48 protein-coding genes (1 of these 48 running past the window's edge) are annotated in these 57,671 nt (G+C 30.2%); 43 read left to right on the top strand and 5 right to left on the bottom strand.

Annotated elements, in window-relative coordinates:
- From D2A34_RS01215 to D2A34_RS01200, 4 genes are all read left to right on the top strand, one after another.
- Positions 1 to 572 carry the end of an SAM-dependent methyltransferase gene (locus tag D2A34_RS01215; RefSeq protein ID WP_119365472.1) on the top strand. 625 nt of this gene lie to the left of the window's left edge, so the window shows 572 of its 1,197 coding nt (coding positions 626-1,197); its start codon lies beyond the left edge, outside the window; it ends in the stop codon at positions 570 to 572.
- Between the two features lie 314 nt (positions 573 to 886).
- Positions 887 to 1,486, top strand: a complete 600-nt coding sequence (locus tag D2A34_RS01210) for an anthranilate synthase component II (protein WP_119365471.1) — start codon at positions 887 to 889, stop codon at positions 1,484 to 1,486.
- Between the two features lie 2 nt (positions 1,487 to 1,488).
- On the top strand, positions 1,489 to 2,850 hold the full coding sequence (pabB, locus tag D2A34_RS01205) for an aminodeoxychorismate synthase component I (protein ID WP_423243110.1): 1,362 nt from the start codon (positions 1,489 to 1,491) through the stop codon (positions 2,848 to 2,850).
- Entirely contained in the window at positions 2,850 to 3,590 is a 741-nt protein-coding gene (locus D2A34_RS01200) for an aminotransferase class IV (protein WP_119365469.1), read from the top strand. The genes pabB and D2A34_RS01200 overlap by 1 nt, the downstream gene beginning before the upstream one ends.
- Positions 3,591 to 3,718: 128 nt before the next feature.
- Here D2A34_RS01200 and D2A34_RS01195 read toward each other — a convergent pair whose 3' ends face one another.
- Positions 3,719 to 4,807, bottom strand: a complete 1,089-nt coding sequence (locus D2A34_RS01195; protein WP_079441981.1) for an NADH:flavin oxidoreductase — start codon at positions 4,805 to 4,807, stop codon at positions 3,719 to 3,721.
- Between the two features lie 153 nt (positions 4,808 to 4,960).
- Between D2A34_RS01195 and D2A34_RS01190 the strand changes: the two genes are divergently transcribed.
- The gene (locus D2A34_RS01190) at positions 4,961 to 5,839 is read left to right on the top strand and encodes a LysR family transcriptional regulator (RefSeq protein ID WP_079441982.1); all 879 of its coding nucleotides are present in this window, start codon (positions 4,961 to 4,963) and stop codon (positions 5,837 to 5,839) included.
- Between the two features lie 304 nt (positions 5,840 to 6,143).
- Here D2A34_RS01190 and D2A34_RS01185 read toward each other — a convergent pair whose 3' ends face one another.
- Complete coding sequence (locus D2A34_RS01185; RefSeq protein ID WP_119365468.1) at positions 6,144 to 7,001, bottom strand: LysR family transcriptional regulator; 858 nt, start codon at positions 6,999 to 7,001, stop codon at positions 6,144 to 6,146.
- 182 nt (positions 7,002 to 7,183) lie between these two features.
- Here D2A34_RS01185 and D2A34_RS01180 point away from each other — a divergent pair, with 182 nt between their 5' ends.
- From D2A34_RS01180 to D2A34_RS01090, 19 genes are all read left to right on the top strand, one after another.
- Positions 7,184 to 7,732 (top strand): DUF4865 family protein, encoded by a 549-nt coding sequence (locus tag D2A34_RS01180; RefSeq protein WP_119365467.1) that lies wholly within the window; start codon positions 7,184 to 7,186, stop codon positions 7,730 to 7,732.
- Positions 7,733 to 8,191: 459 nt separating this feature from the next.
- Positions 8,192 to 9,064 (top strand): ABC transporter ATP-binding protein, encoded by an 873-nt coding sequence (locus D2A34_RS01175; protein ID WP_119365466.1) that lies wholly within the window; start codon positions 8,192 to 8,194, stop codon positions 9,062 to 9,064.
- A 296-nt stretch (positions 9,065 to 9,360) separates the two neighbouring features.
- The gene (locus D2A34_RS01170) at positions 9,361 to 10,350 is read left to right on the top strand and encodes an ABC transporter substrate-binding protein (RefSeq protein ID WP_119365465.1); all 990 of its coding nucleotides are present in this window, start codon (positions 9,361 to 9,363) and stop codon (positions 10,348 to 10,350) included.
- Positions 10,351 to 10,685: 335 nt separating this feature from the next.
- Entirely contained in the window at positions 10,686 to 12,245 is a 1,560-nt protein-coding gene (locus tag D2A34_RS01165) for a nitrogenase component 1 (protein WP_119365464.1), read from the top strand.
- Positions 12,246 to 12,263: 18 nt separating this feature from the next.
- Positions 12,264 to 13,631, top strand: a complete 1,368-nt coding sequence (locus D2A34_RS01160) for a nitrogenase component 1 (RefSeq protein WP_119365463.1) — start codon at positions 12,264 to 12,266, stop codon at positions 13,629 to 13,631.
- A 60-nt stretch (positions 13,632 to 13,691) separates the two neighbouring features.
- On the top strand, positions 13,692 to 14,453 hold the full coding sequence (locus D2A34_RS01155) for an ABC transporter permease (protein WP_119365462.1): 762 nt from the start codon (positions 13,692 to 13,694) through the stop codon (positions 14,451 to 14,453).
- A gap of 31 nt (positions 14,454 to 14,484) precedes the next feature.
- A complete protein-coding gene (locus tag D2A34_RS01150) occupies positions 14,485 to 15,270 on the top strand; it encodes an ABC transporter permease (RefSeq protein WP_119365461.1) in 786 nt (261 codons plus the stop codon).
- 24 nt (positions 15,271 to 15,294) lie between these two features.
- The gene (locus D2A34_RS01145) at positions 15,295 to 16,389 is read left to right on the top strand and encodes an ABC transporter substrate-binding protein (RefSeq protein ID WP_119365460.1); all 1,095 of its coding nucleotides are present in this window, start codon (positions 15,295 to 15,297) and stop codon (positions 16,387 to 16,389) included.
- Positions 16,389 to 17,324, top strand: a complete 936-nt coding sequence (locus D2A34_RS01140) for an ABC transporter permease (protein WP_119365459.1) — start codon at positions 16,389 to 16,391, stop codon at positions 17,322 to 17,324. The genes D2A34_RS01145 and D2A34_RS01140 overlap by 1 nt, the downstream gene beginning before the upstream one ends.
- A gap of 48 nt (positions 17,325 to 17,372) precedes the next feature.
- Positions 17,373 to 18,131: an ABC transporter permease gene (locus D2A34_RS01135; protein ID WP_242965990.1), complete on the top strand. Its 759-nt coding sequence runs from the start codon at positions 17,373 to 17,375 to the stop codon at positions 18,129 to 18,131.
- A gap of 75 nt (positions 18,132 to 18,206) precedes the next feature.
- A complete protein-coding gene (locus tag D2A34_RS01130) occupies positions 18,207 to 19,496 on the top strand; it encodes an O-acetylhomoserine aminocarboxypropyltransferase/cysteine synthase family protein (RefSeq protein WP_119365458.1) in 1,290 nt (429 codons plus the stop codon).
- 289 nt (positions 19,497 to 19,785) lie between these two features.
- Positions 19,786 to 20,331, top strand: a complete 546-nt coding sequence (locus D2A34_RS01125) for a UBA domain-containing protein (RefSeq protein ID WP_079438631.1) — start codon at positions 19,786 to 19,788, stop codon at positions 20,329 to 20,331.
- 109 nt (positions 20,332 to 20,440) lie between these two features.
- Entirely contained in the window at positions 20,441 to 20,995 is a 555-nt protein-coding gene (locus D2A34_RS01120; protein WP_119365457.1) for a UBA domain-containing protein, read from the top strand.
- The gene (locus tag D2A34_RS01115; RefSeq protein ID WP_119365456.1) at positions 20,988 to 21,668 is read left to right on the top strand and encodes a response regulator transcription factor; all 681 of its coding nucleotides are present in this window, start codon (positions 20,988 to 20,990) and stop codon (positions 21,666 to 21,668) included. The genes D2A34_RS01120 and D2A34_RS01115 overlap by 8 nt, the downstream gene beginning before the upstream one ends.
- A complete protein-coding gene (locus D2A34_RS01110; RefSeq protein ID WP_119365455.1) occupies positions 21,661 to 22,911 on the top strand; it encodes a sensor histidine kinase in 1,251 nt (416 codons plus the stop codon). Before D2A34_RS01115 ends, D2A34_RS01110 begins: the two co-directional genes overlap by 8 nt.
- Positions 22,912 to 23,388: 477 nt before the next feature.
- A complete protein-coding gene (locus D2A34_RS01105; protein WP_119365454.1) occupies positions 23,389 to 25,887 on the top strand; it encodes a dynamin family protein in 2,499 nt (832 codons plus the stop codon).
- 51 nt (positions 25,888 to 25,938) lie between these two features.
- Positions 25,939 to 26,628, top strand: coding sequence for a hypothetical protein (locus D2A34_RS01100; protein WP_119365453.1), 690 nt, complete (start codon positions 25,939 to 25,941; stop codon positions 26,626 to 26,628).
- Between the two features lie 6 nt (positions 26,629 to 26,634).
- Positions 26,635 to 28,407: a dynamin family protein gene (locus D2A34_RS01095; RefSeq protein ID WP_119365452.1), complete on the top strand. Its 1,773-nt coding sequence runs from the start codon at positions 26,635 to 26,637 to the stop codon at positions 28,405 to 28,407.
- 3 nt (positions 28,408 to 28,410) lie between these two features.
- Positions 28,411 to 30,216, top strand: coding sequence for a dynamin family protein (locus D2A34_RS01090; protein WP_119365451.1), 1,806 nt, complete (start codon positions 28,411 to 28,413; stop codon positions 30,214 to 30,216).
- 625 nt (positions 30,217 to 30,841) lie between these two features.
- On the opposite strand, the gene D2A34_RS01085 is transcribed toward D2A34_RS01090, so the two are convergent.
- Entirely contained in the window at positions 30,842 to 31,738 is an 897-nt protein-coding gene (locus D2A34_RS01085; protein ID WP_119365450.1) for a helix-turn-helix transcriptional regulator, read from the bottom strand.
- A gap of 179 nt (positions 31,739 to 31,917) precedes the next feature.
- On the opposite strand from D2A34_RS01085, the gene D2A34_RS01080 reads away from it, so the two are divergent.
- Both D2A34_RS01080 and D2A34_RS01075 read left to right on the top strand, forming a co-directional pair.
- Positions 31,918 to 33,591 carry a glycoside hydrolase family 13 protein gene (locus D2A34_RS01080; protein ID WP_079438645.1) on the top strand — a complete coding sequence of 558 codons (1,674 nt, stop codon included), beginning with the start codon at positions 31,918 to 31,920 and terminating at the stop codon, positions 33,589 to 33,591.
- A gap of 26 nt (positions 33,592 to 33,617) precedes the next feature.
- Positions 33,618 to 34,214, top strand: coding sequence for a DUF1349 domain-containing protein (locus tag D2A34_RS01075; protein WP_079438646.1), 597 nt, complete (start codon positions 33,618 to 33,620; stop codon positions 34,212 to 34,214).
- Between the two features lie 335 nt (positions 34,215 to 34,549).
- On the opposite strand, the gene alr is transcribed toward D2A34_RS01075, so the two are convergent.
- Positions 34,550 to 35,713: an alanine racemase gene (alr, locus tag D2A34_RS01070; protein WP_119365449.1), complete on the bottom strand. Its 1,164-nt coding sequence runs from the start codon at positions 35,711 to 35,713 to the stop codon at positions 34,550 to 34,552.
- A gap of 362 nt (positions 35,714 to 36,075) precedes the next feature.
- On the opposite strand from alr, the gene D2A34_RS01065 reads away from it, so the two are divergent.
- From D2A34_RS01065 to D2A34_RS01055, 3 genes are all read left to right on the top strand, one after another.
- Positions 36,076 to 36,564 (top strand): NADH-quinone oxidoreductase subunit NuoE family protein, encoded by a 489-nt coding sequence (locus D2A34_RS01065; RefSeq protein ID WP_079438648.1) that lies wholly within the window; start codon positions 36,076 to 36,078, stop codon positions 36,562 to 36,564.
- Entirely contained in the window at positions 36,554 to 38,434 is a 1,881-nt protein-coding gene (locus D2A34_RS01060) for an NADH-quinone oxidoreductase subunit NuoF (protein ID WP_119365448.1), read from the top strand. The genes D2A34_RS01065 and D2A34_RS01060 overlap by 11 nt, the downstream gene beginning before the upstream one ends.
- A gap of 71 nt (positions 38,435 to 38,505) precedes the next feature.
- A complete protein-coding gene (locus D2A34_RS01055; protein ID WP_119365447.1) occupies positions 38,506 to 40,209 on the top strand; it encodes a [FeFe] hydrogenase, group A in 1,704 nt (567 codons plus the stop codon).
- A 427-nt stretch (positions 40,210 to 40,636) separates the two neighbouring features.
- Here the strand turns inward: D2A34_RS01055 and D2A34_RS01050 are convergent, their stop codons facing one another.
- On the bottom strand, positions 40,637 to 41,032 hold the full coding sequence (locus D2A34_RS01050; protein ID WP_119365446.1) for a pyridoxamine 5'-phosphate oxidase family protein: 396 nt from the start codon (positions 41,030 to 41,032) through the stop codon (positions 40,637 to 40,639).
- A 127-nt stretch (positions 41,033 to 41,159) separates the two neighbouring features.
- Here D2A34_RS01050 and D2A34_RS01045 point away from each other — a divergent pair, with 127 nt between their 5' ends.
- The 14 genes from D2A34_RS01045 to D2A34_RS00980 all read left to right on the top strand — a co-directional run bounded on the left by D2A34_RS01045 (position 41,160) and on the right by D2A34_RS00980 (position 57,390).
- Complete coding sequence (locus D2A34_RS01045) at positions 41,160 to 41,519, top strand: winged helix-turn-helix transcriptional regulator (RefSeq protein WP_079438652.1); 360 nt, start codon at positions 41,160 to 41,162, stop codon at positions 41,517 to 41,519.
- A gap of 264 nt (positions 41,520 to 41,783) precedes the next feature.
- Entirely contained in the window at positions 41,784 to 42,557 is a 774-nt protein-coding gene (locus D2A34_RS01040; protein WP_079438653.1) for an SDR family NAD(P)-dependent oxidoreductase, read from the top strand.
- Between the two features lie 278 nt (positions 42,558 to 42,835).
- Positions 42,836 to 44,221 (top strand): L,D-transpeptidase family protein, encoded by a 1,386-nt coding sequence (locus D2A34_RS01035; RefSeq protein WP_119365445.1) that lies wholly within the window; start codon positions 42,836 to 42,838, stop codon positions 44,219 to 44,221.
- Between the two features lie 210 nt (positions 44,222 to 44,431).
- Complete coding sequence (locus D2A34_RS01030) at positions 44,432 to 46,096, top strand: flavin monoamine oxidase family protein (RefSeq protein ID WP_119365949.1); 1,665 nt, start codon at positions 44,432 to 44,434, stop codon at positions 46,094 to 46,096.
- A gap of 151 nt (positions 46,097 to 46,247) precedes the next feature.
- Complete coding sequence (locus D2A34_RS01025) at positions 46,248 to 47,636, top strand: L,D-transpeptidase family protein (protein WP_119365444.1); 1,389 nt, start codon at positions 46,248 to 46,250, stop codon at positions 47,634 to 47,636.
- Between the two features lie 124 nt (positions 47,637 to 47,760).
- The gene (locus D2A34_RS01020) at positions 47,761 to 48,447 is read left to right on the top strand and encodes a response regulator transcription factor (RefSeq protein ID WP_119365443.1); all 687 of its coding nucleotides are present in this window, start codon (positions 47,761 to 47,763) and stop codon (positions 48,445 to 48,447) included.
- Positions 48,434 to 49,843, top strand: a complete 1,410-nt coding sequence (locus tag D2A34_RS01015; protein WP_079438657.1) for a HAMP domain-containing sensor histidine kinase — start codon at positions 48,434 to 48,436, stop codon at positions 49,841 to 49,843. Before D2A34_RS01020 ends, D2A34_RS01015 begins: the two co-directional genes overlap by 14 nt.
- Positions 49,844 to 49,973: 130 nt before the next feature.
- Complete coding sequence (locus tag D2A34_RS01010; RefSeq protein ID WP_119365442.1) at positions 49,974 to 50,630, top strand: hypothetical protein; 657 nt, start codon at positions 49,974 to 49,976, stop codon at positions 50,628 to 50,630.
- Positions 50,631 to 50,873: 243 nt separating this feature from the next.
- Complete coding sequence (locus tag D2A34_RS01005) at positions 50,874 to 51,500, top strand: class I SAM-dependent methyltransferase (protein WP_079438659.1); 627 nt, start codon at positions 50,874 to 50,876, stop codon at positions 51,498 to 51,500.
- A 337-nt stretch (positions 51,501 to 51,837) separates the two neighbouring features.
- Positions 51,838 to 52,821, top strand: a complete 984-nt coding sequence (locus tag D2A34_RS01000) for an efflux RND transporter periplasmic adaptor subunit (protein ID WP_079438660.1) — start codon at positions 51,838 to 51,840, stop codon at positions 52,819 to 52,821.
- 19 nt (positions 52,822 to 52,840) lie between these two features.
- Positions 52,841 to 53,494, top strand: a complete 654-nt coding sequence (locus D2A34_RS00995; RefSeq protein WP_119365441.1) for an HlyD family secretion protein — start codon at positions 52,841 to 52,843, stop codon at positions 53,492 to 53,494.
- 12 nt (positions 53,495 to 53,506) lie between these two features.
- The gene (locus D2A34_RS00990) at positions 53,507 to 55,099 is read left to right on the top strand and encodes a DHA2 family efflux MFS transporter permease subunit (protein WP_079438662.1); all 1,593 of its coding nucleotides are present in this window, start codon (positions 53,507 to 53,509) and stop codon (positions 55,097 to 55,099) included.
- A complete protein-coding gene (locus D2A34_RS00985; RefSeq protein ID WP_079438663.1) occupies positions 55,065 to 55,547 on the top strand; it encodes a MarR family winged helix-turn-helix transcriptional regulator in 483 nt (160 codons plus the stop codon). The genes D2A34_RS00990 and D2A34_RS00985 overlap by 35 nt, the downstream gene beginning before the upstream one ends.
- Positions 55,548 to 55,986: 439 nt before the next feature.
- Positions 55,987 to 57,390, top strand: coding sequence for an amino acid permease (locus tag D2A34_RS00980; protein ID WP_119365440.1), 1,404 nt, complete (start codon positions 55,987 to 55,989; stop codon positions 57,388 to 57,390).
- The last annotated feature ends 281 nt before the right edge of the window (positions 57,391 to 57,671 follow it).

Genomic DNA, 57,671 nt, shown 5'->3' with positions numbered 1-57,671 from the left:
AAGAAGAAAAGCTTGAAAATCTATTGGAAGTAAAACTTATGGACTATCGTGATTTAAGTAAGTGTGAAAAATTATTTGATAGAGTTGTTAGTGTAGGAATGCTTGAACATGTTGGAAGAGATAATTATGATTTGTTCATGAAAAATATAGATTCCGTTTTAAGACCTAAAGGAGTATTTTTATTACATTATATTAGTGCACTTAAAGAATATCCAGGAGATCCTTGGATTAAGAAATATATATTTAAAGGCGGGGTTATTCCAAGTTTAAGAGAAATCATAAATATTTGTGGTGATCATAATTTTTATGTCATTGATGTAGAAAGTCTAAGAAGGCATTATGTTAATACTCTTCTCTGTTGGAGAGAAAATTTCAACAATAAAAGGAGTGAAGTCACTAAAATGTTTAATGAAGAGTTTGCTAGAATGTGGGAGCTTTATCTTTGCGCCTGTGCATCAACCTTTAACAATGGAATAATTGATCTTCATCAAATATTAATCACAAAAGGTTTAAATAACGAAATTCCTGTGACAAGAGATTATATGTATGTAGATAAACAACATAGTAATTAGAATTAGGCGTATAACGCACGGAAATAAGTAGCATAGATTTGTTCCAGTGTCTAAGAATCACTACCATCAAAATTCCTAATGAAACGATTTACAAATGTATGCTACTTATTTCTAGTTATGATATATTTTAAAGCATAATCGAAGTGTAGACTATGTTTTTTTATGTATGGGATTTGCCTATATTTTTTGTGTATATGCTATCCTAAAAATATGTGGATAAGAATGTTTAGCAACATATTTTTTTATATAAGATTTAATATTAAAATAAATCTATGATAGAATGTATAAGATATAAATTAAAAAGGAATGATTGAATGATACTAATGATAGATAACTACGATTCATTTGTATATAACCTTGTTAGATATTTTGAAGAAATAGGTGAAGAAGTGGAAGTGGTTAGGAACGATAAAATTGATATGAAGAGCATAAACAGTAATAAATATTCAGGCATAGTTATTTCTCCAGGCCCTAAAAATCCAGAGGAAGCAGGATTATCCCTAGATATTATAGATAAGTTTAAAGGGGAAATCCCGATTCTTGGGATTTGCTTAGGCCATCAGTGCATTGGACACTATTTTGGTAGTAAAATAGTTAAGGGGGAAAGACCGATGCATGGAAAGATAAGTGATATAACTCATGACAATAATGGATTATTTCGAGGTGTAAAAAATCCACTTAACGTAACAAGATATCACTCTTTAATTATAGATAAAGAAAAACTCTCAAAAGAATTAATAGTCACTGCAAAAACTTCAGATGAGGTAGTTATGGGAGTTAAACATAATAAGCTGCCTATATATGGAGTACAATTTCACCCGGAAGCAGAACTCACTGAAGATGGACACAAAATTCTTGAAAATTTTGTTTTAGAGTGCAAGGCACATTCAAAAAATAATAATGAGGTTTTATAATGATAGATTTTAGAATAAAAGAATTAAATACATATTATGATCCATTTTATACATATAATCTTTTTAAAGATGATATTGATAGCATTTTTTTAGATAGTTCAAAGGAAGATAAATTATTATCAAAATATTCTTTTATAGGGTTAAATCCGTATAAAAAATTTACTTCAAAAGGAAGGCAAGTGTTAATAGGTAAAGATAAATATGATAATGTTGACCCTTTTGAAAAACTAGAAGAAATTATGGAAGAATATAAACTAAATATTAAAAATGACATTCCTTTTATTAGTGGTGCCATTGGATATTTTTCATATGATATAGGAAGAGTGCTAGAGGAGTTACCAGATAATTCAGATGAAGATTTTAGTATACCAGATAGTATTTTTGTTTTCTTTGATAATTTAATTATTTTTGATTTACATAATAAAAAAACTTATATAACTGCTGCAGGTCAAATTCAAGAATCCACAGTAGGTATATCAAACATAGAAAAATATTTGGAAAACTATATTGAAGATATAAGAGACAAAAAAATAGAATTAGTAGAATCTAAAAATACTTTTATTTCAAATTTTGATAAAGAAGAGTATGAAAAAGCAGTAGCAAAACTTAAGGATTACATTAGAAGCGGAGATGTATACATTGCTAATATGACTAGAAGAATATGTTGCAGTAGCGATGAAGATTCCTATAAAATATATCAAAAGTTAAGGAATACTAACAAAGCACCATTTTCAGCATATATGAATTTCCAAGATTTTCAGATAATAAGTTCTTCTCCAGAAAGATTTTTATCAATTACAGATGGATTGGTTCAAACAAGGCCAATAAAAGGCACAAGACCAAGAGGTAAAAATAAAGAAGAGGACGAAAAAAATAAAAATGAACTACTGAATTCAGAGAAAGATAAATCAGAACTTTTGATGATTGTTGATTTAGAAAGAAATGATTTGAGTAAAGTTTGTAAGCCTAATTCTGTAAAGGTAACAGAACTTTTTAAATTAGAAAAATATGAGACTGTGTTTCACCTTGTTTCAACCATAGAAGGAAGGCTAAAAGAAGATGTTTCAGCAGTAAAATGTATCAGAGAATGCTTTCCAGGTGGCTCTATAACAGGAGCTCCCAAAATTAGAGCAATGGAAATAATAGAGGAACTTGAAAAGTTAAAAAGAAATATTTATACAGGATCCATAGGATATTTTGACTTAAGAGGCAATAGTGATTTTAATATCGTAATAAGAACTATTGTCAAAAAAGATAATAAAGCTTATCTAGGGGTTGGAGGAGGAATCACTTGGGAATCTGTTGAGGAAGATGAATGGTTTGAAACAATAGATAAAGCTAAGGCTTTAATGGGGGTATTGTAATGCGAAATATAATTTATAATGAAGATAGAATTTTAGTAGATGAGGGAGTTTTTTTTGGAAGAGGCGTATTTGAAACTATGCTTTGGAAAAATGAACCGGTATTTCTAGATGAGCATTTGAATAGATTAAAAAGTGCCATGACACAAATAAATTTATTACCTTTAGAAGAAACGAGTCTAAGAGAATATTTAAGTAAATTAAATATAAAAGATAAGGTTTTAAAAATAACTGTTACTCCATTAAATATTATTATTACAGAAAGAGAGCTTAATTATAAGGTTGAAGATTATTATAGAGGAATGTATTTAACCATTTCAAAGGTAAGAAGAAATAGTACTTCAAGATTATGTTATATAAAGTCAACCTGCTATATAGAGAATTTAATTGAAAAGGAAAATGCAAAGAAAATTGGTTACGATGATGTAATATTCTTAAATGAAAAGGATAATATTACGGAAACAAGCTGTGCGAATATATTTATAGTTAAAAATAGTGAAATATTTACTCCTAGGCTTGAAGATGGATTGCTAAATGGAATAATAAGGGCTGAGATTTTAAAGGAATTTAAGGTTATTGAAAAAAGCATTACTTTAGAGGAATTGAAGAAATCTGATGAGGTTATAATAACAAATAGTTTAATGGGTGCAATGTCTGTAAAAAGGATAGATGATATTAAATATGATAGTGAAGAATTTAGGAAGATATTTAATAAAAAATTGAATACTTTAGATTTATATTAATTAAAATGGAGTAGACTCTTTTATGCATATTAAATGAAAGAGTCTACCATAATTTTCTGTTTTAGAGATAAATTAATATACTTATTATGTCTATCCTATAGAACACATTTTATTGAATTATCATAAGTCTATTTATTAAAAATACACTTTGTAATTGTCTTGTCCTCTTCTCGGCTAAAACATTTACTGCAGGAAATACATTTTGCTGGTAATCTGTCGCCAGCATTCCAGCGATTTATCAAATCAGCTTCTCTTATTAGTGGTCTGCATAATGAAATATATTCAATTTCAGTTTCATTTATTATATTAGTCAATTTATCAAAATTTCTATTACCTCCAACTGAGATTAAAGGAATGTTAATTTCTTTAGCAATTACTTCTGAAAAGTCTTTGAAATAAGATTCATTTTCTGATTTTATATTTCGAATAACCCCTTCTCCAGGTCTAGAAGAAGGACTCCCTCCGCTTATTTCTATTGCATCTATTCCTGCTCTCTCAAGAGTCTTACACACATTTAGACAATCCTCTGAAGACAATCCTTGATCCATAAAATCATTACAGTTGATTTTTACTAGTACTGGAAAGTTCTTGCCAACGGCATCTCTTATTTTTTGATAGGTCTCAATGATTGCTCTGGCTCTATTTTCAGGTGAACCACCATATTCATCTTCTCTACGATTATAATAAGGATTTAGAAATTTGCTTAAAAGATATCCATGAGCTACATGCATTTGTACACCGTCAAAGCCTGCCTTTTTAGCTCTAAGTGCTCCTTTAGCAAAGGCATCCTCCATATCATATATATCTTCCTTTGTCATTTCCTTTGGAATGATTTTGTAATATAAATCCTCTACTGAACTTGGTCCCCAGGCTACTCCGTTTTCGGCACTAGTATTTTGTGCTCCAGTGCAGACTAATTGAAGAATTATATTTGCAGAATACTTATGAACCCTGCTAGTTAGTTCCAAATATTCATCTATATAAGAATCATTAGAGATACTCATTTGCCCTGATAATAAATTTTCAGAATCACTTACTCTTGCTAAGCCGGTTATAATAGTTCCAACTCCTCCTTTTGCAAGGTCTTCATAAATTTTTAGTAGTTCTTCAGTCACATGTCCTTCTTTATCTGCTGCTCTATCATTTGTTGCAGAGCGAATAAATCTGTTTTTTAATGTTAATCCTGCAAATTGTGTTTGATTGAATAATGTTTTCATTATAGACACTCCTTAATTTTAGTTTATTTTATGTTGATTATGGTTATAATTAAATCGCCATAATAAGAGTTTACTTTAAAGATTCAATCATGTAAAATGATTATATTAGATTAACTATATCACTGTTAGTGATATTTATTGTGGAGGTAATTTATGGATAGTAATGATTTAAAGATATTTCGCGCAGTTGCAGCAGAAGGAAATATAACAAAGGCAGCTCAAACCTTGGGATATGTACAGTCAAATGTTACAGCAAGAATTCAGCATCTTGAAACGGAACTTGGAGCTACGCTGTTTTATAGACAGAGAGGTATGGTGCTGACGTCTGAAGGAGAAAAATTGTTGCCTTATGCAGAACATATATTACATTTATTCGAAGAGGCTGCTAAAGTAGTTAGTAATTCTTCTGAACCATCTGGACGTTTAGCAATAGGTTCAACTCATCTTACTTATTCAATTAATATACCAGAGATTTTTTCACAGTATCATAAAAAGTATCCAGAGGTAAATTTATCTTTAATAACTACAAAAACAGAAGATCTCATAACAAAGATTCTAAACTTTCAGTTGGATGGCGCTTTTGTGAAGGCATCTGTGCTTGAAGAGAAGAATTTTGTAAGTGAGCTTGTTTGCCAAGAAAAGCTTGTTCTTATAGCTTCTCCTGAAATCAAAGATTTACATGAGCTATACAAATTACCATTTTTACTTAATTCAGTTGGTTGTGTAAATAGAGAAATGCTCATGAGATATTTCAATTCACAAGGAATAAGAGATCTCACATATATAGAGTTTAATAGCATTGATGCAAGTATAAATGGAGTTATTTCAGGACTTGGAGCAGCATTTGTACCAGAAGACTCCATTAGGCGGTATGAAAAGGCAGGGCTATTACGTTCTTTTTGCGTTCCAGAGGAATACAGCCGTGTTTATACATACTTTATAAGAAACAAAAATAGCGTGGTTACAAGTGCATTCTTAGAATTTGTTAGAATGATTAAAGAAACTAATGATATGAATCTTGTAATAAAATAAATAAAATGCAACACCTCGTTATTAATATAATTTGTTTTAGGATAATGAAAGTTTGATCATTTCATAAGCAAGTGATAAGAAGGCAATGTATTTATATTAAAGGAAGGATGAAGTGTTTAAACATTAGAATACCGTATCATAAGAAAACTAGAGATATGGAATCAATATAGTTTGGCATAGATGATAAATCAATAGTGGATTTAAGTAATGGAGGAGAATCAAGTTCGGATGTGATTGGTTCACCTCTTTATTTTAATGCAAATGATAGTATGAATTAATGGGTTTTAAAACAAAGTGATATCGATCAATGAGAATCAGAGATGTAGTTATTTGCAATATTGATAAAGCTTTTAAGTAAAGTATTAATTTTTAAATCTTTATTCACTATAAACTTAACTTCTAATTCATCAAAGTCATCTGTTAAATCATAAATAAAAAAATTATTATTTTTAGGCAAAATACTTTTAGGTAAAAGTGATATTCCTAGACCTTCAGAGATACCCCTAATAATAGATTCTAATGAATCAAATTCAATAATAGTTGTAGATTTAGAATGATTATTGACTAACCATTTTTGTAGCAGTTTACGATAAGGGCAATTAATATCAGAAATTACTATTATTGGAGCATTTAATTTATTAGTATCATTAATGCTTTTAGAAGATACTAGTACAAGTTCTTCTTTAAAAGTAATAACTTTCTTGATTTTTGAAGATTTAATGTCACCAGGTATAAAAGCACCATCTAATTCACCTTTTATAAGCATATCTATAAGAACTTCTTGTCTTTCTGTTTTTAATATTAAAGATACCTCGGGATTTTTCTCATAAAATAGGGAAAATAATTTAGGTAAAATAGAGGCTGAAATAGTCTGAGTGGCTCCGATTTTAACGCTTGAAGAAGCTTGTGCAGGAAGAAACTCCTCATTAACTTCATCAACTAATTCAAGGATTTTATCTGCATATTTAAGCAATTTTTCTCCATTAGGTGTAATCATAGTACCTTTATTGTTTCTTATAAATAAAGTAGTGCTCAATTTATTTTCAAGTACTTTAATTCTCATAGTTATATTTGATTGTGCATAACCAAGTTTTAAAGCAGCTTTTGATATAGATTTTTCATAAGCAACTGATTGAAATATTCTTAAATCATTAATTTCCATAGTATAAGACCTCTCATATAAATTAATTTAGATTTGCCATCACTATTAGTGATATTAAAGATTATTTATAAGTATTATACAATTTTTGTATGGGGAGTTAAACTGTAAATGTAAAAACTAATAAATGAACTGATTAAGAATTTTACTCATGAATTTAAAAATAAAAAGGAGAATAAAAGCAAATGATAGCAACACAATATAAGATTATATTACCAAGTGATTATGATATGAATGTCATAAAGGATAGAGTAAAAAACAACGGATACAAAACAGATGGATTTGAGGATTTGAAGTTTAAAATGTATTTAATAACAGAAAAAGGAACTAATAAAAGTTCACAGAATAGTTATTGTCCTTTATATATTTGGAAAGATAGTAATGGATTAAATAAGTTTTTGTTTAGTGGTTTTTATGACAATATAATAACTTCATTCGGATGGCAAAGAGTAAATGTAGGTATACCATTGGTTGATACTACAACATACAAAATTAAAGACAGTAAATATTTACTTGAAATAACAAGAGAAATACAGCCACAAGAAAGCCTTAACAACTTAAAAGACAAAATAAAAAAGGATATTCCAAGAATTGAAGAAGCGGAGTATGTAGTTATTTACAATCCTGATAAATGGAAATATAACGTATTTTACTTTATAGATAATTTAAGTAAGGTAAAATCAGAAGAAGGAACAATTTATGATATACTTCACATATCACAAGAAAAAATATAAATAAATGATTTTGTATAGAGTTAAACTATTCCCCTGAACTTCAGACAGTGTCAATGTAAAGAATATCTTATGAATTTGAACTTATTAAATTCATAAGATATTATAATAAAATAGTATTGACATATAAAATATAACTATATATAATCAAATCATAGCAAATAGATAAGATTACTAAAAAATGAAATGGATAGTTTATATTAAATAAATATTTATAAATAAAGTTAATAAAATGTTGGAAAGAAAAATAATTCTGACTGGAAAACCAGAGGACATATTCTATAAAGAATATGTCTTTTTTATATACTTTAAAAGACTCAATAAATAATAATTATAGAAAATATATAAACACAATAAAAAATTAGAAAGAAAGGATGATTAACAATCTTGAGGAATTGAATGAAACCGGTAGTCAAATCAATAATTTTAAGAAGAATATAATGAATGTGGAGGCAAGGTATTATGGAAGTAAATGAAGAAAACAAAGAATCAAAGATTGTATTAGATAACTTGAGTCAAATATATTATGTAAGAGATAAGGAAAGTTCAGAAAAAGAAAAATTTCAAGCTTTAAAGGATTTTTCGTTATCAATTGGTAAAGGAGAATTTATTGCAATTGTTGGTCCGAGTGGATGCGGAAAATCAACACTTCTTGATATAATATCAGGTATAGTAAAAGCAGAATCAGGCAGTATTTCTATTGATGGGAAAGTGGTTAATGGACCAGCGTTAGATAGAGGGTTCGTAATGCAGGGGTATGCATTATTTCCGTGGAGAACAATAAGAAAAAATGTTGAGTTTGGTCTTGAATTAAAGAAAGTTCCCAAAAAGGAAAGAAATAAAATAAGTGATGAATTTATTGAGCTTATAGGACTTAAAGGATTTGAAAACAGGTATCCTCATGAATTATCAGGAGGTATGAAACAAAGAGTTGCCATTGCACGTTCCCTCGCATATGATCCGGAGGTTTTGCTTATGGATGAGCCATTTGCAGCAGTTGATGCTCAGACTAGAGAAACTCTTCAAGATGAACTTATGAGAATCTGGGATAAAACGAATAAAACAATAATATTTGTTACACATAGTATTGAAGAAGCAGTTTTACTTGCAGATAGAGTTGTTGTAATGACTAAAAACCCTGGAACTATCAAAGAAATAGTTGATATAGATTTGCCAAGACCAAGAACAAATTCTGATATGAGGGTTTGTGATGATTACAATTTGATAACTAACAAGATATACGAATATCTTCATAATAAAGTAGAGAAGAAAGAGGCGTATTCTAATAATAAACGAATTATTTCTCCAGAAGTAGCCCCAGCAATGGTATTATAAAGGTCTTATTAAGAAATATGCACAAGAATTTAAAATAGGAAATATCATAATACAGTAGCTACTGGTATTGGAATAGGATTTAAGAAAAAATTCCAATATATAAATAATAGTTATTGAACCAAACTTTTCAGCAGTTTTTAATGGAGTAAAGCAGGGGACACATATGATACATGGTATTGGAGTAAGATTTATGACAGATACGTATAATGCTAAAGTTACGAATGAAGTTTTTGACGTGAGTGATGATAAAGCAGTTAAAGTTTAGTTTCACAAAGTAATTAAAGAGGTAGATTTTCATGAAGAATAAATTTTTTATATTAATTATTGTGATAGTATTATTGATATTTACAGGATGCTCAAGATCATATGAAAATGACGATGTGGTAAAAGTGGGGTATGTCGGAAATTTTACTGAAGTGCCTTTATTTGCGGCATATGAAAATGGATATTTTGAGAAAGAAGGAGTAAAAGTAGAGTTAGTAAAAATTAATGATAATGAGGTTGAACAAAAAATAAAGAATGGTAATATTGATGCATTTACATGCGACTATAAATTTTTAAAGTGGAATGAGCCTAATATTAACATGAAAGTAAGTATGGGTATTACAAGCGGTGCTATTGAAATTATAACTTCAAAAGATAGTCATCTTCAAAAAATTAGCGATATAGAAAATAAAAAAATAGGTATTGCAAATCAAGGAGATGGAACTATGGTTGCGGCTATTAATGTTTTAAGTAAAAATAATATAAAAGAAGATAGTATTAAATGGGTTTATTTAAAGGATGAAAATCCAACAACAGCTATTGAAAATGGAGAGGTTGATGCTGCTGTGGTTTGGGATATTAATAAAGAATATAATAATATCAATGTTATATATAAGACTGGACTTATAGATAATGAAAATTCAGCAGGCAATAATCATAGTAGTCATGGTAATAATTATTTTTATATTAATTTTGCCGGAGTAAGAAGTGAGATTTCTGACAAGTATCCAGAAAAGACAGCGGGTATTTTACGAGCATGGATTGAAGGAGCCGCTACTGTTGAGGAAGATAAGGATAAATATTTAAGTAATGCCTTGGAAAAAGGATATATAAAAAATGTAAGTGATGACGATGAAGCTAAAATAAAGTATTTTATGTGGATGCCATCAGTTAAAACAGGTAAAGAAAATTTAAAGGAATATATACATATTCAAAAATCAATGGGAATTATTAATAGTAATTTAAATGAAGATAGTTTTCTTAAGAGTATCTTTGCAGATGTTCTACCATTTTGGGACTAATATACCTTGGAAAATAGACATTACAAAAATATATTGACAAGAGATAATGTAGGTAATATACATATAAAAATAAAAACCGAGTATTTTTATATGGATAGTGACAATAAGAATTGAATAATGTTTGATTATATAAATAATGATATTATGGCATACACACTTATATATCTGACTAGAAAGCTGGAGGATGTATATTTTATTGAAAAGATAGAATATACATCCTCCAGCTTTCGTTTATTAAATTACTGTTTTGTACAATCTGGATTGTTACAAAAGGTTAAAATTATGAAATCCATATTATGACATAATAATAACAAAATTAAGAAAGGTGAAGAAACATGAAAGAAATAAATTTAAATGTTGCTGAGGTGGAAAAACGTGAAACAAGGCTTGGAACTATTATAGCTTGGGATGGTAACGCTGAAGAACTTATAGAACAATCTGACTATAAGGGTAGAGGTTGTGGTAAGAAAAATAGTGGCTGCAGATTATGTGAAATAGAAGGACCATTTGCACAAGGAGCTGGATGTTCTGAGGAAATGGTAGAATGCCAGGCAGGTCAGATTAGAGATGCAGTGTTAATACAGCATTCCCCAATAGGATGTGGAGCTGGACAAGTTGGAAATAATCGATTATTTCGTTTTGGACTTGCAACAAGAAATCTTCCAATAGAAAATGTAAGAATAATTAGTACTAATTTACTTGAAGGGGACATGGTTTTTGGAGCAACAAAAAAGTTAAAGCAGACAGTTGAAGATGCATATAAGAGATATAAACCAAAGACTATTTTTATAGTATCATCGTGTGCGACAGGAATAATTGGAGAAGACATTGAAAGTGTAGCATCTGAATATGAAAAAAAACTTGGGATTCCAGTAGTACCATTGATTTGCGAAGGTTTTAAGTCAAAGCACTGGACTACAGGTTTTGATGCAACACAACATGGTATCTTGAGACAAATAGTAAACAAACATCCTAAAAAACAGGAGGATTTAATTAATATAATAACTCTCTGGGGATCAGATGTATATACTCCAATGTTTAAAGAGCTTGGACTTAGAGTTAATTTTGTAGTTGATTTGGCAAGTGTTGAAGATTTGGAAAGGCTGTCAGAAGCAGCGGGGACTGTAAGTTTCTGTTATACATTATCATCCTATCTTTCAGCTGGTCTGGAACAGCATTTTGGAGTACCAGAAATAAAGGCTCCGCAACCTTATGGATTTAAGGGAACTGATGCATGGCTCAGAGAAATAGGAAGAGTAACCCATAGGGAAGAGTTAGTTGAAAAATATATTGTAAAAGAACATAAGAGAGTTGAGCCTATTATCAAGGAATTAAGGAAGAAACTAAAAGGAGTAAAAGGATTTACCTCAACTGGTTCTGGATATTCTCATGGTCTCATCACAGTACTTAGGGAATTGGGAATATCAGTAGATGGTTCCTTAGTATTCCATCATGATCCGGTATATGATAGTGGAAATGTAGAAGAAGATTCATTAAAACACTTAGTTGATAATTATGGAGATGTTAAAAACTTTAGTGTTAGTAATAGACAACAATATCAATTCTATAGTCTATTAAAGAGAGTTAGTCCAGATTTTATTTTAATAAAACATGGAGGATTGTCACCACTTGCATCAAAATTAGGAATTTCAGCTGCACCTTTAAGTGATGAAAGTTTAACAATAGGTTATCAAGGAATGATATATCTGGGAAACAAGATATTAGATATTTTAGCAAAAAAGAAATTCCATAATATTTTGAAAGAGCATACCGAAATGCAGTATACAGACTGGTGGCTGGAACAATCTGATCCATATATATTAGCGAAAAATCCTAGACTTTTAGATGAGAAGTTTAATGAATTACTTGAATCAAGAATAGCAGTAGACATTTAGAAGGAGTTAAGAAGAAAGATGAGTAAAAAAGTCAAAGAGATAGTGAGAACAAATTCTATAGAGCAAGTGCGTTACGGATGTGCAATAGGAGCACTTGCATCAGTATCAGCAATTCCACATGCGATGCCAATCACACATTGTGGCCCAGGATGTACATCAAAACAATCTGGTGTATTAATGAGTAATGGCGCTCAAGGTGGCGGATACAGTGCTGGGCCTGTAATCCCATCCGTCAATGCAACAGAAAAAGAAGTTGTGTTTGGTGGAGAAGAAAAGCTAAGAGAATTAATTAAGGGAACTTTACTTATAGTTAAAGCAGACTTATATGTGGTTCTAAATGGATGTATAGGGGAATTGGTGGGTGATGATATAGGCGCAGTTGTAAAAGAATTTCAAGAGTTAGGATTTCCAATTGTGCATGCAGATACAGGTGGATTTAAAGGAAATAATTTAATTGGTCATGAAATAATCACTAAAGCTATTATTGATCAATTTGTAGGTGATTATACTGGAGAAAAAGAAGAGAAACTTATTAATTTATGGTCAGAAGTACCTTATCAGAATACGTTTTGGCGTGGAGATTTAGAAGAAATTAAAAGAATATTAGAAGGTTCGGGTTTTAAGGTTAATGTTTTTTTTGGAACAGAGAGTAAGGGTGTAGAAGAATGGAAAGACATTCCTAAAGCGCAGTTTAATCTTGTACTTTCACCATGGGTTGGTATTGAAACAGCAGAATATCTTGAAAAGAAATATGGACAACCATTTTTGCATATTTCTACTGTACCAATAGGAGCAAAGGAGACATCAGATTTTCTTAGAAAAGTAGCACAATTTTCAGGTAGAAATAAGAGAAAAGTTGAAAACTTCATAAAAAAGGAAGAAAAAAGATATTATTATTATTTAGATACTTTTTCAGAATTTTATGCAGAGTATGGATGGAGTGTAACTTCATTGTATGCTGTAATTAGTGATTCAACATATGGGTTAGCACTTAATAGATTTTTGGCAGACCAGTTAGGTTTAGTTCCAGCTATACAGGTTATTACAGATAATCCACCAGAAAAATACAGAAAACAAATAAATGATGAATTTAAAAATATTTCAGAAGGCATATCTACTAAAGTTGAATATGCCGAAGATGGATATACAATAGATGAAATAATTAGAAATACTGATTTTCAGGGCAGATCACCAATAATCTTCGGTACATCATGGGATAGAGATCTAGCAAAAGAATTAAAAGGATATATTATGGAAATTGCTCTTCCTGTATCTAATGAAATTGTTATTGATCGAAGTTATGTGGGTTATAGAGGTGCATTAACGTTCCTAGAAAGACTTTATACAATAGTCACAGCAACAGATACAAAGGTAATAACATCATAAAAGTTTTTATGATGATATTTCTTATAATTTTAAATTATTTAGAAAGGTGGGACTGGAAGAATGAAACAAAGATATGTAAATATTATTGTTGTGGCTATTTTCTTTTTAATATGGGAATTGGCAGCCAGAACTGAAGTATTAGATACTCAATTTATACCAGCATTTTCAACTGTAGCATTACGAATGTTTAAAATGGCATTGAGTGGCGAATTATTTGTACATATTGCCATAAGTATTGAGAGAATGGCAATTGGATTTATTTTAGCTACAATTGTATCAGTACCAGCTGGATTTATCTTAGGAGGATGGGTTCCTAAGTTGGCAAGATTCTTTAATCCTCTGTTTACAAATTTTTCTCAGATTAATCCATTTACTTTAATTCCATTATTTATAATTTTATTTGGAATTGGAGAAGCGGGTAAGGTAAGCATTATTTTCTGGGTTATATTATGGCCGATGCTTTTTACCACTATGGCAGGGATAAATCAAATTGATCCAATCTTTATTAAGGGTGCAAGGTCGATGGGAGCTAATGGAATACAAATATTTTTCAATGTTATTCTTCCAGGAAGCATAAACAGAATATTTACAGGTATAAAGACAGCATTAACAGTGGGATTTACTATGCTTATTGGTACCGAAATGGTTGGTTCTGAAGCAGGGATAGGATGGATTGTTTCTAATTCTCAAAAAAATTATGATGTACCAAAATTATATGTAGGAATTTTGACCATAGCAATAGTGGGAGCATTAATATCGGTATTAGCTGATAATTTAAAAAGCTCAATAATTGTTTGGGAAGATGATTTAAAAGAAGAATAGTTTAATTTAAATAAGGAAGGAGGTAAGTAACGTGAAGGAAGAGAACAAAGTAATATCTAAAATAGGAAAATTGATTTTTAGTACTTTATCAACAATAGCATTCTTTATAATTTGGTATTTAGCGACTGCAACTGGAATTTTAGATACTGGAATTATTCCTGAACCATTAAAAGTATTTAATCAATTAGCTACAAATATATTTAAGGGTGATCTGCTCAGTCATACATTACTGACATTTAAAAGAGCAATAATGGGTTTTTTTGTGGCATTAATAGTGGGATTATTAGTAGGATTTTTCTTAGCTTCTATTTCAAAGAAGTTAAGAAGTTACGTAATTCCAATCTTACAATTTTTCGAAAAACTTAATCCGTTTGCACTTTTCCCTTTGTTTATGTTGTTTTTTGGAATAGGAGAATTTAGCAAAGTAATAATAATTTTTTGGGTTGCAGTTTGGCCAATCATTTTTCACACTATAGCTGGAGTAGAAGGTGTAGATAAGCTACTAATAAAGTCAGCAAGAACAATTGGAGCATCATCTAAAACAGAATTTTTTAAGGTAATTTTACCAGCATCACTACCAGATATTATTACTGGCATTAAATTTAGTGCGCAAATAGCTTTTATATTAGTTATTTCAGCAGAAATGCTGAGTTCATCAGCAGGATTAGGATGGTTTATAAGTATTGCAAAAACACAATATAATCTTCCTAACTTATATGGAGGAACATTATTTGTTGCAGCATTAGGGATAACTATAAATAAAATATTAAACATATTAGAGAGTAAATTATTTGTATGGAAAGAGAAAACTTTTTAATATATTCAAGGAGGGTAAATTATAATGGCAATAGAAAAAGATAAAAAAGTAAAAAGAATTATTCAAGCAGTAATAGCAGTTTTGGTTATAGGAGGTATTATTATAGGAGCACAATTTGGTAAGACGAAATATTCGTCTCCATCTGAATCCTTGGAAGCTAATAGTAGCACAAAAACTACTGATAGTAATTCTACTAGTAGTGATGATTTATTTCCAATAAAAACAGCAACAAGAAAGGATTGTACATTAGCACCTTTTTTAGTAGCAGATAAAAAGGGATTTTTTAAAGAGGAAGGATTGAAATTGGTATTTACTGGTGAACTAAATAATGATGCAGTAACACCTTCAATTTTATCTGGTGATAATGATGTAGCAGATACACATCCAAATTCATTAGCACTTAAGGTATATGGAGGGTCAAAAATTAAAGCCGTAGGCCGTTCCATAATTGAACCAGGTCCTGATGTTGATCCTAAATTAAGACATATGAGATTCTATGTAAATAAAGATGCGGTAGCATCTGGTGTTAAAACGTGGAACGATTTAACAAATTATAAAGGCAATGAAAAAATAAAATCAGCTGGGTTTAACAATACTTGTGAAGATTTTATTCCAAACAAAATTTCAGATGCCAAAGGTGTTTCAAGAGGCAAATTTGAATGGATTACATTTGAATCAGATCTTCAAAAAATTCAAGCTTTAAAACTTGGGCAAGTTGATATAATAGGAGTCCATCCACCATTTTTTGATGCAGCTACAGAAGCAGGACTTACTCAAATTTCAGATTCATCAGAAGCAGGACTTGGTGAAGCAACTGGAGTTTATCTATATTACTTTTCAGATAGTTTTATAGAAAAAAATCCAGATAAAGTAGCAGCATTTGTTAGAGCTATGACTAAAGCACAAAAATGGGCAAATGCCAATGTTGAGGAAACAGCAAAACTAACTAGCGAATTTATAGGAACTGAAGTAAAAGGAAATCACTATTATTCTGAAACTACACAAATCAATGAAGATACCATAAAGCCATGGATTGAAGATTTAGAAAACACTGGAGCAATTCCTAAAGGATCTATCAAAGTAGATGATATTATAACACATAAATTTGAGGCACAATAATGAAAAAAGATACAGATGTTCTTTTAAATCTTAAAGATAAATTAATAGAAATATCAGGTTTGATTATTTTGATTATGCTTTGGGAATTTGTAGCTAGAGCTAGAATTATTAATAGTGATATATTTCCAAGCTTTACAGTAACCATAAGGAAAATAGGTTATCTATGGGGAAATGAAGATCTGTATATGCATATAATGTCAACATTGTGGAGATTCACATTTGGACTTTTATTAGCTGCTTTAATAGGAGTAACAGCTGGTACAATTCTTTCAAAATATAATGATATTTATTTAATGTTTGAACCTTTAATCAGAATTTTTGCAAAAGTTAATCCATTTTCTTTGATTCCTGTATTTATTGCATTATTTGGAACAGGTGAAATGATAAGGCTTGCAGCAGTTATATGGGTAGGTGTATTCCCAATATTGCTTGGAACACTACAAGGAATAAAACAGATTGACAAAGGTTTAATAAAATATGTTCAATCTATGAATATTTCGTTATTAGATACAATATTCAAAGTATACGTTCAGGCATCTGCACATAGTATTTTTGCTGGGATTAGAGTAAGTGTCCAAATGACATTCTTTATTATAATTGTTGGAGAAATGATGGGAGTTAATTCAGGACTTGGATATCTATTGCATAATGGAGCACATCACTATTTCGATGCACCTAAAGTATATGCAAGTTGTGTAATTATAATAACATTAGGGGTTATAATAAATAGGTTTTTTAAATATATACAAAATGGATTATTTTTTTGGGAAGAACCAGTGTCGCTTTTTAAAAAACATAAAGTATACAAAAAAATAGATAATTTTATTTTTATTATATTATCAATTATCGTAGCAGGAATATTAATACTAGGAGAAGGGCAATTAAAGTGGGCTGCCTATAAAGCAGAACATCCGATTGAATTTTTCAAAGAGTAAATTAGCAATGTTAAAAGAAAGGAGTTGAATTATATTAAATTAAAAAGTGTGAATATAAAAGGTTACGTTACAATAGGAATTTTTCTAGCTATTTGGGAATCTTTTTGTAGACTTAAAATACTAGATCCTATACTTATTCCATCTTTTTCAAAGGTCATAACTGGAATTGCAGAATTGTTTTCGAAACAAAAACTTTTATATCATATAGGCCTTAGTTTTTATCGATCTTCCTTAGGATTTTTACTTGCAATTATTATTGCAGTACCGTTAGGCGTTGCAATTAGTATCTTAGTTAAACAAATCCAGGAATCAGTAGAACTTGTTTTAGATGCCTGTTCACAGATAAATCCATTTATTGTTTATCATTTAATTATAATTATTTTAGGTGTTGGAGAAGTCACACAGATCATAGTCATTACATGGACATGCATATGGCCGATACTTTTTAATTCAATTACCGGAATACTTAATGTAGATGAGTCTTATATTAAGCATGGAGAATCTTTTGCACTTAATAAATGGAATCTTATAACAAAGATATTGTTACCGGGTGCTTTACCTCAGATTATGTATGGTGTTAAGCTGAGTCTTAATTATTCATTATTTATGTTAATAGCTGCAGAAATGATGGGAGGAAGTTCTGGACTTGGATTTTTAATTAGGTCATCCCAGAATATGTATAGAATAGATTGGGTAGTAGGAATAGTTATTGTTATTGCCATAGTAGGATTATTAATGGATTCAGTGGTTATGCGCTTAGAAAATAGAAATCCGCATTTGAAATATATACTTTATGACAAAGAATAAGGAGAGAATCTATCTGATGCCTATGGTTTACAGAATAAGAAATAAAAAAATAAAAAGCAAATGGAGGCAAAAAGCATGAGTAATCAAGAAAGAAAATTAAAATTTGAAACATTGCAACTACACGTAGGACAGGAGAATCCAGATCCGACAACCGATTCAAGAGCAGTGCCAATATACCAGACAACATCATATGTATTTAAGAACAGTGCGCATGCGTCAGCAAGATTCGGACTAACTGATGCTGGTAATATTTATGGACGTTTAACAAATTCTACACAAGATGTTTTTGAAAAACGTGTTGCAGCATTAGAAGGTGGGATAGCAGCTCTCGCAGTTGCATCAGGAGCAGCTGCTATAACATATGCGTTGCAAAATATAACTCGTGCAGGAGATCATATAGTAGCAGAAAAAACTATATATGGTGGATCTTATAATTTATTAGCACATACATTCCCAACAAATGGAGTAACAGCAACTTTTGTGGACCCTGATGATTTATCAAATTTTGAAAATGCAATTCAAGAAAATACAAAAGCTATTTTTATTGAATCACTTGGAAATCCTAACTCAAATATATTAGATTTTGAGGCATTAGCAGAGATAGCACATAAACATAAAATTCCGCTAATAGTTGACAATACGTTTGGAACCCCGTTCCTTTTCAGACCAATTGAATATGGAGCAGACATAGTTGTTCATTCGGCTACTAAATTTATAGGTGGACATGGTACATCATTAGGTGGTGTAATTGTTGATTCGGGAAAATTTGACTGGATAGGTTCAGGAAAATTTCCACAATTAACTGAAGCTGATCCAAGTTATCATGGAATTAAATTTGCAGAAGCAGTTGGTGCAGCGGCATATGTAACAAGAATTCGTGCAACTTTATTAAGGGACACTGGGGCGAGCATAAGTCCATTTAATGCATTTATATTATTACAAGGATTAGAAACACTTTCTCTTAGACTTGAACGTCATGTTGAAAATGCTTTAAAAGTAGTACATTTCTTAAAGAATCATCCAAAAGTTGAGAAGGTTAATCATCCATCATTACCAGAAAATCCTGATAATGCTTTATATAATAAATATTTCCCTAAAGGAGCAGGTTCTATATTTACTTTTGAAATTAAAGGTGGAGCAGAAGAAGCACAAGCATTTATTGATAGATTAGGAATTTTCTCTTTACTTGCAAATGTAGCTGATGTTAAGTCACTTGTAATACATCCAGCAAGTACAACACATTCACAATTAAGTGGGGAAGAATTATTAGATCAGGGAATTAAGCCAAATACAATAAGATTATCAATAGGAACAGAACATATTGATGATATAATCTATGATTTATCTCAAGCTTTTGAAGATTAAGATTAATATATACTATATTTAGCACCTCATAAATTGCCTGGATTTCCATTTTAGCATTTATGAGGAATAAATAAAACGAGACTTACTTAAGTAAAAACAAAAACAGCCTTAACTATTGATATAAATAGGTTAAGGCTGTTTTTTTGTAAGAGGATGTATATTGATGGTGTTTAATAAAAATTATGAGATTTTAATCTGATTTTAATCTTTCTTATATTTTAGATTAATTTTTGCGAAGTATTATATAAACAAGGTAAGAGACAATAAAAAAATATGGAGGATGATTAATATGGAAAGAGATGAAATGATTAAGGTGTTAATGGAAAAGACTAAAGTAAGCTATGAAGAAGCAGAGGAAGCATTACAAAATTGTGATTTTGATCTTCTAGATTCTATAATTTACTTAGAAAGAAAAGGAAAAGTTGAAAATGATGCAGCTAATACGATTATAGAAGTGGCTGTAGAAGGCGAAGAAGAAAATAAAAAAGAAAATGAAGAAAATCATAAGAAGAAATGTGGAGGCATTGGAGAAATTATTGGCAGGGTATTTAAATTTATGAAGAAGATAATTATCAAAGGGAATGAAAACTATTTTGAGATGAAAAAGGAAGATAAAAAACCAGTAAGGATTTCACTTACCATATCTGCACTGTTACTGATAATTGGATTTTGGCCTGTTACAATATTATTAGTAGTTGGTTTATTTTTAGGATATAAATACTCAATAACAGGCAATGATATTAATAAAGATAAGGTTAATGATATTTTAAATAAAGCTTCAGAATCAGCGGACAATATAAAAAGTGATTTTAAAGAAGGATATAAAGCTAATTAATTTACAGATGGAGTATTAGAGGTTTTGAAGTTATTCGAAGCCTCTTATTTGTATATAAAAACATCAAGTTAAATGGTATAATTTAGACAATAGATATGGAGGGTTATTCATGGAAGATCATAAGCTTATAGAAAAATTGAAAAATGAAGCTAATATAAGTTATGAAGAAGCAAAAGCTGCACTTGAAAAGTCAAATTGGGACATTCTAGACGCATTTGTTTATTTAGAGGTAATAGGTAAAGTTCAAAGACCTTCTGATAGCATATTTTATACTAATGAATATAAAGAAAATTATATTCAAAGCATGATGACTAATAATAAAAATCAAGAGAATAATTATAATAATGCAAAAAGGGATAATACCTTTGAAGGGATTTTTGTAAAAGTATGCAAAATAATAGATATATGTAATAACATTTTCTTTGAAATAAAGAGAGAAAATAAAGTATTTCTTAGGATTCCAGTTACAGTGATTATACTTTTATTAATATTCTCCTTTGGTATTGTTATTCCTTTATATATAGTAGGACTTTTCTTTGATTTTGAATTTTCACTATCAGGAAAAATGAGAGAGGTAGATAAGATTAATCATGTACTTAAGTTAATATCAGAAAATGTAAAAAAGGTAAAAGGTAAATTAAAAAGGGGATTTAAAAATGGTTAAAATTTTAATTGTTGAGGATGATGAGAAGCTTGCAAGATTTGTAGAGTTAGAGTTGTTACATGAAGGATATGAAATCTTAAAAGCGGATAATGGAAGATTAGGTCTTGAAATAGCTGAGAAGGGTGAAGTAGATTTAGTACTTCTTGATATAATGATTCCGCAAATAAATGGATTAGAAGTATTACGTAGAATTAGGAAAACTTCAGATTTGCCTATCATAATGCTTACTGCAAGGGATGCCGTTATGGATAAGGTATCTGGACTTGATGCAGGAGCGGATGATTATATAACAAAGCCTTTTGCAATAGAAGAGTTATTAGCAAGAATAAGAACAGCCCTTAAAAAGAGGACTGTTATTGAAAGAAGAAATACAGACATAATAAGCTGCGGATTATTGTCTTTAGATAAGATGAGACATAAGGTAATGTATGATAATACAGAAATAGAATTAACAAACAGAGAATTTACTTTATTAAAAACTTTATTGGAAAATAAGAATATAGTATTAACTAGAGATATACTAATGGAAAAAGTATGTGGCTATGATTATATTGGAGAAACTAATGTAATAGATGTTTATATAAGATTTTTAAGGACCAAAATAGATGATGCATTTAAAACAAAAATAATATCCACGGTACGAGGGGTAGGATACGTTATAAAAGATGAGTAAAGTTAACAAATCAAAAAATGTTACATCTATTGCAATAAAATTAAATTCTATTTTTGTAAGAAAATTATTTTCAAAATTTCTTTGGATTGATATACTTACAATATTTTTTCTTATTTTATACTGGTGTGTTGATGGGGAAATCAATTTTTACGGAGAATTTGTACTAAATGCCAAAAGAGCATTAAATTTCTTACCTATAGAAAATGCAACTTATATAGTAGTTTGGGGTAATGGTCAAACTATGGTTAAAGAGGCAGGTAGTTTTTTATATTTAGTTCAAAGAGTGTCTATAGCTATAGCTGTTATACAGGTCTTATCTGTACTAAAAGAAATTATTTTTGGAACAATGAGAATTAGAAGGACACTAAAACCTCTTGATGAAATAGCTCAAACTGCAAGCAGACTTAGCAATATGACTTTTGATGAGGAGAAATTTCAAAATCTTGAGGAGGCCATCTCTAAAATTAGCCCTGTAATATCAGATGAAAAAATTTATACTGGAGATAGTGAACTTCATGGATTAGAAGAGGCAATAAATAATCTTTTAGAAAGAATGAGAGATTCTTATAAACAACAAGCAAGGTTTGTTTCTGATGCATCCCATGAACTAAGAACTCCAATTTCTGTAATACAGGGGTATGCTAATATGCTGGATCGTTGGGGAAAAAATGATGAAAGTGTATTAAATGAGTCTATTGAAGCCATTAAAAGTGAATCTGAAAATATGAAGAATCTAGTAGAACAGCTGTTATTTTTAGCTCGAGGGATTAACGGTAAAACACAGATTAACGCTAAAGAGTTTTTACTAAATGATATGATGAATGAAGTCCTTGAAGAGTCGAAGATGATAGATGAAAAACATATATATAGATACCATAGTTCAGAACAAATAATTGTTCATGGCGATATTGGTTTACTTAAGCAGGCAGCTAGAATATTAATTGAAAATGCAGCTAAGTATACTGAAGAAAATGAAGTTATAATGTTTAAAACAGGAATAAATGAAAAAGGGGAACCTTATTTTTCAATTCAGGATAATGGTATAGGAATGGACGAAAAGGACATACCACATATATTTGAGCGATTCTTTAGAGCAGATACAGCAAGAGTTAGAAAGAATGGTGGTACTGGGTTAGGACTTTCCATAGCTAAATGGATTATTGATGGACATAAAGGGTATTTCTCTGTATTAAGTAGAAAAGGCATTGGTACTAGGATAACAATATTTTTACCTAGAAGCTAAATAAATCAAACCGAGTTATATTCATTATTGATGAAAATATTAGTGGTTATTATCATTAATTTAAAGAAAAGGTGCTACTCTTTGCGGGAAGGGCACTTTTTTCTTTGCTCTTAAAGCCTACCTATATATATTGTAGTTTTATAGGAAAGTCTAATCAAGAATGGGATTTGTATATCTCAAGAACTATTCCATATAGAGTGGGAACTTTGGTAATAGAGTTTAATGGGGCCGTGATGAAGAAACACCTTTTTGTGAAGGTGAACGAATAATTAGTAAATTTGACATGCTTGATTGATGTAACGTTCACTTATTTGAATTTATAATTTATAATAGTATATGAAGTCATTTTATGGCTTTAAATATTAGGTTAAAGTATCTGAAAAATATCACTTTATTTAGATAAATGTTAGTAATTGTGGTAATATAACAATAAATAAGTAATATGAAATATAAATTAGCATTGTAATGGAGAATTTTATGGGAACGAATAATTATATACTAGATATAATAGATGAAATTAAAGAGATTCTACAAAAAAATGATTATATAAAAAAGAGATACAATAAAGATATAGAGTGGTTTAAGGAAAGAAAAAACCTGTATAAGAATAATGCAATTAGAGTGGCTATCATGGGGATAACAAGTAGTGGAAAATCTACTTTGGTAAATGCACTTTTAGGTGAAAAGATTTTACCAATGGCTATAAGGCCAAGTTCTAGTATTATAATTACTGCATCTAAAGGAGAATGTAGACAAGCTACAATATATTTTAAGGATAACAAGCCACAAATTTTAAAAGACGATGAACTTAATGAGAATATTATAGGAAAATATGCAGATGAAAGTAAAAATCCTAATAATCAACTAAATGTTACTCAAATTGATATTACAACACCTAATTTTATGTTGGGAGAAAATATACACATAATAGACAGTCCGGGACTAGACGCTTGGAATTTAGAAAATCATGAGAAGTTGACTTTAGAAATATTACTTCCAACAATAGATATCTGCATCTTTGTAACTACAGTAAAAGCTAATAGTGATGGAACTAATGCTGAGAAAATTAAAATTGTTAGTGAAAAAGGAAAGCAGGTAATTTTAGTTCAAAATATGATTGATTCAATTGAAGAGAAAATAGGCAGAAATGGAATAGTTGAAGAAGATAAAAATACTATCCTAAGAAAACATAAAAAGAGAGCAGAAAAACTCTTAGGAGAAGTTACTGAGCAAAGAGAGGATTTCGAGGTCATACAAATATCAGCGCTTAATGGATTAAAAGGAATAATAACAAGAGATAAAGAGTTGTATAAAAATTCTAACTTTAATGTTTTTATTAATACAATAGAAAATTGTGCTGGTAAAACTATTCCTAAACTAGATGGGCAAAGAGCCATAAGCCTTATAGAAAAAATTAATAATATAATAAATGCTGATAGAGAAATTATAAAGGGAAATGAATTAGATACAATAGAAGAATTAATTAAAGTACAAAGTAAAGACATTGATAATCTTTTAGATACTTTTGAAAATTCTCAAGAAGAGATATTTGTTAAGATAAATGAAATTGAAGATGTGATTTTTGAAACAATAAATAAAATTGCAGAAGTATCATCGGATATTGTTGAAGATTATTTAGAAATAATAGATAGAATTAATAACAAAAATTTATATATTGAAAGTGACATATTAAATATAGTTAAAAAGTGCGAAAAGGAAAAGAAAAAGATATATAATAAGCTTAATCTTGATATAAGGCTTTCCTATGTTCTACCAAGCGTTGAAAGTAAAAATATTGAGATCAAACATAAATTTGAAGAAAGAACAATGTTGTTTAAAAAAGAAGGAGTATTAAATAAGGGAAAAAGATTGTTATCTAACATCTTTGATAGAGAATGGGGATATAAAGAAGTAGAATATGATGAAAAAATAGTCGATAAAGATGCTACTATACAAATGGTTAGAAGTATATGTAATCAAAATAAAAACAGATATATAGAGATATTGAAAGAATGGACGCATCAGTATAGAAAATCTATTGAGGTTTTTTACGATGAAGTAAACAAGAGATATGAGGAATATGAAGAAAAGAAGAGTCAAAATATAGAACTCTATAATATAGAAGAAGTTAGCAAGAGTTTGATAAGTATTAGGGATGAACTTATTAACCTAAAAATCGAAGAAAATGAAGTGGCCGCTACGAATATTAATTATGAAAAAAGAGTGGCATACCCTATTTCAAATATGCACTATAACCTTTATATGTTAAGTAATAGGATACTAGAAGAAAACTATTTGCTAATAGGGAAATATATGAAGTATAAATGTAAAGAGAAGACAAATAAGGAGGCTCTTGAACTTTTCTGGACATGGGATATAGATTCATGTAAAGAATTTATTTCAAGGATTTATGGCTTATATCTAAAAGAACATGAGTGTGAAATAATAAGAAAAGAAGGCATATATAGGTTTGGGAATATAGTGATTGTTTATGAGTGTGATAGATATAATTTGGATTTACACAATAAATTAAAGCACATAAAAGATTATTCAGTAAATATTTTTATTATCTTTAATGGAATTCAAATAGGAAATTCTAAGAAACAGATTTTGGAAAGCAGAAATTTGAGCTATTTTCTTAAAGAAAATGATGATTTAATGATTAATTTGGTAATAGATTCAAGCAGAGAATTTATTAATGCAAAAAATGTACATGAACTTTTATATGAAGTAGCTGATTTAGAGAACAGTATTGAAAATAGATTTAAGGGAATAAAAAATGATTATATGTTAATAAATTCTAAAAACCCAATATATAATATGGCTTTAATAGAAGGAAAAGAAAAAGATAATTTTTTAATTAGTGATTATAAGACCGTGAAAGAAAAATTATTTGAAAATCCTTTATCAAGGGGTGTAGAGGAAAAAGAAATTTTAGAAGAAATTTTAAGTTATTTTTTGAATAAAACTAATTAAAATAAAATAGATGGAGAAATTAGGATAATTATTATGGAGAAGGAGTATATAATGGAAGACAAGTCAATTTTAATTCAGAGTGATGAAGTAACTAAGAATATAATGAGCGAAATACAAGATGATATGATAGCCTTACTTTCTAAGGCATCTCGAGGCATGTCTGAAGAAGTAGCAGAGAAGTTAAAACCAATTGAAAAAAAAATCAATGATTTAAAAGGAGACTTTCAAGAATTCACAGAAGAGGATTTTGCGGAAAAACTTGATGATTTAAATACTAGCATACAGAAGATAACAAAGTCTATAGAGAGTACAGTAGAAACGGCGATTAAAAAAAATATAGTGGAACAAAACAGTGTATTATTTCAATCAATAGAAGAAAGATTAGCTATTTTAGGATTAAAGGTTGTAAAAGATGCTGCAAATAATAAAGACGCTATTTTAAATAAAATAGATGATATTAATGTAGAAAAAGTTGAAGAAAAGGTAGAATTATTAGAAAAATCTATTGGAGGAAAAGTGGAATTGCTAGAACAGTCAATGGAAAGTAGTTTATTTGATAATAAAATTTCAATTTTAGGAAAAATTAAGGATATTGATGATAAAATTAAAGATAAAGATATTATAATAGAATTAATAAATAAATTAGAGAATGAACTTAACGAGAAAATAGAATATATACAAGAAGAAGTAGAATGGGGAAATAGGTCATTCTTTTCTAAGCTTTTTGGGAAGAGGAGATAAAAAATAATGACGAATATAGATTTGATCAAAGACGAAAGATTTTATAGATTACTGGAAAAATACCTTAGTAATGAAAATCAAGGAGTAAACTATAGGAAATACTTTGAGCATTTTATTGAAAACTTAAATAAAAAAGAAATAATTGTTCCAGTTTTGGGGATTCAAGGCGCAGGAAAAAGTAGCTTTTTAAACGCTATATTAATGGAGGATAATGTATTACCAACTGATGTTGATGAAACAACTTGTGTGCCTGTTGAAGTTAGATATGGAGAAAATATTGAAGAAGCTATAGTGTATTATTTAAATGGAAGTAAAGATAATATACACATAAAAGATTTAGAGAAGTATGTACATAATGATTATAATGAAGCAAATAATCTTAAAGTATCAAGAATAGTTCTTCATAATAAAAGTGAGGTGCTAAAAGAAAATATCGTTCTTGTTGATTTACCAGGGGTTGGTAGCTTAACGCCACAAAACCAAAAAACTACTTTAGAATATGTAGATAAGCTAGTAGCTGGAATTTTTATGATCAGGACAAATCCTCCTATTACAAGAACTGAAAAAAATTTCATAAATGCTTTATGGCCTAAGTTAACCAATACTATTTTTGTTCAGAATAAATGGAATGATGAAAGTTTAGAGGATGCAAATGAGGCAAGAGAGCACAATGAAGGAGTTTTAAGTAGTATAAGCTATGCTCATAATGAAGAAAGAAGTATAAATGTAAATATTGTAAATGTTTATGAAGCTGTAAAAGGGAAATTTACTAAAAATGAAGCAGCTTATAATAATTCTGGCATAGTTAATGTTTTGGAGGAAATAAGAAATATTTCAAAAGAATATAAGGAAGAATTAACTAAGACTTTAAAGGCAAGAATCAATGAAACATTGGAAAGCATTACTGATAGAATAGAGACTTATAAAACCTTAGCCTTAAATGAAGATAAGCAAAATGATGTGGAAAAAGAAGAAAGAATAAATGAAATAAAAAACATTCTCTCAGAAAATAAACGAAAAATAAGAAATTGTAGGTCTTATGCTGAAGATGAAATGGGGAATATTATAGATAGTTCTTCAAAGATAATAAGAGAAAATATTGAAAATTTAAAATTAGAACTTAGAAGGATTATTAATAAGGGTATAGTTGATGGAAGCAGACTTAGTTTAGTGTATAAGGAAACATCTGATAAAGCAATAAACAATATAATGGATGAGGTCTTATCAAATATAAGTGCTTTTATAAAAAATATTAGTATTGAACTTGAAGAAGTAAAGATAAAAGGCTTTGATGGAAGATATGAAAATATATCGTTTTTCAATAAAAAGAGTTCAATTAAATTTGAAAAATCTCTTCCGGCTGTATTGGGAGTATCAAGTGGGGTGGTAAGTACAATTGGAGCTGTTGGGATTTTCGGAGGACCAGCAGGAATTCTTGTAGGTATGGGAATAAGCTTAGCATTTTCTTTAATAGGAAATCATATGCGTAAAAAGATAGTTGAAAATAGAGCTGTCTATACTTTAAAAGATTTAGAGCCTATGATAGAAGATCTGGAAAAGTATTTAAAAGAAGAAATAATTGGTGATTTAATGGCTAAGCAACAAGAAATAGATGATTCTATAAAGACTTTAAGAGTTAATTTAGAGAAGAATTTTAAGGAAGATATAGAGCGTATAGAAAAGCAATACGAAGCAAACTACAATGAAGATCATGCCTTAGAATTTGAAAAAGACTTGAAAGTGTTAGAGGGATTAATAGAGGAATATAAGGAGAATTAATATATGGATTTTTTTAAAAGCTGTGTAGAGAGACAGAAGAGAATTGATAAAGTGATTAGTATAATTGAAAATGATGATATTAAAGCTAAAAATTTATTAATAAAAAGCAGGATAATAAATCCCGCTCATTATATTGTCATGTTAGGGGAAACAAGTTCTGGGAAAAGTGCCTTAATAAATAGTATGTTTGATAATAAGATATTGGTTGAAAGTGTAAAACCAACTACCGGAGTTGTCACTGAAGTTATAATTGGCAACAATTATGAAGAAACTCTTGTAGCTATAAACAATGACTTTAGCATGGAGATTATAGATAGTGATAAATTTGCAGCGCTTACGTTAAAACCAAGTGATAAATTGAATAGGTTGAGATATATTGGACCTTGTAAAAATTCGAAATATGATGGAATAAGAATTTTTGATACTCCGGGATATGGTTCGTTAATTGAAAGACATGAGGAAGTTTTAAAGGAATTTATACCTGAAAGCGATTTTATTATATATGTAGTTTCATATAAGACTGGAATTGGGGAAGATGACTTTCAATTCTTGAAATATGTCGGTGAAATCATAAACGATAATGTAGAAGTAGTATTATCTATAAATATGTGCCCACAGGGTATCACAGAGGATAATAAGAGAATTTCTGAAATAAGAAAGAGTGTTAATGAATGTATTCATAAGGATGTTAAAGCGTTTCTTGTTGAAAGCAGTAGTGAAAAGAATCCAGTAACAGAGGCATTATGGGATTACATTTATGAAAGGACTAATGATGAAAGTAAAAGAGAAGAACTTTCAGAAACGTTGAAAAACTACCAAGATTATTTACTGCGTGAATGTGAGATTAAGATTAATTCTAGAATTGCAGAAATAGAAAGTACAAAAGAAAATATAGAGGAAAGAGTAAACATAATTAACGATTTTCTTGAGCAAAAGCAGAATATATTAGAAGCAATAGAAAATGGATTCGTGAAAATAAAATTAAAGTCTATAAGATTAATTAGTAAGTCTGATATAAGAATTAAAGAAGAGATTTTTAAATACATATATGATGAAAGTAAATGGTCAATGAAAGAAGAAACTTTTTCATTAATGCAGCATTATTATGTACCGAAGCTTACTAATGAAGAAACTGAGAATTTAGTTTCATATATTGAAGACGAATTTATTAGCTTGGATAGAGAAATTGAAAATATGCTCGATACACAGATTATTAAAATAAAAGAAGATATTAAGAAAAGTGCACCTTCTTATAGCGAAGTTATTGAAGGAATAATAGAAAAGCATAGAGGAGATGTTATTGGACGAGCTACAGGTGAAATGTTTAGAAAAGCATATAAAGGAACCTCTGGAGAAGTAGATGATGAATATGGGACGAGTAAGAATTTAAAGAAAATTGTAAATACATTTGAAAGAGCAACATTTGGAGAAATAAATGCTAATCTAAATCGTTTGTTAAAAACAATAAGGGCTACATCTTTAAAAGGGATTACAGAATCTTTAAATATATTTACAGATTCAATATTCTTTTTATATGATTCATTAACATGGCAGAAAAAAATAGAAGAGATATCTATAACAGCCATAGATAATTGGGCAAATAATATTGAGAATTCTACAAGAAAATATTTAGATGAATTAAAAGAAACTAATAAAGAAGAAATATTAGCTCTATTTAATGAATTAAGAGAAGAATTAAGTAATGATAAAAATGAGCTGGAAAATATAAGTTCAGAAGAACTAATTAGGTTAAGGTCAGAAATAGAATTCTTACTAAATAAATGTTTACTAGTAAACTTAAAAAAATAATATAGATGAGTAATATCTAACTTAGAATTAAGTGGTTACTTACCGAAATCAGATACATTTTTGTTCCTCAGGACTATGAAAATATCGCTGAAAGTACTAAATGGCAGATTGTACCCACATTAGCTTGCTCCCACTTTCAGTGTGACAAGCTAATGTGGAACAAGCTACCATTAAGTACTTTTAACAGCTTATTTTCAAATGCCTGCTTCACAAAAATGTATCTGATTTCTGATGAAAATATCACTTAAAATCTAGTGAAGATATAAATGTGTTCATATAATAAGTGTAAGCATTAATTTACTTATAGATAACCAAAACAAAAATTTTATTAAATTATTCAAATATATATTTCAAGTTTTTAAATTAAATACTATAGATAAACCATTTAAATGTATACCACACCAGAAAGAAAGGGCATTCTTTTGCGCAGTGTTGCATTGAGAAAACTGCTATAGTATTTCTTCAGTAAAAGTTGTTCCATTCTTGCTTGTCATGAGCTTTAGCTCAGGAGCATGCAGGAATGGGTACAACTTTTACTGTTAGAAATACATAGCTGGTTTCTCTAGTAACCGAGCAATAGAATGCCCTTTATTTCGGTGAGTTGCATATATAATTCAAAGTTTACCTATACATCTATAAATTTATCCTTATTCGTTTCTCTAAATTCTTTTGGTGTTATCTTGAATTTTTCTTTAAAGAGCTTATTGAAATAAGAGACACTATTAAAGCCTGTCTCAAAAGAAATTTCTGTTATGGATTTATCTGTTGTATTTAATAACTTTGATGCCATAGCTAATCTATAAACATTAACATATTCGTTACAAGTTATACCTAAATGTTTTTTGAAAAACTTCATAAAATAATATTGGCTGAAATTGCAGGTATTAGCAATATCAGAAATGGGAAGTTCATGCATGTAATTTTCATGTATGTAATTTAGTGTAGCTTTGATCTTTTCTGTAGATTCATTAGTTAAAGAAGATGTTTTTTTCTTTAAAATTAAATCATTCTCATAAAGAAGTGAAAAGAAATAAAATAGTAGAGATTTTATTTTTAATTCAAATGCAGTCTTTTTTATGTCAAAGCAATTTATAATTTCACTTATAGAGTTAAATATTTCATCATAGCCCGCTAGGAAATTGTTTATTATTATGGGTAATTGATGTTCGTTGTTAGATATGGGTGCAAAATATTTAATTAAGCAGCCATCTGTGGTAGAACTGTTTAACATTCCTAAATTAAAAACCATAACATTCCAGGTGCAATGCATATTGTCAACTGGATAGATTGAATGTAATGAGAATGGTTTTATTATTAAAATATCTCCGTCTTTAAGGATATACGAATCTAAATCTACTCTGAATTCTGCCATTCCCTTTTCAACTATGATTATTTCTATTTCTTCATGCCAATGAGTTACTATGGAATGCGATACATTATCATTAATTTCGCAATGATAAACTGAAAAAGGCAAAATAAAATTACCATGAATTCTATTTTCTTTTAAATTTAAGCTATGCAATATTATCACCTCAAAAGAACAGTATTTTTATGTTTTTGCACTTTATTTTGCAAGTATTACTAATATTTATAACTTATAATAGCATTATATTAATATTTTTGAAACAGAAGTGCTAATAATTAATTATATTTAGAAGTTATTACAATACTTAGAAGTAATAGCAGTTTTGGAGGGGACTTATGAATTGGCAAAGAGAATTAATAGCTTATCAAATTTATCCGAGGAGTTTTAATGATTCTAATGGAGATGGTATTGGGGATATAAATGGTGTCATTGAAAAATTAGATTATTTAAAAGATTTAGGAATAGATTTAATTTGGATTAGTCCAATATATAAATCACCAAATGATGATAATGGATATGATATTAGTGATTATAAAGACATACTTAAGGAATTCGGTACAATGGATGACTTTGATAATTTACTTAGAGAAGTTCATAAAAGAGGTATGCGCTTAATTATGGATCTAGTAATCAATCATACATCAGATGAACATCCATGGTTTATTGAAGCAAAAAGTTCAAAAGATAGTGAAAAAAGAGATTGGTATATTTGGCGAAAAGGAAAAAAAGCTACGGACAAGGAACTTAGCTTGGAACCCAATAATTGGGCAAGCATATTTGGAGGATCAGCCTGGGAATACGATTCAAAGAGTGACGAATATTATTTACATTTATTCAGTAAAAAGATGCCAGACCTTAATTGGGAAAATGAAAATTTAAGAGATGCCCTTTATGAGATGATTAATTGGTGGCTAGATAAGGGGATAGATGGTTTTCGTGTGGATGCAATCAGTCATATTAAAAAGTTTGATTATGATGATATGCCTAACCCAGAAAACTTAAAATATGTGCAGTCCTTTGATAAGCATATGAAACAGCCAGGCATAGATGTATTGCTCCAAGATTTGAAAGAAAATACCTTTGATAAGTATGATACATTTACAATAGCAGAAGCAAGTGGTGTCGGTATAGAAGATTTAGAGGAATGGGCAGGAAATGAAAAAGGTAAATTCTCAATGATATTTCAATTCGAGCATATGCAATTGTGGAAAACAGAAAATGATGAAAAAGCTAATTTGGTAAATTTTAAAAGGATTCTATCTGGATGGCAAGATGCTATTTATAAGGATGGATGGATAGCTTTATTTTTGGAAAATCATGATTTGACAAGAAGTGTATCTAAGCTTGGAGATGATAAAAAATATTGGAAAGAAAGTGCTAAAGCTCTTGCACTGATGTATTTTATGCAAATGGGAACTCCATTTATTTATCAAGGTCAAGAAATAGGTATGACAAATGCTGATCATGAAAGCATTGAGGATTTTGATGATGTTGCAACACTGCACAACTATAAGGAAAAAGTGGCATGTGGAATGTCTGAAGAGGAGTCGCTTAGAGTTATAAAGGCAACTACAAGAGATAACTCAAGAACTCCTATGCAATGGAATAACGAAGAAAATGGTGGATTTACTTCTGGAGCTCCATGGATGAAAGTAAATAGAAATCATAAAGAAATTAACGTAGAAGATGAACTTAAAGATGAGGATTCCATACTCAATTTTTACAAGAGGATGATTCAAATAAGGAAAGGAAACAATACATTAATATATGGGCAATATAATATTATTTTAGAAGAACATGATAAAATTTATGCATATACAAGAAGTTTAGACAATGAGAAATATATTATAATTACTAATATATCAAAAGAAAATGTGGAATATAATTATAGTGAAGAAAATCTTAAACATAAAAGCTTGATTCTTTCAAATTATAGAGTTGAAGAGCATGCTGACATGACAAAATTTGTACTAAGACCATATGAGGCTAGGTTATATAAATTATGTTAGTAGATTGAGTGCTATGGGAGGGTAAAATGTTTAAATTCGATTTTGAAAAGACTTTCTGGATTTATGAGCCACAAAAATATCAAATTAAAGATAATAAAATTGAAATTATTACAGAGCCAAATACAGATTTTTGGCAAAGAACCTATTACGGATTTAGAAATGATAATTCTCCAGCTTTGTTAATGAAAACTGAAGAGAAATATTTTTCTTTTACTATTAAAACTGAATTTGATAGCAAAAAGCAATTTGATCAATGTGGCATTATAATTTACCAGAATAGCGATAACTGGTTTAAGGCATCCATAGAATATGAAAATAAGGAGTATCAAAGATTAGGAAGCGTAGTTACGAATAATGGATTTTCAGATTGGGCTACAACAGATATAGCTGGAGATATAAAATCAATGCACTATAGATTAAGTCGTAGAGAAAGTGATTTTTGCATTGAAAATTCCTATGACGGCAAAGTATTTAAACAAATGAGAATCTTTCATTTATTTGAAGGAGATAAAGAAATAAACTTCGGTCTATATGCTTGCAGTCCATCAAATTCCTCCTTCAAAGCAGAATTTTCAGAACTTAGTATGTCTGAATGTTTATGGGAAGAACATAAAAATGCTTAAATAGAGGATTATGCGAGAATTTTTATAGGTAATTATGAAATAGTAGTTTTAATATAATTCACCGGAATATAAATAATTCTTTTATTCCAGTTCCAAAGGGATTTTAATGAGGAATCCTAAGTCTAGAAGTTGTGTTTCTAGTTGGGATATATTTCAGTGGATAAGTATATCTTATAGTTGATATAGCTATAGATATATAGTTTTATTATAATGCTTATAGGTACGTTAAATTGATAATTGTGAATATATGATAATACCAGAAAGAAAGAGGACTCTTTCTCACAGCAACCGAGTAATAGAGTCCTCTTTCTTTCGGCTAGTTACAATCTATATTATTAAAGATAATTTCTTACATTGAAAATTTCTCCATTTTTAATGTAAACTCTAGGTATTCTGTATTTAAGCATACAAAGTATTTCATAATTAATTGTTCCCATAATTTCTGCAAAATCATCTGCGTTAAACTTAAGGTTACCTTGCTCACCTAGGAGTATTACTTCATCTCCAACTTTAATGTCACCACCTATATCTGTAACATCAATCATGCATTGATCCATGCAGATTCTTCCGACAACAGGAGCAAATTTACCATTTATAATTACTTTAGCATTTTTTGCTAGCGATCTAGAATAACCGTCTGCATAACCTATGGGTATAGTTGCAATAAGGCTCTTTCTTTCAGTTTTGAAAGTTCTACCATAACTGATATACATGTCTTTATCCATTTCTTGGACACGAGTTATTATCGCTTTTAATGTTAATGCAGGTTTTAAAGAAAGGTTTTCTTTTTTAACATCATTTGATGGATAATATCCATAAAGTATAATACCTGCTCTTACAGCATCTAAATATGTTTCAGGCATATCCATTATTGCGCCACTGTTTGATGTATGTTTTAGTGGTATTTCAATCTTAAGTTTAGATAGTTTTTCGTTAAAATCTGTGAACTTTTTGAATTGTTCATAGGTATAGTTTTTATCTTTCTCATCAGAGCTGGAATAGTGGGTAAATATTCCTATAACTTCTAGTCCTTCTAATGAGCATATTTCCGAAATTTCTTTAAGTGCTTTATCAGTAGGAAGGAAGCCTATTCTTCCCATACCAGTATCTAAAGCAATATGAATTTTTGCTTTTTTATTGAGATTTAATGCTGTTTTTGATAATTCTCTTGCATAGTCTAAATCATATACAGTCTGCTCTAAGTCGTATTTTATTATTTCTTCAGCTAAATAAATAGGAGTGTATCCTAGTATCATAATAGGAGCTTTGATATCATCATTTCTAAGTTCGATTCCTTCTGTCAAAACGGCTACTGCAAGTCTTGAAGCACCATTTTCAAGTAAAGTTGGAACAACATCTAAACAACCGTGGCCATAACAGTCTGCTTTAACGACTGCAATTACTTCTTTATCTTTAATTAAGTTTTTTATATTCTTCATATTATAAGCTATAGCATCTAAATCTATTTCTGCATATACAGGTCTAAGTATTTTTTCCATCTATTCATTCCTCACAAATATTATTTGAATTAAAAATTAACTTCAATACATCTTAATCAGCATAATGTAACAAAGTTACTATTTAAAAATTTAATATTAAATTTATTTGAATATTAAATTTTTCATGCAATATATATACAATATAATAAATTAATGACAAGAAAGAAAGAACCACTAAGGTTTGAAATTATATAAGAAGTGGTTTCGAAATATTATTCTTAATAGGCTTATCTTTTAGAACATACCTGTAACTAGACAATCCAAGCTGACATAATAATGAAACATAATTGATAGGAAAGGAAATCTTGACTCAGGTGAGTCTTGATATATAGGAAAAGAAATATATAGGAAGGTGAAAAACAATGTTAAATCAAGAAGAAATGGAAAAGTTAGATGGTATTTTAATTTCTAATGATTATAACAAAACAGCAATTATTACTATTATGCAAGATATCCAAAAGGAATATAGGTATCTTCCAGAGGAAGCGTTAAGCTATATTGCAGAAAAACTTAAGATTAGCGAAGCAAAAGTATACAGTGTAGCAACCTTTTATGAAAACTTTTCATTAGAACCAAAAGGTAAGCATGTTGTAAAGATATGTGACGGAACAGCCTGCCATGTAAGAAAGTCAATTCCCATATTAAATGAATTTAGAAATGAGCTAGGACTCTCAGAAGTAAAAATTACAACAGATGATATGAGTTTTACGGTAGAGACAGTATCGTGTCTAGGGGCATGCGGATTGGCACCAGTTTGTACAGTAAATGATGTAGTGTATCCAGCCATGACTCCGGAGAAAGCGCGTAATTTAATTAAACAATTAAAGGAGGAGATGACTGATGAAAATTAAAACGAGGGAGGAATTAAATTCTGTTAGTGAACAATATAAAGCATTATTAGATAAGCAATGCAAACAAATATTAGTATGTGCAGGAACAGGGTGCGTAGCGGGAGGTTCTTTGGATATCTACAGGAGATTGTATGAAATAATTCAAGAACGAGGCCTTAATGTTACTCTGGAATTACAAGAAGAACCTCATGGTGACATAATAGGGGTGAAGAAAAGTGGATGTCATGGATTTTGTGAAATGGGACCTTTATTAAGAATTGAGCCAGCAGGGTGGTTATATATAAAGGTTAAGGCTAGTGACTGTGAAGAGATTATAGATAAAAGTATTATTAGTGACGAGGTAATTGAACGCCTATGCTATAAGGAAGATAATAAATACTATAGCATGCAGGAAGAGATTCCGTTCTATAAAAAGCAAACTCGTGTTGCGTTAGAAAATTGTGGACATATTAATGCTGAATCAATTGATGAATACTTAGCAGTAGGTGGATATAAAGCTATGGCTAAAGCATTATTTGATATGACATCAGAAGAGATTATAAATGAAATATCAGAATCATATCTTAGAGGAAGAGGTGGAGGTGGATTTCAAACCGGTAAAAAGTGGAGCCAGGTATTAGCACAGAAAGAGAGCGAGAAATATATCGTTTGTAATGGTGATGAAGGAGATCCGGGTGCGTTCATGGATAGGAGCATGATGGAAGGTAATCCACACGGGGTAATAGAAGGCATGATTATTGCTGGGATTGCTACTAAGGCGCATAATGGTTATATTTATGTTCGTGCAGAATATCCTCTTGCAGTTAAACGATTGCGAAGAGCCATTGAACAAGCAGTAAATAAAGGGATTTTGGGAACAAATATACTGAATTCTGGTTTTAGTTTTAACCTACATATAAATCAAGGGGCTGGGGCTTTTGTATGTGGTGAAGGTAGTGCTTTAACAGCATCAATTGAAGGAAATCGAGGTATGCCAAGAGTTAAGCCACCAAGAACAGTAGAACAAGGTTTGTTTGGAAAACCAACTGTGTTAAATAATGTTGAAACATTTTGTAACGTTCCACAGATAATAAACAAGGGAGCAAAGTGGTATAAGACCATGGGGACTGAAAGAAATTATGGTACAAAGGCATTCGCCCTTACAGGTAATGTTAATAATACAGGTTTAATAGAAATCCCAATGGGGACGACTTTAAGAAAAGTTATCTTTGATATTGGAGGAGGAATTAAAGGTGGCAATTTCAAAGCAGTACAAATTGGAGGGCCATCTGGAGGTTGTCTTTGTCTTCATGAGAATCATCTAGATCTAACATTGGACTTTGATTCTTTGAAAAAGGTTGGAGCAATGATTGGTAGTGGTGGTTTAGTTGTTATGAATGATAAAAATTGTATGGTAGAAATGGCACGTTTCTTTATGAATTTTACCCAAAATGAGTCCTGTGGTAAATGCATACCATGTAGAGAAGGTACAAAAAGAATGTTGGAATTACTAAACGATATAGTAGAAGGAAAAGGCACATTAGAACATATTGAAATGTTGGAGGAGTTATCAGAAACAATTTCTGATACAGCTCTTTGTGGACTTGGGAAGAGTGCTGCGTTTCCTGTAATAAGTACTTTGAAGTATTTTAGAGAAGAATATATTTCTCATGTTGTAGATAAGAAATGCATTGGAGGCGTATGTAAGGCTCTAATGTTATATGAAATCGATAAGGAAAAATGTAAGGGATGTTCAAAATGTGCCAGAGTATGTCCAGTGCAAGCTATTTCGGGAGAAATAAAGAAACCTTATACAATAGACAAATCAAAATGTATTAAGTGTGGTACTTGTATGGAAGGATGTCCTTTTAAGGCAATTCACTTAACTTAAGATTCAAATATTGTTTTTGTATATACAACAAATTAAAATCTATAGATTATAGAAAGGATGATAAAAATATTATGTCCAAATATATGATAATTGATGGTGATAGGATAGAGTTTGATAAAGAAAAAAATATTTTGGATTTGGTAAGAAAAGCAGGGATTGAATTGCCGACCCTTTGTTATTATTCAGATTTATCAATTTATGGAGCATGTAGAATGTGTGTCGTTGAAGATGAAAGAGGAGCGATTATTGCTTCTTGCTCCACACCACCGAAAGACAAAATGGTAATTAAAACAAATACACCAAAACTTCATAATCATCGGAAGATGATTTTAGAATTACTTTTATCTACACATTGTAGGGATTGTACTGTATGCGAAAAAAATAATAAATGTAAACTGCAAAAATTAGCCTTACGCTTTGGTTTAACCAACATTAGATTTAAGAATACAAGAACTGTAGCGAATTTAGATACATCATCAAATGCGCTCATACGAGATCCGAATAAGTGCATCCTGTGCGGTGATTGTGTAAGAATGTGTAGTGAGATACAAAATGTAGGCGCAATTGATTTTGTATTTAGAGGCTCTAAGATGATAGTAAGCCCGGCATTTGGAAAAAACTTAGGAGAAACAGATTGTGTAAATTGTGGACAATGTGCAACTGTATGTCCCACAGGTGCTATTATCATAAAAAGTGATCTTAGAGAAGTTTGGAAAGCAATATATAACCCAAGACAGAGAGTTGTAGCGCAAGTAGCTCCAGCGGTACGAATTGCCATGGGTGAGGAATTTGGGATGAAACCAGGTGAAAATGTTATGGGGAAAATCGTTGCTGCTATGAGGAGACTAGGATTTGATGAAATCTATGATACTTCTTTAAGTGCTGATTTAACAGTAATAGAAGAATCAAAAGAATTTTTAGAAAAAATGGAGTCAGGAGATAAAAGTATTCCTTTGTTTACATCCTGTTGTCCAGCATGGGTTAGATATGCAGAAACCAAACACCCGGAGCTCATGCCATACGTATCTAGTTGTAAGTCTCCAATGCAAATGTTCGGAGCTGTTATAAAGGAATACTTTAAAGAGAAAGATGTTAAAGAGGAGAAGGAAACTGTATCTGTAGCAGTTATGCCATGTACGGCAAAGAAGGCAGAGGCATCTAGAGATGAATTCATAAGAGAAGGAGTAAAAGATATTGATTATGTGATTACAACAACAGAATTATGCTCAATGATTAAGGAGATTGGTATTCAGTTTGATAAAATAGAAGCAGAATCTTCAGATGTTCCATTTTCCTTATACTCGGGTGCGGGTGTAATATTTGGTGTCACAGGAGGAGTTACTGAAGCAGTTGTTCGTGGAGTAGTCAATGATAAAACTCCTAAAGCTTTAAAGGAAATTGAGTTTGTTGGCATTCGAGGAATGGAGGGTATAAAAGTTTGTGAGCTTCCAATAGGAGCTGAAACTCTTAGAATCGGTGTAGTTAGCGGTCTTAGTAATGCTGAAATTTTGATAGATAAGATTAAAAGAGGTGAAGAACATTTTGACTTTATAGAAGTTATGGCATGCCCTGGAGGTTGTGTAGCTGGTGCAGGACAGCCGTTTAGCTTAAGTGAAGATAGAACTGAAAGAGCAAAAGGACTATATAAAGTTGATAAAGTCGCACAAATCAAAAGAAGTGAGGAAAATCCTATAATTCAATCATTATACAATGGATTATTAAAGAATCGCTCGAAAGAGTTATTGCATGTTCATTATAGTAAACATATAGAATAATTAATCCAAGAATGAATCAAATTCATATTTTAATTTATAAAAGGGATTCTATGATATCCTCCTTGTACAGATTTCGAAGTTAAATATTTAACTTATTAGATGAACATATTTATAAATTTGCTAAAACTTTTATCTGATATCTTCACTAGAAATTATAAACATTTTTGTAAAGAAAACATTTGAAAATGAGCTGTTAAAGGTTCTTAAGCAGAGAACCCAAATCTTTTGATTTGGTGTGAATCGCTTACTCAGCGAACGAATGTGAGTCGAGTTTCCTCTGTAGGTTGTTCCACTTTAGCTTGTCAAACTGAAAGTTGGAGCATGCTAAAGTGGATACAACCTACAGCTTAGAACCTTCAGCGATATTTTCATGGTTTTTCGGAATAAAAATGTTTATAATTTCGGTAAGTTATCACATAAGTCTAAGTTATAGTCTTACTGTTTTAGGACCACTTGTAAAAGAACTAAATGTTACAATGGCATCCGCAAGGTAAAATACCTCAAAAATATTATCATCTAAGCTATACATTCTTTTTAGTGAAGGAACTGCTTCTAACATTGCTGCCTTAACTTCACTACGTGGGTCTACTACAGCTTTCCCATTTAATCGAATCCATTCACCTTTAGGAGATGTTGTTGAGATTTCCACTTTGGGATTTTTAGTTAATTGTTCAAATACAGGCTTCGTATTATTTGTTGTAAAATACAATTTGTCCTCATATTTCATAACGGCACCAAAAGGTCTAACTCTTGGTTGATCTCCATCCATTGTAGCAAGATAAAAGGTAGGATTGTTAAGTAAAAATTCTAAAACTTCATTCATTGAAATTGCTCCTTTTCTATAAATATGTTATAATTTCTGCGTACATAAATAGTATGGCATTACTATAATTTTTTCAAGTAGAATTATTTTTGTTACATAGTATCTAAAAGATACAAAGGAGTATAAAATGGAGGAAAGAAGAGAATTATTTGGAAGGTGTCCATTTGTAACAGCCCAAAAAATTATAGCGGGTAAATGGGCAATAATAATCTTACATATTTTAAGTTTAGAAACTCATAGATTTGGGGAATTACAGAAATTGATTCCGGAGCTTAAACAAGCTACACTAACAAAGCAGCTTAGGAATTTAGAAGAATATGGATTAGTAAAACGTTACGTATTTCCACAGGTTCCGCCTAAAGTGGAGTATTCATTAACTGACATAGGAAAAGAATTCAAAATTGTGCTGGATAGTATATCTGTTTGGGGCGAAAAATATATTGAGCATATAAAACTTAGTGAGGATGTTCAACATGATGCTGAATAAAATTTTAATATGTTTAATTTAAAAATGCTATGGCTTAGTGCATGAGCCATAGCATTTTGTATTTATCATATTATTTATAGCAATATTATAAAAGAGAATATCGATATTTATTGAGCAATGTGTTGAATTGACAAATAATATAGCTATTACTACAATGTTAATCAGATTAATAAATCTGTGGAATTAAATAACAATTATGAAATGATAAAAGAGGCTAATAAAATTCGGTTGTAACAAGTTTTAATATAGTTAGGAGGCTTAATTATGGAAAATAAAGAGACTGTTCTGATCACAGGTGCATCAAGTGGAATAGGATTAGAGCTTGCTAAAGTATTTGCATTCCACAAATTTGATCTCATATTGGTTTCAAGAAGTATTGAAAAATTAAAAGAATTAGCGAGTGTACTTAAAAATGATTATGAAGTAAATGTTCAGGTAATTGAATACGATTTATCTAAATCTGGAGCTGCCAAAGGAATATTTAATAAGGTAAAAAGTATGAATTTGCAAGTTGATATGCTCATAAATAATGCCGGAACAGGTATTGTAGGTTTTTTCCATGAAATCGAAGAAAGCAAGGATTTAGAAATCATGCAGCTAAACATGATAACTTTAACAGAAATGACAAAGCTTTTTTCAAGGGAAATGATAAAAAGAAAAAGAGGAAAAATTTTAAATGTAGCATCCACAGGAGCTTTCTCACCAGGACCTTTTACAGCGGTTTATTATGCATCTAAAGCATATGTATTATCTTTTTCGGAAGCCCTTAGTATAGAATTAGGACAGTATAATATAACGGTAACAGCACTTTGTCCGGGTGCAACTAGAACTAATTACTCAAAGAATGCTGGAAAAAAAGACATGCCAAATGCAATGAATCCGAGAAGAGTAGCGCTAGCAGCATATGAAGGATTAATAAACAATAAAAAAATAGTAGTGCCGGGAATAGCAAATAAGATATTGATAAGACTACCGAAGAGATTGGTTAGTAAAATTAATTTTAAGACTCAGAAAAAGTTAAGTATTTCTAAGAGGTGACTAATTTCGTTAATTAATAATAGATAATAAATAATAAATAATGATAATATAAGCAAATTAATTGTGATAATGTCTAAAAAATTGGTAACAGAAAAGAAAAATAAATTTTTTTATATTCATATTTTTAAAATGTGGTATTGAAACAATAATAACAAGTGATGTTTGGATAAAACTAATTATTTTGTAGATAAAAGAGTTATAAAAAATATTTTAACTAATTAAATCATACATTTTATCTTCCATAAATTGGTATAATAATAACGGGGTGAGACGTTATTATGGGAAATCAAAAAAATAAACGCAATAAGATTCTAATAGTAGTTATAGCTTCTTTTTCCACTTTACTTGCTATGTATCTGGGAGTTTCAATGTACTTTGTAGACCATTTTTATTTTGGTTCAACGGTTAGCTGCATTAATGTTTCAGGCAAAACAGTAGAGGAAGTTGATGAACAAATGCCACTCAAAGTTGAGAAATATACATTGGAATTGAATGAAAGAGGAGATAATAAAGAACAGATAAAAGGGGAAGATATTGGCTTGAAATATAATTCGGATGGGAAAGTTCAAGAATTAAAAAATAATCAGAACCCTTTTAAATGGATTATTTCCATTTTTTACGAGAAGGAATTTAAAGTGGAAGATGTAGTTACATATGATGATAAATTATTAAAAGAATGCATTAATAAGCTCTCATGCTTTGATAGTGATAAGATAAATGAACCTAAAAATCCTACTTTTGACTATGGAAGTGAAGGCTATAAAGTCATAAGTGAGGTTCCTGGAAACAAAATTAATAAGGATAAGTTGTATGATAATATTGTAAATGCAATACTTAAAGGAAAAACTGTGTTAGATTTGGATTCAATGAATTGCTATGAGAATCCAAAGTATACAGCAGATTCTAAGGAAGTTATTGATACAAAAGACTTACTTAATAAATATTCTTCATCAAAAATCACATATACATTTGGTGATAAAACAGAAGTTTTAGACGGATCCACAATTAATAAATGGCTTAAGATAAATGAAGACTATGAAATTACATTTGATGAGAAGGAAATAAAAAGTTATTTAGATAAACTGTCAAGTTCTTATAATACAGTTGGTAAAACAAGAGATTTTGTCACATCCTTAGGAGCAAGTGTAAAGGTCAGTGGAGGTGATTATGGCTGGATAATTAATAAAGATGAGGAAGCAAAGGATTTGATAGCTATAGTAAAAGAAGGGAAAACTGTAACAAAAGAACCTAAGTATATGCAGACAGCCATAGTTCATGGAAAAAATGATATTGGTAATACTTATGTAGAAATTAATATGTCACAACAACATTTATGGTATTATAAAAATGGTACATTAATTACAGAAGGAAATGTTGTTACAGGAAATATAAGTAATAACTGTGGAACTCCAACAGGTATTTATAAGTTGAAATATAAAGAAAGAGATGCTATCTTGAAAGGTCAAGGATATAGTTCACCAGTGAATTTTTGGATGCCATTTAATGAAGGGATTGGAATTCATGATGCAAGTTGGAGAAGTGAGTTTGGAGGAAATATATATAGAACAAATGGCTCACATGGGTGTGTTAATGCTCCTTATAATTTAGCTAGTACAATATTTAATAATATTGATGAGGGTAGCCCTGTTATTTGTTATTATTAAATCTTCAGTAGGATATTTGAAGTAAATCAGACTCTGTTATTACTTGATAAATTTTATTAAGACCTGCATTTTGCTGGTCTTTTATAATGTAGTAAATAGTATATTTAAATATAACAATTCTTATTAAGGAGTTGAATTTATTTGGTTAGAGATTACAGGCAAGTTAATTTTATTCAGCCAGATAATCCAACTGATGAAGAGAGACATAAAATGTTATTAATGACTTTAGAGCAATCTAATCGTGCTGAAGATTTTAATAATATAATAGAATTACTTAGTCCGCCACAGGATATTACAACAATTGCATCACCAGGAAGCTGCAAAGGAATTAGGGTTGGCATAATTGGTGGAGGAATTGCAGGGTTAACCTCGGCATTTGAACTTAGAAAACTTGGATTTGATATTACTATTTTTGAAACTCAGGAAAATAGACTTGGAGGAAGAATCTATACTCATTATTTTGATGCAGATAAACGATTTTATGCAGAACTTGGAGCAATGCGTATACCGGTTGCACATGAAACGACTTGGCATTATATTAATACTTTTGGATTAAGGACAAGACCTTTTGTTCAAAATAATGAGAATGCATTATTTTATGTAAGGCATAAGCGTGCAAGAAATGATCCTCAAGGTAAAAGTGTAATGGAAAATATTTATCCTGAATTCGATTTGACTCCACAGGAGAGAGTTACACCATGGCAAAAACTTATTGGAGATGCATTATCAAGTAATTTATACAAAATATCACCAGCAATTAGAAAAGAGCTGTTACAGGTAAAGAGAGAGTACTCTTTAACAATCGAATATCTGGGTAGCTTTGGAATAAGAAGAGTGCTTGAAAAAATGGGATTAAGTGAGGCTGCTATAGAAATGATTTCCGGTTTGGCCCCTTTTCTTGGATCATTTTATTATAATAGTTACACTGAAAATCTTATTGAGGAGTATACTGTAGATTATGCGTATAGATATGAAATTGTTGGAGGTATGGTTAATTTTCCACTTTCTTTCTACAACTCTTTAATGTCTAAAAACCCAATTGAGTATTCTAATATTCAAGAAGAAGGTTTAGGCAAAATAACATGGGCTAATGGTAAGACAGTTAATAGTATATTAAGAGGAGATATACCCAATAAAGTAATACTTGAATATAAAGACGAGAAAACTATGGAAACTCATAATCAATCTTTTGACTATGTTATTTGCACAATTCCTTTCTCTAGTCTTCGCAATGTATATATTAATCCAATGTTTAGTTCTGAAAAAATGCAAGCGATAAAAGAAGTATTTTATACATCTTCTCAAAAGACCGCTTTCATGTGCAATGAACGATTTTGGGAAAGAGGAAATGACAATGAAAGGATTGTTGGCGGAGGGTCGAATACAGATTTGCCAATTCAGACTATATGGTATCCTAGTCATAGAAATAGTATTGAAAATATTCAAGAAGAAAGTCAGCAAGTACCTACTGGAATGCGGGATAATTCATATAATGAACCAGGTGTTTTATTGTCATCCTATAATTTAAATTTAGACGCTATACGTGTTGGTGATTTAGAGGATATAAAACGTGTAGAGGAAATAAAAAGGCAAGTTGAAGCAGTTCATGGACTTGAAAAGGGATATCTTGATTCCATAGTTGAAAACTTTATTACTGTTAATTGGAATGGAGAAAAAGGATTTTATGGAGCATTTTGTTATTTTATGCCTGAGCAGCAAAAGCATTTTTCATATGCAATGGCAAAAACAGAATATGATAATAGAGTACATTTTGCAGGGGAACATGTTTCTTTGACACATGGTTGGATAGAAGGATCTCTTAGTACTGCAGCCAAAGCAGCAAATGAGATAGCAAGGCTTTGCAAAAGTGTATAAACAGGCCGCATCAAAATATACAGATAAATATTTATTTTGATGCAGCTTATTTTTTCTTATTATTTAGACAAAATAATATAAGATATATTTAAAAGAAAGTGTAAAAAAAGCTGATTTTAGAGTATAATATTACACGAAGGGAGTAATTGTCATGAGAAGAAAAAGAAAAGATAAAAGCAATAAAGTTATTCCGGGTGTTGTGGTTTCTCTAAGCATTTTAACTGCCGTTTATTTAGGTCTGTCATTATACTTTACTAATCATTTTCACTTTGGATCCATAATAAATGGAATTGATGTTTCAGGAAAAACGGTTGAAGAAGCTGAGACTAAATTAGCATCTGAAATAAATTTATATACATTGGAGCTAGATGAAAGAGGTGACATGACCGAAACAATTAAGGCGGCTGATATAGGATTGAAACATGATAGTAATAAAATCAAAGAGTTAATAGATAAACAAAATCCTTTTAACTGGATTTCAACAATTTTTAAGAAAGATGAGTCGGAAGCATCTCAAATAGTGACATACGATGAGGAATTATTAAATAAAACATTAAATAATCTCGCATGTATTACTAGTAGTAATACAGTTGAGCCTAAGAATGCTAGTTTTGAATATAAGGATGGAAGTTACGAAATTATTGATGAAGTTTTAGGGAATAAAATAAATAAAAATGCGCTACATGATGCAGTGGGAGATGCAGTCCTTAATGGAAAGGCAAAATTGGATTTAAGTGCAAGTAATATTTATGAAAATCCAAAGTATACATCGAAATCACAAGAAGTTATTGATACGAAAAACACGCTAGATAAGTATACAGGATTAAAAATTACATATAAGTCTGGTGATAAAACAGAAGTTTTAGATGGTTCCACAATACATAATTGGCTTGGAGTCAATAAAGATATGGAAATTACATTTAATGAGGATAAAGTTAAGAACTACGTGTACAAAATATCTAGTGTTTTTAATACCTTTGGAAATACACGAAATTTTGTTACAACTACTAAGAAAACAATACAAGTAAGTGGTGGTAATTACGGATGGATTGTAAATAATTCAAAAGAAGTAAAGGATATAATAGAAGCTGTTAAAAATGGACAAGATATAACAAAAGAACCAGCATATTCCCAAACTGCACTTGCAAAGGGAAGTAATGATATTGGTGATACATATGTAGAAATTAATATGACAAAGCAACATTTGTGGTTTTATAAAAATGGAGCACTTGTGGTGGAAGGAGATGTAGTTACTGGTAATGCGAGTACAAACACGTTAACTCCTGCAGGTACATATGTATTAAATTATAAAGAACGAAATGCAACTTTGGTGGGTGAAGACTATAGTTCTCCGGTTGAGTATTGGATGCCTTTTAATGGAAATATTGGAATACATGATGCTAGTTGGAGAAATGAGTTTGGTAAACAGATATATTTGACTAATGGATCACATGGCTGCGTAAATTCACCTTATGAATTGGCTAAGACAATATATCAGAATATTGATGCAGGAACACCAATTGTTGGTTATTACGAATAAAGAATTAATCCCTATACTGTTGTTTTATGGTATAGGGATAATTTTTTTATGGTTGCAATTGATATTGATACCTATTATGTTATTAGTATGAATATTTATACTAATAATATAAGAAGGTGAAATTATGGAGATTAAAATTCTTATTGCAGAAGATGATAATATATTTAGAGATCTTGTGTGTGATATCATTAAAAAGGAGGGATACACTCCAATAATAGCATGTGATGGGCAAGAGGCGATTGACGTGTTTTTTAGTAAAAATGATATTTCTTTAGTAATATTGGATGTAATGATGCCGGTACATGATGGGTGGGAGGTACTTAAGGAAATTAGAGAACACTCGGATATTCCAATAATTATGCTTACAGCATTAGGGGATGAAAAACATGAAATTCTAGGATTAGAAAAAGGTGCAGATGAGTATATTGGGAAACCATTTAGTTATGAGGTGTTTATAGCACGTTTAAATAATATTGTAAAAAAGGTGAAGAAAAACTATTCGGACGAAATAACTGCAGGTAGAATAAAAATTATTCAAAAAACTCATAAAGTAGTAGTGAATGATGAAGAAATTAAGTTAAATCTTAAAGAATATAATCTTCTGATTTATCTTATAAAAAATGCAGATATTGTATTAACAAGGGAGCAAATATTAGATAAGGTTTGGGGATATGATTTTGAGGGAGACATAAGAACAATAGATACGCATATAAAAACTTTAAGGGCTAAACTTTCAGCTCAGGGAAATTCTATAAAGACAGTAAGGGGATGCGGATATATGTTTGAGGTAAAGAAAAATGAAAACAATTAAGACGAAGCTGTTTTTTATATTTATGGTACTTATGATTTCATTAGTTTTAAGCGGAATCCTTTTAAATTCAATATTCTTAGAATCATACTATGTTTACAAAAATAAAGGGACATTAATATCATTAAGCGACAAAATTGCAAATGAATATATTACTAACAAGGAAAATAGCTATGAATATATAGATATGATTCAGAGCATAGATGGAATAAACACCATAATTGTGGATAATGATTTTAATGTAGAATATAATTCATTTCGATCGAAATCGGTTGATGAGGAAAAACGTTTGGCAAAAGAAGTTAGGAAAACTATCTTAGATAACCAAAAAAAACTTTCAAAGAAATATGTATATTATATCGATGAAAAAGATAATAATCAAAAAACAAAACTAATTTATATATCAAAGGTTAACGATGAAGAATACTTAATTTTAATTAAATCAGTAAAGAGTATCCATGATAGTGTTCAAATTGCAAATCAGTTTTACATATTTGCTGGCTGCATAGTAATTTGTGTTGGTGCTATTTTTATATTAATATTCTCAAAAAAAATAACTAAGCCAATTATTGATATGAGTAATGTTGCGGAAAATATATCAAATCTTAAATTCGATAAAGTTAGATACATTAATTCAGAAGATGAGATAGGTAGATTAGGAGAGAGTATTAACAAAATTTCGGATAAGTTGAATAAAAGTATAAGTGAATTAAAGCAAGATGTGGAAAGCAAGAAAGAACTTGTAAGAAATATGTCTCATGAATTAAAGACACCAATAGGAATAATTAAAGGATATGCAGAAGGACTTAAATATGGCGTTGCCAGCGATAAAGAAAAAATGGATAAATATTGTTCTATTTTAGTAGAGGAATGCGATAGAATGGATAAGTTGGTTAAAGAACTTTTAAATTATTCTATGATAGAAGGTGGAATGATTAAATTAAATATTATAAGTTTTGATATTTATGAATTTATATCTACGATTATTGAACGCTTTAGACCAATATTTAATGAAAAAAATATTAATTTTAAGTTTGAGTGTATAAAGGGTTATGAAATTAATGCTGACAGTGCTATGCTTGAAAAAGCAATAAATAACTTTATTACTAATGCTATAGATCATGTTGATGAGAAAAAAATTATTAATGTGATAGTGGAGGAAAAAGAAAACAGAATAAAAATAAGTGTATCCAATACGGGAGATAACATACCAGAGGTGGCAATGGATAAGATTTGGGATGTATGTTATAAAGTCGATAGATCACGATCCAGAAAGTATGGAGGACATGGAATTGGTCTATCATTGGTTAGATTAATAGCTAAGCTTCATGGCGGCGTTGCTGTTGTAGAAAATGTTGAAGATGGTGTGATTTTTTCAATCGAATTACTAAAAGACTAATTTATTTATAATATAATTTTTTATTTCACATAAATTTCACAAAAGAGTTTTATTATGTATTTGTAACCAGATATGATTGGATTGCAAATATATTTCTGTTAAATGATTTAATTAAAAGGAGAAAGTGGATATGAAAAAGAAAAAAGTATTAGGTATTGTCATCGCATCTGTAATTGGAATTTCAAGTATTATTCCAGCGTTCGCTGATACTGTAGGTTCACAACCTCAAACAACCAATACTACAGTACAAACTGAAACTAAAAAGTTAACACAAGAAGAAAAATTTGAAAAACTTACTAAGAGAGCTGCAAAACTAGAAATAGATGTTACTGGTTTGACGAATGAGCAAGCAGCAGATAAAATAAGGACTGCAGAAGCGTCAAAATTAGGTGTAGACATTACAGGGTTATCTAAAAAAGATGCAAAAGTAAAAATAAAAGCAGCTATTGAAGCTAAGAAACAAGAAGTAACAGAGAAACTCGAAGATAGAGCTGCTAAATTAAATGTGGATATCACGGGATTAACAGGTGAGGAAGCAAGAGATAAAATAAGAAAAGCAGAAGCAGCAAAATTAGGTGTTGATATCACTGGGTTATCAAAAGAAGAAGCGAAAGAAAAGATAAAGGCAGCTGTTGATGCAAAAAAACAAGAAGTGACTGAAAAGATTAAAGAAAAAGCAACAAAGCTTGGTATAGATATTTCAGGTCTTACTAATAAAGAAGCTAGAGAAAAAATAAAAGAAACTCGTCAATCAACTAAAGCCACAACAAATAGTGTATTGAAATAAAGTTCAATAGAGGAAAATTAAACTATGCAAAGTAGATGCTTGCATAGTTTTTTTATTATTAAAATTCGTAATTAGGTAACATGAATTGCGAAATAGCATATTTTATATGTATAACCAAGTAAAGATATAGAAGTTATATGAAAAGATGGATTTATAGTATCACAGTTAAATAAAATATATTCTTAAATTAAAAGAATAACTATAAGTAACTTTTGGCCTAAATTAAAAAGGGAGGAGAAAGCGATGAGTTCAAGAGAATATTTTGATAATATTTCTTTAAGTTGGAACAAGATGCGAAGTGAATATTTTAAAGATGAAGTAAGGGAAAGAATATTGCAGAAATTAGATGTGGATAGTAAAGTGGTCGGAGATTTAGGTTGTGGGACTGGATTTATTTCGTTAGGACTTGCTCTTAAGAATGCCAATATTGTTTTTGCAGTAGATCAATCTTTAAATATGCTTAAGGAATTAAAAAAAGAAAGTCTTAATAGAAATCTAAAGAATGTATACCCTATTAGGTCTACATTGGAGGAGTTAGTTTTATTTGATGAATCTTTAGATGCAATAACAATTAATATGGCACTTCACCATGTAGTGAATCCGGCGAAAAGCTTAAAGGAAATGTACAGAGTATTAAAAAACGGAGGGGTAGTAGTTATTTCTGATGTATATAAGCACAATGGCACCTGGGCTAGGGAAGAAATGTACGATGAGTGGTTAGGGTTTAGCGAGGAAGAGATAATAAGGTGGTTAAGTGATTCTGGATTTAAAAATATTAAAATTGAAGATACAAAATTAGAAGCAGTAGGTATATCAAGTAAAGGAGAATACACCAAAACAGGTATATTATTAGCTACAGCAATAAAATAATGGATTAATGCATAGTATAGATTTATTGAAAGTGGTAGCTTACATGGAATTTAGTAATAACAGTTTAAAGAAACAAAAGAAACTTGAATTTTATGCCGAAAAATTCAAGTTTCTTTTGTTAATATGTTACTAAAATGAGTTTTGATTAGAAAGTATAATTTCATTATATAATGATATCGTAAACATTGTATATTTGTAAATGTTATCAAAAATAATGATTAAATTTGTATTAAAAAGCTGAATATTATTCTTGAATATAAAAATAAATAGTTGTATAATACATACTGTTAGCATACGAACAATATGTGTAGGAATAATTAATTGATGGAGGGGTAATATGAAAAAAACTATGTTAGTTTGTTTAGTTATGGCAATGATATTAAGTGGTTGTAGTTCTACAAGTAGTACAAGCGTAGATAATAACTCACAAACTACTCAAAATACAGAACAACAATCAAATGTTAAGTACATAATGGCTGGAAAAATTGATGCAAATGATCAGGCAAATGTAGCTTCAAAGATTGCAGGGAGAGTTTCACAGGTGTTAGTTGATGTTGGTTCTAAGGTGAATGCAGGGGATACTGTTATACAACTAGATACACAAGATTTGCAGGCACAAGTGGACCAGGCGCAGGCAGCAGTTAAAACCGCTCAGGCAAATTTAACGAATGCTATGAGTACTGCACGTCCTGAGCAAATAGCTCAAGATCAAGCATCATTAGATAGTGCAACTGGAAATTATGAAGTTGCTAAAAAAAATTATGATCGTACGAAAGCTTTATTTGATTCAGACGCCGCTACACAGCAGCAACTTGAAACAGCACAGCAACAGCTTACTGCAGCAGAAGCACAACAAAAGACAGCTCAAGAAGTATTAAATATGCATAAAAATGGTGCAACAGAAACAAGTATAGATATTTATAGGGCACAGGTAGATCAAGCAGAAGCAGCTTTAAAGATTGCACAAACATCATTGGGGAATGCAACTATAGCAGCACCGATTTCAGGAACAGTAAATGCTAAAAGTATTAACGTAGGAGAGATGGCATCAGCAAATACGACGCTTCTTTCAATATCAAATGCAAATGCTTTAGTTGTAAATGCTTATGTGCCAGCAGATATTGTTGGTCAATTTAAAGAAGGACAAGATGTAACTGTAAAGGTGTCTGAAGTAGATAATACAGAGTTTCAAGGAAAAATATCAGTTATAAACTCTAAATTAAATGCTCAGAGTAGAAATATTTTGGTTAAAGTAGCATTATCAGATCCGAATTCAGTGTTGAAACCTGGTATGTTTGCTGAAGTTGGAATAAAGGAATAAGGGAAGAGGTGACTGAAATATGAAAGAAAAGCGTAAAATATTAATTATTGGAATATTAGTGGCAATTGTGGTAGCATTGAGTAGTATAGCATTTTATTATTGGTACGAAAATACATATTATGTTTCGACAGAAGATGCAAAAGTTAATGCTGATTTCGTAAGTGTAACTCCTCAAATTTCAGGTAAGTTATTAGAACTTAATATTGCAGAAGGAGACAAAGTGACAAAGAACGAAATATTGGCTCGTCAGGAAATGAATAATCTTCCAGATACAAGTGTAGAGCAATCTTTAGTTAGATCACCTATTGATGGAATTGTTGTAAAGAAGCAGGGAACTGTTGGGGAACTTTTATCAACAGGTCAAACTTTAATTACATTAGTTGATCCAAGTAAGCTTTATATTTCTGCGAATATAGAAGAAACAAAACTTGGAAAAGTTAAAGTTGGACAACCGGTTGATATTACAATAGATCAATATGACTCTGAGAAATTTAGTGGAAAAGTAAAAACTATTGGTGAAGTATCTAATTCGGCTATATCACTATTGCCATCATCAACAAGCGGAACTTTTACTAAGGTAGTTCAAAGAATACCTATAAAAATCGAACTTGATAGTTTTAATGAAAAGATTCTCCCAGGAACAAATGCAATTATTAAAATTCATATTAAATAATGAGGTGATGTAATGGGAGAGAGTAATAAAGATTCGTTAATGAATAGTTGGTTAGCGCTAGGCGTAGTTGTAATAGGTACTTTTATGTCTATACTCGATAGTAGTATAGTAAATATTGCTCTTCCTAAAATGATGTCTGTTTTTGGAGTATCTTTAGATGATATAAAGTGGGTATTGACCGCTTATACTTTAGCACTTGGTGCGATTATACCTCTTACAGGATATTTACAAGAAATTTTGGGTGCTAAAAGAGTATATATATTTGCTTTGGCGATGTTTACAGTAGGATCCATGTTGTGTGGTGTTTCTTGGAGTAATACCAGTATGATAATATTCCGTGTCATTCAAGCTATCGGTGGTGGAATGATAATGCCAGTAGGAATGTCTATAATATATCAAGTATTCCCTAGAGAAAAAGTAGGATTAGCTCTTGGCTTCTGGGGAATAGCATCTATGGCAGCACCGGCAATAGGGCCAACTTTAGGTGGATATATCATAGAAAAGATGGATTGGAGACTTATTTTTAATATCAATGTACCAATTGGTATAATTGGAGTGATATTGGGTACAATTGTATTAAAGGGTGCTGAAAGGAAGCCTTTTAAATCTTTTGATATAATTGGATTTATATCTTCTACAGTAGGTCTAGTTAGTGTATTATATGTTTTAGGGGAAGGATCATCAATTGACTGGTCCAAGCTTGAAAATCCAATATTGATGACTCTTGGATGTTTAAGTCTTGTGCTATTTGTAGCTAATGAGTTAACGCACCCAAGCCCTCTCTTAGATTTAAGAGTATTTAAATTGTTTGATTTTACAATAAGTCAGATTGTAACTAGTGTCTTGACATTGGCGATGATGGGGGGAATTTATGTATTACCTTTATTTTTGCAAAATGTCAGAGCCTATACACCGATGGAAACTGGATTAATGATGTTGCCAGGAGCATTAGTAATGGGAGTTTTAATGCCAATCAGTGGTAATCTTATGAATAAGGTAGGGGTAAAAGCACTGGTTATCCCAGGGCTTTTAATACTTGCAGGATCTTCATTTGAACTTGCAAATGCCATAAATATGAACTCTAGCAAAGAGCATATTGTACTTATTAATTGTATAAGGTCTGTTGGAATGGGATTAAGTATGATGCCAATTAGTACTAGCGGTATGAATGTTGTGCCTGCCCATTTAATTAGCAGGGCATCAGCTCTCTCAAATACTTTAAGGCAGATAGCGAGTTCGGTTAGTGTTACTCTAATGTCTACACTTATACAAGGAAGAAATGATTATAATTATGCCAAATTATCAGAACAAATTAACGTATATAATAAAACAGCAATAGATACAATAAGTACACTGACAAAAGCATATATGGGCATGGGGATGCAGCAAAGTGCTGCTAAAGCTTCTGCATTATCTTACATAACAAGAATGATTGGAAGTCAGGCTTATTTGGATGCAATGGCTTATGCGGTTACGGTAACTGTTGTTATTGTATTCGTAGCTATATTTCTAGCTTCATTTATGGGCGTGAAAAAAACACCTAAGAAAGAAAATAAGGAAGGTGAAAAAAATGAACCGACAGGAGGAGTCCTTGTCTCCGAATAATGAGTTAGTTCAAGAACAAGCTGATGAAATACTTGGAATATTTAAAAGTATCAAAAGATCTCTTAGTTGTAAATATGAGAAAATAGCAAAGGAATATGGATTTACGGCTCCGCAGTTAGGGGTTATATTTCACCTATATATGGTGCCGTCAATTACTCTTAATGAGTTAAGTGACTATATGAGCTTGACGAAAAGTACAGTTTCGGGAATAGTAGATCGTTTGGCTAAGCAAGGTGTTGTAAATAGAGAAATCCCAAAAGATAATCGAAGAATTGTCAAGTTATCAATTTCAGAGGAATTTAAAAAAAATAATGATATATTTGCCATAAAGAAGAGATTTTTTGATGAATTTATACTGAATTCAATAAAGGAAATGGACCCAGAAGAAGTAGATAAAATTATTTATGGCTTGCGACAATTAAGTGTATTGTTAAAAGATGATAACTAGATAAAGAAAAAGTTATTTTATAAAATCAGTTGTAGCATTTAAAGTTAATATAATAGATAACAAAAAACCGTATTGATAAAGTTAATACGGTTTTTTGTAGTGTGATTAAGTATTGAAAAATGGTAATAAGAGAAAGTCCATAGGGAGCTGGATAATAAAAATCACCAAAATGAACTTTATTAATTATATAAGATTTCCAAGGAACTAAATTTGATGGAATAATAATTTTGCACATGATTTTTTTGCTTATACTTAAAGTAAAATATGAAGCTAACTAACAAGTTTTATGAATTAATAAAAAGTTCTTTATAGATTTTAATTGTGTTAGCAATATAATTAAATTATGACTGTTTTTGTCGAAAATATATACATAATTAGGTATCTATTATATTATTTTAATATAAAAATTAAAATTTAGAAATAGGAGAGAGAAAAGTTTATGTCAGAAAATAATAATAAAAAAATTGTTTGGTACACTTTGGCATTTATGGCATTTTCGACAGTTTGGGGATTTGGGAATGTTATTAATGGATTTTCTGAGTATAATGGCTTAAAGGCAATTATATCTTGGATATTAATTTTTGCAATTTATTTTGTACCATATGCGTTAATGGTAGGGGAATTGGGATCAGCATTTAAGGAGTTTGGTGGAGGAGTCAGCTCATGGATTAACGAAACTATAGGTCCTAAAATGGCATACTATGCAGGTTGGACATACTGGATAGTACATATGCCTTATATTTCACAGAAGCCATCAGGATTTATTATCGCAACAAGCTGGGCTATTTTCCAAGATAAAAGAATTAGTAGTATGAATCCTATGTTTTTGCAATTATCATGTTTAGTAATTTTCTTGATAGGATTATATATTGCATCTAAAGGGTTAAATCCATTAAAAAAATTAGCGACCCTTGCAGGTACATCAATGTTTGTAATGTCAATATTATTTATTATTTTAATGGTAGCTGCTCCTGCAATTACTGATGCTCATTTAAATTCTATTGATTGGTCGTTAAAAACTTTTATGCCAACATTTGATGTTAAATTCTTTACAAGTTTATCTATCCTAGTTTTTGCGGTAGGTGGCTGTGAAAAAATTTCGCCTTATGTTAATGAAATGGAAAATCCTGAAAAGGGTTTCTCGAAGGGAATGATTACATTAGCAATTATGGTTGCTGTATGTGCGATTCTAGGTACTATTTCACTTGGAATGATGTTTGATTCGAGCAATGTTCCAAAAGATTTAATGACAAATGGAGCATATTACGCATTCCAAAAGCTAGGTGAATATTATCATTTAGGTAATTTATTTGTTGTTATATATGCTATTACAAATATGATTGGACAGTTTGCGGTATTGATTATATCAATTGATGCACCTTTACGTATGTTACTTGATAGTGCTGATAAGAATTTTATTCCTGAAAAGATGTTTGTAAAAAATAATCATGGAGCATATAAAAATGGTCATAAATTAATTCTAATAATTGTATCTATATTGATAATTGTTCCAGCTTTCGGTATCGGAAATGTAGACGAGCTAGTAAAATGGTTAGTTAAATTAAATGCTGTTTGTATGCCGCTACGTTATTTATGGGTATTTGCTGCTTATATTGCGTTGAAAAAAGCAGGAGAGAAGTTCATGCCGGAGTATCAATTTGTAAAAAGTAGAGTATTGGGTATGATAATTGGAATTTGGTGTTTTGCATTTACGGTTTTTGCATGTATTAGTGGGATGTATTCTAAGGATACTTTCCAACTTGTACTTAACATCATAACTCCGTTTATACTTATTGGATTAGGTCTGGTTATGCCTTATTTTGCTCGTAGAAATAATAAGTAATTATATATTCGTTTTGCGAATTAAAAATTATGTAGATGTATCGAATTAAAGTAGATAATTACTTTAATTTAGGTATTACAACCCTGGATAATATAGTTCGCCCTAAGCTTATCTTATGCTTAGGGCGATTTTTTTATAGTGTAGGATGGTTTAGGCGAGAAACTATATTTGTAAAGGGACTGATAGAGATTCAGTAATTGAGAGTGAGCGAAATGCTGAAGGAAATGTAATTGAGCTAAATCGAAGTGGAAAATAAATAATTGTATGTAATAAACTATTAA

The organism is Clostridium chromiireducens, from assembly GCF_003575225.1.
GTDB lineage: Bacteria > Bacillota > Clostridia > Clostridiales > Clostridiaceae > Clostridium > Clostridium chromiireducens.
Note: the sequence above shows the minus strand (reverse complement) of the source record. Positions and strands in the feature narration are given on the sequence as shown.

Bases quoted from the DNA above. Each gene is read 5' to 3' on its own strand.
- D2A34_RS01175 (WP_119365466.1), top strand. From the start codon at position 8,192: ATGGAAGTAAATGAAGAAAACAAAGAATCAAAGATTGTATTAGATAAC.
- D2A34_RS00990 (WP_079438662.1), top strand. From the start codon at position 53,507: ATGGGAGAGAGTAATAAAGATTCGTTAATGAATAGTTGGTTAGCGCTA.
- D2A34_RS01180 (WP_119365467.1), top strand. From the start codon at position 7,184: ATGATAGCAACACAATATAAGATTATATTACCAAGTGATTATGATATG.
- D2A34_RS01125 (WP_079438631.1), top strand. From the start codon at position 19,786: ATGGAAAGAGATGAAATGATTAAGGTGTTAATGGAAAAGACTAAAGTA.
- D2A34_RS01080 (WP_079438645.1), top strand. From the start codon at position 31,918: ATGAATTGGCAAAGAGAATTAATAGCTTATCAAATTTATCCGAGGAGT.
- D2A34_RS01000 (WP_079438660.1), top strand. From the start codon at position 51,838: ATGAAAAAAACTATGTTAGTTTGTTTAGTTATGGCAATGATATTAAGT.
- D2A34_RS01020 (WP_119365443.1), top strand. From the start codon at position 47,761: ATGGAGATTAAAATTCTTATTGCAGAAGATGATAATATATTTAGAGAT.
- D2A34_RS01130 (WP_119365458.1), top strand. From the start codon at position 18,207: ATGAGTAATCAAGAAAGAAAATTAAAATTTGAAACATTGCAACTACAC.
- D2A34_RS01100 (WP_119365453.1), top strand. From the start codon at position 25,939: ATGGAAGACAAGTCAATTTTAATTCAGAGTGATGAAGTAACTAAGAAT.
- D2A34_RS01050 (WP_119365446.1), bottom strand. From the start codon at position 41,032: ATGAATGAAGTTTTAGAATTTTTACTTAACAATCCTACCTTTTATCTT.
- D2A34_RS01120 (WP_119365457.1), top strand. From the start codon at position 20,441: ATGGAAGATCATAAGCTTATAGAAAAATTGAAAAATGAAGCTAATATA.
- D2A34_RS01160 (WP_119365463.1), top strand. From the start codon at position 12,264: ATGAGTAAAAAAGTCAAAGAGATAGTGAGAACAAATTCTATAGAGCAA.
- D2A34_RS01030 (WP_119365949.1), top strand. From the start codon at position 44,432: ATGTTATTAATGACTTTAGAGCAATCTAATCGTGCTGAAGATTTTAAT.
- D2A34_RS01060 (WP_119365448.1), top strand. From the start codon at position 36,554: ATGAAAATTAAAACGAGGGAGGAATTAAATTCTGTTAGTGAACAATAT.
- D2A34_RS01045 (WP_079438652.1), top strand. From the start codon at position 41,160: ATGGAGGAAAGAAGAGAATTATTTGGAAGGTGTCCATTTGTAACAGCC.
- D2A34_RS01075 (WP_079438646.1), top strand. From the start codon at position 33,618: ATGTTTAAATTCGATTTTGAAAAGACTTTCTGGATTTATGAGCCACAA.
- D2A34_RS01185 (WP_119365468.1), bottom strand. From the start codon at position 7,001: ATGGAAATTAATGATTTAAGAATATTTCAATCAGTTGCTTATGAAAAA.
- D2A34_RS01165 (WP_119365464.1), top strand. From the start codon at position 10,686: ATGAAAGAAATAAATTTAAATGTTGCTGAGGTGGAAAAACGTGAAACA.
- D2A34_RS01015 (WP_079438657.1), top strand. From the start codon at position 48,434: ATGAAAACAATTAAGACGAAGCTGTTTTTTATATTTATGGTACTTATG.
- D2A34_RS00985 (WP_079438663.1), top strand. From the start codon at position 55,065: ATGAACCGACAGGAGGAGTCCTTGTCTCCGAATAATGAGTTAGTTCAA.
- D2A34_RS01170 (WP_119365465.1), top strand. From the start codon at position 9,361: ATGAAGAATAAATTTTTTATATTAATTATTGTGATAGTATTATTGATA.
- D2A34_RS01190 (WP_079441982.1), top strand. From the start codon at position 4,961: ATGGATAGTAATGATTTAAAGATATTTCGCGCAGTTGCAGCAGAAGGA.
- D2A34_RS01110 (WP_119365455.1), top strand. From the start codon at position 21,661: ATGAGTAAAGTTAACAAATCAAAAAATGTTACATCTATTGCAATAAAA.
- D2A34_RS01095 (WP_119365452.1), top strand. From the start codon at position 26,635: ATGACGAATATAGATTTGATCAAAGACGAAAGATTTTATAGATTACTG.
- D2A34_RS01105 (WP_119365454.1), top strand. From the start codon at position 23,389: ATGGGAACGAATAATTATATACTAGATATAATAGATGAAATTAAAGAG.
- D2A34_RS01025 (WP_119365444.1), top strand. From the start codon at position 46,248: ATGAGAAGAAAAAGAAAAGATAAAAGCAATAAAGTTATTCCGGGTGTT.
- D2A34_RS01055 (WP_119365447.1), top strand. From the start codon at position 38,506: ATGTCCAAATATATGATAATTGATGGTGATAGGATAGAGTTTGATAAA.
- D2A34_RS01005 (WP_079438659.1), top strand. From the start codon at position 50,874: ATGAGTTCAAGAGAATATTTTGATAATATTTCTTTAAGTTGGAACAAG.
- D2A34_RS01090 (WP_119365451.1), top strand. From the start codon at position 28,411: ATGGATTTTTTTAAAAGCTGTGTAGAGAGACAGAAGAGAATTGATAAA.
- D2A34_RS01195 (WP_079441981.1), bottom strand. From the start codon at position 4,807: ATGAAAACATTATTCAATCAAACACAATTTGCAGGATTAACATTAAAA.
- D2A34_RS01155 (WP_119365462.1), top strand. From the start codon at position 13,692: ATGAAACAAAGATATGTAAATATTATTGTTGTGGCTATTTTCTTTTTA.
- alr (WP_119365449.1), bottom strand. From the start codon at position 35,713: ATGGAAAAAATACTTAGACCTGTATATGCAGAAATAGATTTAGATGCT.
- D2A34_RS01035 (WP_119365445.1), top strand. From the start codon at position 42,836: ATGGGAAATCAAAAAAATAAACGCAATAAGATTCTAATAGTAGTTATA.
- D2A34_RS01200 (WP_119365469.1), top strand. From the start codon at position 2,850: ATGCGAAATATAATTTATAATGAAGATAGAATTTTAGTAGATGAGGGA.
- D2A34_RS01010 (WP_119365442.1), top strand. From the start codon at position 49,974: ATGAAAAAGAAAAAAGTATTAGGTATTGTCATCGCATCTGTAATTGGA.
- D2A34_RS00980 (WP_119365440.1), top strand. From the start codon at position 55,987: ATGTCAGAAAATAATAATAAAAAAATTGTTTGGTACACTTTGGCATTT.
- D2A34_RS01040 (WP_079438653.1), top strand. From the start codon at position 41,784: ATGGAAAATAAAGAGACTGTTCTGATCACAGGTGCATCAAGTGGAATA.
- D2A34_RS00995 (WP_119365441.1), top strand. From the start codon at position 52,841: ATGAAAGAAAAGCGTAAAATATTAATTATTGGAATATTAGTGGCAATT.
- D2A34_RS01115 (WP_119365456.1), top strand. From the start codon at position 20,988: ATGGTTAAAATTTTAATTGTTGAGGATGATGAGAAGCTTGCAAGATTT.
- D2A34_RS01140 (WP_119365459.1), top strand. From the start codon at position 16,389: ATGAAAAAAGATACAGATGTTCTTTTAAATCTTAAAGATAAATTAATA.
- D2A34_RS01065 (WP_079438648.1), top strand. From the start codon at position 36,076: ATGTTAAATCAAGAAGAAATGGAAAAGTTAGATGGTATTTTAATTTCT.
- D2A34_RS01145 (WP_119365460.1), top strand. From the start codon at position 15,295: ATGGCAATAGAAAAAGATAAAAAAGTAAAAAGAATTATTCAAGCAGTA.
- D2A34_RS01210 (WP_119365471.1), top strand. From the start codon at position 887: ATGATACTAATGATAGATAACTACGATTCATTTGTATATAACCTTGTT.